53 protein-coding genes (2 of these 53 cut by a window edge) are annotated in these 57,671 nt (G+C 73.3%); 16 read left to right on the forward strand and 37 right to left on the reverse strand.

Translation table 11 applies throughout. The features are described from left to right. Positions 1-341, reverse strand: the 5' portion of a protein-coding gene (locus O2W53_RS21435; RefSeq protein WP_269165097.1) for a SpoIIE family protein phosphatase. It extends 1,720 nt beyond the left edge of the window; only the first 341 of its 2,061 coding nucleotides appear in the window; its start codon is at positions 339-341; its stop codon lies off the left edge, out of view. Between the two features lie 62 nt (positions 342-403). Continuing rightward, the gene (locus tag O2W53_RS21440; RefSeq protein ID WP_269165098.1) at positions 404-1,552 is read right to left on the reverse strand and encodes an acyl-CoA dehydrogenase family protein; all 1,149 of its coding nucleotides are present in this window, start codon (positions 1,550-1,552) and stop codon (positions 404-406) included. Between the two features lie 349 nt (positions 1,553-1,901). Here O2W53_RS21440 and O2W53_RS21445 point away from each other — a divergent pair, with 349 nt between their 5' ends. The 5 genes from O2W53_RS21445 (at position 1,902) to O2W53_RS21465 (ending at position 7,629) form a co-directional block, all read left to right on the forward strand. Continuing rightward, positions 1,902-3,638, forward strand: a complete 1,737-nt coding sequence (locus tag O2W53_RS21445; protein ID WP_269165099.1) for a DUF429 domain-containing protein — start codon at positions 1,902-1,904, stop codon at positions 3,636-3,638. 303 nt (positions 3,639-3,941) lie between these two features. Further along, on the forward strand, positions 3,942-4,097 hold the full coding sequence (locus tag O2W53_RS21450; RefSeq protein ID WP_269165100.1) for a Zn-dependent oxidoreductase: 156 nt from the start codon (positions 3,942-3,944) through the stop codon (positions 4,095-4,097). A gap of 204 nt (positions 4,098-4,301) precedes the next feature. Continuing rightward, a complete protein-coding gene (locus O2W53_RS21455) occupies positions 4,302-4,922 on the forward strand; it encodes a TetR/AcrR family transcriptional regulator (protein ID WP_269165102.1) in 621 nt (206 codons plus the stop codon). Between the two features lie 32 nt (positions 4,923-4,954). Next, positions 4,955-6,127, forward strand: a complete 1,173-nt coding sequence (locus O2W53_RS21460; RefSeq protein WP_269165103.1) for a GDSL-type esterase/lipase family protein — start codon at positions 4,955-4,957, stop codon at positions 6,125-6,127. A gap of 530 nt (positions 6,128-6,657) precedes the next feature. Next, complete coding sequence (locus tag O2W53_RS21465; RefSeq protein ID WP_269165104.1) at positions 6,658-7,629, forward strand: quinone oxidoreductase family protein; 972 nt, start codon at positions 6,658-6,660, stop codon at positions 7,627-7,629. A 34-nt stretch (positions 7,630-7,663) separates the two neighbouring features. Here the strand turns inward: O2W53_RS21465 and O2W53_RS21470 are convergent, their stop codons facing one another. The 7 genes from O2W53_RS21470 to O2W53_RS21500 form a co-directional block, all read right to left on the reverse strand. Then, complete coding sequence (locus O2W53_RS21470; RefSeq protein ID WP_269165105.1) at positions 7,664-8,620, reverse strand: VWA domain-containing protein; 957 nt, start codon at positions 8,618-8,620, stop codon at positions 7,664-7,666. Continuing rightward, complete coding sequence (locus O2W53_RS21475; protein WP_269165106.1) at positions 8,617-9,591, reverse strand: DUF58 domain-containing protein; 975 nt, start codon at positions 9,589-9,591, stop codon at positions 8,617-8,619. The genes O2W53_RS21470 and O2W53_RS21475 overlap by 4 nt, the downstream gene beginning before the upstream one ends. Continuing rightward, positions 9,588-10,775, reverse strand: a complete 1,188-nt coding sequence (locus O2W53_RS21480) for an AAA family ATPase (RefSeq protein ID WP_269165107.1) — start codon at positions 10,773-10,775, stop codon at positions 9,588-9,590. Before O2W53_RS21480 ends, O2W53_RS21475 begins: the two co-directional genes overlap by 4 nt. 182 nt (positions 10,776-10,957) lie before the next feature. Beyond that, positions 10,958-12,358 (reverse strand): C40 family peptidase, encoded by a 1,401-nt coding sequence (locus O2W53_RS21485; protein WP_269165108.1) that lies wholly within the window; start codon positions 12,356-12,358, stop codon positions 10,958-10,960. Between the two features lie 213 nt (positions 12,359-12,571). Further along, on the reverse strand, positions 12,572-14,110 hold the full coding sequence (locus tag O2W53_RS21490; protein ID WP_269165109.1) for an AMP-binding protein: 1,539 nt from the start codon (positions 14,108-14,110) through the stop codon (positions 12,572-12,574). Positions 14,111-14,207: 97 nt separating this feature from the next. Beyond that, positions 14,208-14,942 carry an SIR2 family NAD-dependent protein deacylase gene (locus O2W53_RS21495; protein ID WP_269165111.1) on the reverse strand — a complete coding sequence of 245 codons (735 nt, stop codon included), beginning with the start codon at positions 14,940-14,942 and terminating at the stop codon, positions 14,208-14,210. A 9-nt stretch (positions 14,943-14,951) separates the two neighbouring features. Then, positions 14,952-15,974: a phosphatase PAP2 family protein gene (locus tag O2W53_RS21500; protein ID WP_269165112.1), complete on the reverse strand. Its 1,023-nt coding sequence runs from the start codon at positions 15,972-15,974 to the stop codon at positions 14,952-14,954. A gap of 269 nt (positions 15,975-16,243) precedes the next feature. On the opposite strand from O2W53_RS21500, the gene O2W53_RS21505 reads away from it, so the two are divergent. The 3 genes from O2W53_RS21505 to O2W53_RS21515 all read left to right on the forward strand — a co-directional run bounded on the left by O2W53_RS21505 (position 16,244) and on the right by O2W53_RS21515 (position 20,618). Next, complete coding sequence (locus tag O2W53_RS21505; protein ID WP_269165113.1) at positions 16,244-19,105, forward strand: aconitate hydratase; 2,862 nt, start codon at positions 16,244-16,246, stop codon at positions 19,103-19,105. Next, positions 19,105-19,866 (forward strand): SDR family oxidoreductase, encoded by a 762-nt coding sequence (locus tag O2W53_RS21510; protein WP_269165114.1) that lies wholly within the window; start codon positions 19,105-19,107, stop codon positions 19,864-19,866. Before O2W53_RS21505 ends, O2W53_RS21510 begins: the two co-directional genes overlap by 1 nt. A gap of 65 nt (positions 19,867-19,931) precedes the next feature. Then, complete coding sequence (locus tag O2W53_RS21515; RefSeq protein WP_269165115.1) at positions 19,932-20,618, forward strand: sirohydrochlorin chelatase; 687 nt, start codon at positions 19,932-19,934, stop codon at positions 20,616-20,618. Between the two features lie 6 nt (positions 20,619-20,624). On the opposite strand, the gene O2W53_RS21520 is transcribed toward O2W53_RS21515, so the two are convergent. The 8 genes from O2W53_RS21520 to O2W53_RS21555 form a co-directional block, all read right to left on the reverse strand. Continuing rightward, positions 20,625-20,996 (reverse strand): hypothetical protein, encoded by a 372-nt coding sequence (locus tag O2W53_RS21520; protein ID WP_269165220.1) that lies wholly within the window; start codon positions 20,994-20,996, stop codon positions 20,625-20,627. 84 nt (positions 20,997-21,080) lie between these two features. Next, positions 21,081-21,905: a sulfurtransferase gene (locus O2W53_RS21525; protein ID WP_269165116.1), complete on the reverse strand. Its 825-nt coding sequence runs from the start codon at positions 21,903-21,905 to the stop codon at positions 21,081-21,083. Continuing rightward, positions 21,902-22,369, reverse strand: coding sequence for an SgcJ/EcaC family oxidoreductase (locus tag O2W53_RS21530; RefSeq protein WP_036338644.1), 468 nt, complete (start codon positions 22,367-22,369; stop codon positions 21,902-21,904). Before O2W53_RS21530 ends, O2W53_RS21525 begins: the two co-directional genes overlap by 4 nt. Positions 22,370-22,484: 115 nt before the next feature. Then, positions 22,485-22,760 (reverse strand): hypothetical protein, encoded by a 276-nt coding sequence (locus tag O2W53_RS21535; RefSeq protein WP_269165117.1) that lies wholly within the window; start codon positions 22,758-22,760, stop codon positions 22,485-22,487. Positions 22,761-22,891: 131 nt separating this feature from the next. Next, positions 22,892-24,775 (reverse strand): ABC transporter ATP-binding protein, encoded by a 1,884-nt coding sequence (locus tag O2W53_RS21540; protein ID WP_269165118.1) that lies wholly within the window; start codon positions 24,773-24,775, stop codon positions 22,892-22,894. 85 nt (positions 24,776-24,860) lie between these two features. Next, positions 24,861-25,634: an enoyl-CoA hydratase/isomerase family protein gene (locus O2W53_RS21545; RefSeq protein WP_269165119.1), complete on the reverse strand. Its 774-nt coding sequence runs from the start codon at positions 25,632-25,634 to the stop codon at positions 24,861-24,863. After that, entirely contained in the window at positions 25,631-25,861 is a 231-nt protein-coding gene (locus O2W53_RS21550) for a helix-turn-helix domain-containing protein (RefSeq protein WP_269165120.1), read from the reverse strand. Before O2W53_RS21550 ends, O2W53_RS21545 begins: the two co-directional genes overlap by 4 nt. Positions 25,862-26,049: 188 nt before the next feature. Continuing rightward, a complete protein-coding gene (locus tag O2W53_RS21555; protein WP_269165121.1) occupies positions 26,050-27,651 on the reverse strand; it encodes an ABC-F family ATP-binding cassette domain-containing protein in 1,602 nt (533 codons plus the stop codon). A gap of 125 nt (positions 27,652-27,776) precedes the next feature. On the opposite strand from O2W53_RS21555, the gene O2W53_RS21560 reads away from it, so the two are divergent. Then, positions 27,777-29,639, forward strand: a complete 1,863-nt coding sequence (locus O2W53_RS21560; RefSeq protein WP_269165122.1) for an SCO7613 C-terminal domain-containing membrane protein — start codon at positions 27,777-27,779, stop codon at positions 29,637-29,639. 83 nt (positions 29,640-29,722) lie between these two features. Here the strand turns inward: O2W53_RS21560 and O2W53_RS21565 are convergent, their stop codons facing one another. The 9 genes from O2W53_RS21565 to O2W53_RS21605 are packed head-to-tail and all read right to left on the reverse strand — an operon-like array spanning position 29,723 to position 37,381. Further along, positions 29,723-30,361: a GNAT family N-acetyltransferase gene (locus tag O2W53_RS21565; protein WP_269165123.1), complete on the reverse strand. Its 639-nt coding sequence runs from the start codon at positions 30,359-30,361 to the stop codon at positions 29,723-29,725. 8 nt (positions 30,362-30,369) lie between these two features. After that, entirely contained in the window at positions 30,370-30,741 is a 372-nt protein-coding gene (locus O2W53_RS21570; RefSeq protein WP_036338662.1) for a metal-sulfur cluster assembly factor, read from the reverse strand. A gap of 1 nt (position 30,742) precedes the next feature. Then, on the reverse strand, positions 30,743-31,204 hold the full coding sequence (gene sufU, locus O2W53_RS21575; protein WP_269165124.1) for a Fe-S cluster assembly sulfur transfer protein SufU: 462 nt from the start codon (positions 31,202-31,204) through the stop codon (positions 30,743-30,745). Beyond that, on the reverse strand, positions 31,204-32,529 hold the full coding sequence (locus O2W53_RS21580; RefSeq protein WP_269165125.1) for a cysteine desulfurase: 1,326 nt from the start codon (positions 32,527-32,529) through the stop codon (positions 31,204-31,206). The genes sufU and O2W53_RS21580 overlap by 1 nt, the downstream gene beginning before the upstream one ends. Further along, on the reverse strand, positions 32,526-33,359 hold the full coding sequence (gene sufC / locus O2W53_RS21585; RefSeq protein WP_269165126.1) for a Fe-S cluster assembly ATPase SufC: 834 nt from the start codon (positions 33,357-33,359) through the stop codon (positions 32,526-32,528). Before sufC ends, O2W53_RS21580 begins: the two co-directional genes overlap by 4 nt. A 14-nt stretch (positions 33,360-33,373) precedes the next feature. Beyond that, on the reverse strand, positions 33,374-33,718 hold the full coding sequence (locus tag O2W53_RS21590; protein WP_269165127.1) for a Rieske (2Fe-2S) protein: 345 nt from the start codon (positions 33,716-33,718) through the stop codon (positions 33,374-33,376). Beyond that, entirely contained in the window at positions 33,715-35,031 is a 1,317-nt protein-coding gene (gene sufD / locus O2W53_RS21595; protein ID WP_269165128.1) for a Fe-S cluster assembly protein SufD, read from the reverse strand. Before sufD ends, O2W53_RS21590 begins: the two co-directional genes overlap by 4 nt. Further along, a complete protein-coding gene (gene sufB / locus O2W53_RS21600) occupies positions 35,031-36,470 on the reverse strand; it encodes a Fe-S cluster assembly protein SufB (protein WP_036338674.1) in 1,440 nt (479 codons plus the stop codon). Before sufB ends, sufD begins: the two co-directional genes overlap by 1 nt. Then, on the reverse strand, positions 36,467-37,381 hold the full coding sequence (locus O2W53_RS21605) for a helix-turn-helix transcriptional regulator (protein WP_269165129.1): 915 nt from the start codon (positions 37,379-37,381) through the stop codon (positions 36,467-36,469). The genes sufB and O2W53_RS21605 overlap by 4 nt, the downstream gene beginning before the upstream one ends. A gap of 162 nt (positions 37,382-37,543) precedes the next feature. Here O2W53_RS21605 and O2W53_RS21610 point away from each other — a divergent pair, with 162 nt between their 5' ends. Then, complete coding sequence (locus O2W53_RS21610; protein ID WP_269165130.1) at positions 37,544-38,470, forward strand: COX15/CtaA family protein; 927 nt, start codon at positions 37,544-37,546, stop codon at positions 38,468-38,470. A 182-nt stretch (positions 38,471-38,652) separates the two neighbouring features. Here the strand turns inward: O2W53_RS21610 and O2W53_RS21615 are convergent, their stop codons facing one another. After that, positions 38,653-39,576 carry a heme o synthase gene (locus tag O2W53_RS21615; protein ID WP_269165131.1) on the reverse strand — a complete coding sequence of 308 codons (924 nt, stop codon included), beginning with the start codon at positions 39,574-39,576 and terminating at the stop codon, positions 38,653-38,655. Positions 39,577-39,896: 320 nt separating this feature from the next. Here O2W53_RS21615 and tkt point away from each other — a divergent pair, with 320 nt between their 5' ends. The 6 genes from tkt (at position 39,897) to pgl (ending at position 47,066) form a co-directional block, all read left to right on the forward strand. After that, positions 39,897-42,128: a transketolase gene (gene tkt, locus O2W53_RS21620; RefSeq protein ID WP_269165132.1), complete on the forward strand. Its 2,232-nt coding sequence runs from the start codon at positions 39,897-39,899 to the stop codon at positions 42,126-42,128. A gap of 130 nt (positions 42,129-42,258) precedes the next feature. Next, the gene (gene tal, locus O2W53_RS21625; protein WP_269165133.1) at positions 42,259-43,365 is read left to right on the forward strand and encodes a transaldolase; all 1,107 of its coding nucleotides are present in this window, start codon (positions 42,259-42,261) and stop codon (positions 43,363-43,365) included. Further along, complete coding sequence (locus O2W53_RS21630; RefSeq protein WP_269165134.1) at positions 43,362-43,496, forward strand: hypothetical protein; 135 nt, start codon at positions 43,362-43,364, stop codon at positions 43,494-43,496. Before tal ends, O2W53_RS21630 begins: the two co-directional genes overlap by 4 nt. Before the next feature lie 15 nt (positions 43,497-43,511). Further along, positions 43,512-45,035 (forward strand): glucose-6-phosphate dehydrogenase, encoded by a 1,524-nt coding sequence (gene zwf / locus O2W53_RS21635; RefSeq protein WP_269165135.1) that lies wholly within the window; start codon positions 43,512-43,514, stop codon positions 45,033-45,035. Positions 45,036-45,081: 46 nt separating this feature from the next. Then, entirely contained in the window at positions 45,082-46,296 is a 1,215-nt protein-coding gene (locus tag O2W53_RS21640) for a glucose-6-phosphate dehydrogenase assembly protein OpcA (protein WP_269165136.1), read from the forward strand. Then, entirely contained in the window at positions 46,293-47,066 is a 774-nt protein-coding gene (pgl, locus tag O2W53_RS21645; RefSeq protein WP_269165137.1) for a 6-phosphogluconolactonase, read from the forward strand. Before O2W53_RS21640 ends, pgl begins: the two co-directional genes overlap by 4 nt. A gap of 128 nt (positions 47,067-47,194) precedes the next feature. On the opposite strand, the gene O2W53_RS21650 is transcribed toward pgl, so the two are convergent. The 10 genes from O2W53_RS21650 to uvrC form a co-directional block, all read right to left on the reverse strand. Continuing rightward, positions 47,195-47,584 (reverse strand): RNA polymerase-binding protein RbpA, encoded by a 390-nt coding sequence (locus O2W53_RS21650; protein ID WP_442928882.1) that lies wholly within the window; start codon positions 47,582-47,584, stop codon positions 47,195-47,197. 161 nt (positions 47,585-47,745) lie between these two features. Then, complete coding sequence (gene secG / locus O2W53_RS21655; RefSeq protein ID WP_269165138.1) at positions 47,746-47,976, reverse strand: preprotein translocase subunit SecG; 231 nt, start codon at positions 47,974-47,976, stop codon at positions 47,746-47,748. Between the two features lie 119 nt (positions 47,977-48,095). Beyond that, entirely contained in the window at positions 48,096-49,868 is a 1,773-nt protein-coding gene (locus O2W53_RS21660) for an ABC transporter substrate-binding protein (protein WP_269165139.1), read from the reverse strand. 37 nt (positions 49,869-49,905) lie between these two features. Beyond that, positions 49,906-50,715, reverse strand: a complete 810-nt coding sequence (gene tpiA, locus O2W53_RS21665) for a triose-phosphate isomerase (RefSeq protein ID WP_269165140.1) — start codon at positions 50,713-50,715, stop codon at positions 49,906-49,908. A gap of 9 nt (positions 50,716-50,724) precedes the next feature. Then, entirely contained in the window at positions 50,725-51,918 is a 1,194-nt protein-coding gene (locus O2W53_RS21670; RefSeq protein WP_269165141.1) for a phosphoglycerate kinase, read from the reverse strand. After that, positions 51,918-52,922 carry a type I glyceraldehyde-3-phosphate dehydrogenase gene (gene gap, locus O2W53_RS21675; RefSeq protein WP_269165142.1) on the reverse strand — a complete coding sequence of 335 codons (1,005 nt, stop codon included), beginning with the start codon at positions 52,920-52,922 and terminating at the stop codon, positions 51,918-51,920. The genes O2W53_RS21670 and gap overlap by 1 nt, the downstream gene beginning before the upstream one ends. 244 nt (positions 52,923-53,166) lie before the next feature. Continuing rightward, positions 53,167-54,147: a DNA-binding protein WhiA gene (gene whiA / locus O2W53_RS21680; RefSeq protein ID WP_036338709.1), complete on the reverse strand. Its 981-nt coding sequence runs from the start codon at positions 54,145-54,147 to the stop codon at positions 53,167-53,169. 73 nt (positions 54,148-54,220) lie between these two features. Further along, entirely contained in the window at positions 54,221-55,174 is a 954-nt protein-coding gene (locus O2W53_RS21685) for a gluconeogenesis factor YvcK family protein (RefSeq protein ID WP_269165143.1), read from the reverse strand. Beyond that, positions 55,174-56,109: an RNase adapter RapZ gene (gene rapZ / locus O2W53_RS21690; protein WP_269165144.1), complete on the reverse strand. Its 936-nt coding sequence runs from the start codon at positions 56,107-56,109 to the stop codon at positions 55,174-55,176. The genes O2W53_RS21685 and rapZ overlap by 1 nt, the downstream gene beginning before the upstream one ends. Further along, positions 56,106-57,671, reverse strand: partial view of an excinuclease ABC subunit UvrC gene (gene uvrC, locus O2W53_RS21695; protein WP_269165145.1) — the 3' portion only. Its footprint extends 492 nt past the window's final position; 1,566 of the gene's 2,058 nt are visible here — the last part of the coding sequence; its start codon lies off the right edge, out of view; it ends in the stop codon at positions 56,106-56,108. The genes rapZ and uvrC overlap by 4 nt, the downstream gene beginning before the upstream one ends.

A 57,671-nucleotide genomic window follows, 5' to 3' on the forward strand; every position in this document is an offset into this window, starting at 1 on the left:
AGCATCACCGCAGCGAGGACGGCGCTGTGCCGACGCCGCGCGATGCTGGCGGAGCGCAGCTCCTGCAATCGGGACAGCAGGCCGTCGTCATCGACCCCCGCGACGAGCAGGTCCAGCGGCACACCCGGAGCGAATGATGCCTCTCGCCGGACGGCGTCGGGGGTGCCGGTGAGGACGGCGACGCTCGCGTCCGGCCACAACCGATGAGCCCGCTGCACCGTCGACAAGGCTGAGCGGGCCAGCGACCCGATGACCACGAGGTCCACCGGCCCGCCCACCGAGATCGGCCGGCCTGCGAGGTCCGACGAGGAGATGCGCTCCGTTCCGGGGAGATCCTCCACGAGGGAGACCTCGGCGACCGCGACGTCGATGAGGACGCAGCGGCCCGGACCACCTGCCCCGGTCAATCGCCGAGCAGCGGTAGCCCCAGCGCCGCTCGCCCCGTCCAGGTGCGCAGGATGTCGGTCGTCGGGCTCATCACGTCGGCGGCCCGGGCATCCCGCAGGTGCCGCTCCAGGGGTGAGCGGTCCCGGTAACCGACACCGCCGACCAGCGTCATGGCTTCGTTAGTGACGTCCACGGCGCACCTGGCCACCTCTGCCTTCGCGGCGGTGAGGCCGAGCAGCGCCTTCGGTCCGCCGGCGTCGCCCTCCTCGGCGGCCCAGTAGACGAGCCGGCGCGTCCGCTCGACCTGCGCCCACAGCTCGCCCAGGCGGTGCTGGAGGATCGGCTCGGTCGACAGCCGGCGGCCTGTGTGCGCGTGAGCCCGACGGCCCAGGTGCGCCGTCGCCTCGTCCAGGGATGCCTGCGCGACCCCGAGGTAGCTCCCCGCCATGGCCATGAGGAAGTACGGGGCGACGACCTCGAACACGTACCAGATCTGGTCGCCCTCGGCCCCCAGCAGGTGGTCGGCACCGACACGGACGCCGTCCAGGCGGGCCCGGCGCGACGAGTTGCCGCGCATGCCGACGCCGTTCCACGCGTCGATCCACGTCAGACCGTCGGAGTCGCCGGGGACGAGGACGCAGGAGAAGTCGCCCACGGGCGCATCCGGGTCGGCGGCGACGGTGCTGACGACGTAGGAGTCGGCCTGTGAGCCGTTGGTGACGAACGACTTCTCTCCGTCGATCCGCATCCCCGTTCCGGTCTGCGTCATCCGGGTCTGCGGCAGCCAGAAGGCCGCACCGGTTCCGGGCTCGGACAGCGCCAGGGTCGTGAAGTGCTCCCCCGCCACGATGGCGTCCAGGAAGTCCGTGCGCTGCCGGCCGGTCGGCTTGGCTGCAATCACCGCGGTGCCCACGGAGTGCATGCCGAAGCACAACGCGGTGGAGGCGCACACCCGGCCGAGCGCCTCGCCCACCGCCGCGACGCCGCTGAGGCCGAGCCCCGCTCCGCCGAGGGACCGCGGGGCCGCCAGCCCACCCAATCCGGCTCTCTGCAGGGCGCGCAGCGGCTCGACCGGCCAGACGCCGGAGTCGGTGCGGTCGACCAGTGGCCGCGCGACCGCCTCCGCGATCTCCGAGGCACGCAGCGAAGCCTCCGCGACACTCACCGGGGGCACAGTCACAACGGGGAACCATAGGCGACCGCCGGCAGATCAGCGGAGATCGGACAGGCCGATCACCAGGCCAGAGGCGATGGTCGCGCCGCCACGTCTCGCGGACGGCAGCCGTGATGATCAGCCGGTATCGACGGTGGCCGCTGTCCTGCCGCCTGTTGAACGGTCCCTGCGGACATCGCCGGGCAGGCCAGCGCTCGCCGGGCGGCAGTGGCCGCTGGGTCGTCACGCCGTGGATCCAGCGGTTGGGCCCACGCGATGTCAGCTGCAGACCCAGACCGCGCTGACCGCGCCGCTCGAACCAGTCAGAGGTCGAGGTGTAGGGGCAGGGCAGGCTGACCCCGTGCAGCACATCGGGATCGACCTCGCCTGGGGCCTCAAGCGACCCACCGGCCTCGCCGTGCTGGACGACGCCGGCCGGCTGGTGCACGTCAGCGCGGTGCGCACCGACGAGCAGATCGAGGCCGCGCTGGCCCCGTTCACCGCCGGCCCGTGCATCGTGGCGATCGACGCCCCGCTGGTGGTCACCAACGCCACCGGCAACCGGGCCGCCGAGCGGGCGCTCAACGCCGACTTCGCGAGGTTCCAGGCCGGGGCGCACCCGACGAACACCGGCAAACCCGAGTTCACCGATGGTGACACCCGCGGCGGGCGGATCGGCCGGCGCCTGCGGCTGGACCTCGACCCCCGCTCGGGCCGCAACCGCCGGGCGATCGAGGTCTACCCGCACGCGGCGACGGTGGCGCTGTTCCGGCTGGGCCGCACGCTGAAGTACAAGAACAAGCCGGGCCGGGTGCTCGAGCAGATGCGTGCGGAGCTGCTGCTGCTCATCGACCTGCTGGGCGCGGTGGTCGAGCTCGACCTCGGTGCACCGTTCGCCGGGCTGCGCCAGCAGGTGCAGGCCGCTACCCGCAAGAGCGAGCTCCGGGTGGCGGAGGACCAGGTCGACGCCGTGGTGTGTGCCTACGTGGGATGGATCGCCGTCCGGCGCCCGGACGAGGTGACCACCTACGGCGACGCGGCCGGCGGCGCCATTGTGACCCCGACCCTGCCGCCGGACCTGCGGCCCGGCCCCCGGGTCGCCGCACCCGCGGCCGACCCGGTGCAGCAGGCCATCCAGGCGTACGCCGACGGCCGGCCCGAGACCCTGGTCGCCGGGGCGCAGGCGCTCGCGCTCATCACCGGGGTGCTCGACGACGCCGGGATCAACTACCTGTCGGTGACCGGGCGGACGAAGACCATCGCCTCGTTCGCGGAGAAGGCGGCCCGCACGGTCGACGGCGTGCCTGCCTATCCGGACCCGGCGCGGGAGATCACCGACCAGATCGGCCTGCGGGTGATCACCTACGTGCAGAGCGACGTGGAGGCGGTGGCCGAGCTGCTGGCTGCGCAGGTACGGGTGATCGACGACCGCGACATGGGTCGGCGGACCGCGCAGCAGGGCCGGTTCGGTTACTCCAGCCGGCACCTGCTGATCGGCGTGGACCCGGGCCGGGCGCCCGAGCTGCCGGAGCTGGCCGGGCGCGTGGTGCAGGTGCAGGTGCGCACGGTGCTGCAGCACGCTTGGGCTGAGTTCGAGCACGACATCCGCTACAAGGGCACGGTGCCGGCCGAGCACGCCTCCGAGTTCGACCGCCGGTTCACCCTGGCCGCCGGGTTGCTGGAGCTGGCCGACCAGGAGTTCACCGCGATCCGCGAGCGCCTTCGGGCACCAGTTCCCGTCGACGAGGCCGACGACACCGACCCCGACGACCCTCGGATCGCGCCCCGCGAGCTGGCTGCGTTCCTGGCCGGGCAGTACGCCGACGCCGGCTGGTCGCGCCCGGACCACTACACCTGGATCTCAGGCCTGCTACTGGAACTGGGCGTGACCAGCCTGGTGGAGCTGGGCGAGGTGCTGCGCGGCGCCGACGACAGCGGCATCCCGGCCCGGATGGACTACCGCTATCCCCCGGGTGCCGTGCGTCGGCTGGACGACACGCTGCTGGCCGGCTTCGGGCAGCGGTACGTGGAACTGCACGGGAACGCCGACCGGCGGACCGCACTGACCACCCGGCTGCAGCGGCTCGCGGGCGGCTGACCGGCGGCCCGGCAGCCGCCCGCGCGAGCGATGGGAAGCCCGCCACCAGCGGTGGGGCTGCGGGCGCCCCTGTCCGCCCGCTACGACGAGCTCACCGTCGTCGACCGGGCCGCAGCAGTCCTGCGCGCGGTCACCCTCTGGCTCGAGCGGTCCGGAGACACGCCGTGGCACGACCACGTCCACCTCTGGGTCCGGCGGCTCACCACCACGCCGCGGCCGAGCACCCGGCGGCCGGCGTCGCCGGCGACCGGCGGGACTGGCCGGAAGGATGTTCGGGCGTGATCAGGTCATAGCCTCACCCGCATGCGTGCTGTGCAGATCACCCGCTTCGGCGGTCCCGAGGTCCTCGATGTCGTCGACGTCCCAGAGCCGGAGGCGGGGCCGGGGACGACCCTGCACGACGTCTCCGCAGCAGGAGTCAACTTTGCAGACACCCACCACCGCCTGTCGTCCGACTGACCTCGGAGCGATCCTCGACCACTGTCGACACCGAGCGCGGGCGGTACGCCTCAGGGCTCGGCTCGAGCCGTACCGGTGCTGTTCGTCGACGGCTTCCCGGACACCGGCGTATCCGCCATGACCTGCTCCAGGCGATCGCGCGTGGGGATCGAGTAGGAGACGTCGGAGTCACGGCCTAGCCTATAGGGTTTAGGATGTAACCTAATGACCACAGGCACCGGGCGTGAGGGGCGGATGGCACGCGTCGGACTCACCGCAGAGCGGCTGACCCTGGCCGCCGCCGATCTGGCCGACGAGGTCGGGTTCGCCGAGGTCACCCTCTCGGCACTGGCCCGCCAGTTCGACGTGAAGGTGGCGAGCCTCTACGCCCACGTGCCGAGCTCCGGTGAGCTGCGCACCCGCGTCGCTCTGCTCGCCCTCGAGGAGATGGCCGACCTCGCCGCCTCGGCGCTGGCCGGCCGGGCGGGCAGGGACGCCCTGACCGCCTTCGCCGACGTCTACCGCAGCTACGCGAGCGAACACCCCGGCCGATATGCCGCCGCGCACCTCCGGCTCGACGCGAAGACCGCGACGAACAGCGCCGGTGTCCGGCACGCCGAGATGATGCGAGCGATCCTGCGCGGATACGAGCTCACCGGCGACGACCAGACGCACGCCGTCCGGCTGCTGGGCAGCGTCTTCCACGGCTACGTGACCCTGGAGCTGGGTGGGAGCTTCGACCACAGCTCCCCTGACCCACAGGTGAGCTGGTCGCGCGTCCTCGACTCCCTCGACACGCTGCTGCGCGGCTGGACGGCGACAGCCGGCCCCCCGCCCCGCAGCTGATCCCCCGCCCCCGCTCTTTCCCGAGGTCCACCATGTCCCCGCAGTTCCTCAGCAGCACCCCCCTCACCGCATCACTCCTGCGCGGTGCGATCGATCTCGAGCACACCGACCGAGGTCTCGTCCCGCACCGGCTCCCCGCCTGGGCGCGCGCGCAGTACGCCGACGGGCAGCTCGCGATGGCCGAGTCCCAGCCCTCAGGAGTCCGGCTGGTCTTCCGGACCGCCGCCACCACGATCGAGCTCGACACGATCGGGACGAAGGTCGCCTACGCGGGCGCTCCGGTGCGTCCCGACGGGCTGTACGACCTGGTGGTCGACGGTCAGCTGACCGACCAGGCCACCGTGTCCGGGGGCGACGTCCTGTCGTTCGACCTGACCAGCGGGTCGGTCGAGCACCGCCCCGGGCCCGGAGGGACCGTCGCCTTCACCGGTCTCCCGGCGCAGGCCAAGGACGTCGAGATCTGGTTGCCGCACAATGAGACCACCGTGCTGGTCGAGCTCCGGACCGACGCACCCGTCGAGGCCGTCACCGGCGACACCCGTCCGGTGTGGCTGCACCACGGCAGCTCCATCAGCCAGGGCTCGAACGCGGCCAGCCCGTCCACCACGTGGCCCGCGATCGCCGCTTCGGCCGCCGGCGTGGACCTGGTCAACCTCGGCTTCGGCGGGAGCGCCCTGCTGGACCCGTTCACCGCGCGCACGATGCGCGACCAGCCGGCCGACCTGATCAGCGTGGCCATCGGGATCAACCTGGTGAACACCGACCTGATGCGCCTCCGGGCGCTCACCCCCGCGGTGCACGGCTTCCTGGACACCATCCGGGACGGCCATCCGACGACGCCGCTGCTGGTGGTCTCGGCGATCCACTGCCCGATGCAGGAGGACACGCCCGGCCCGATCACCATTGACCCGGCGACCTACGGCACCGCACAGGTCCAGTTCATGGCCACGGGGAATCCGGCGGAGGTGGCGGCGGGGAAGCTGACCCTGCGGGTCATCCGCGAGGAGCTGGCGCGGATCGTCGCCAGCCGGGCGGAGGCGGACCTCAACCTGCACTACCTGGACGGGTTGGAGCTCTACGGCGAGGCCGACGGCGGCGCGTTGCCGCTCCCGGACAAGTTGCACCCCGACGCGGCCACCCACCGACTCATCGCCCGGCGCTTCGCCGAGCACGTCTTCGCGCCCAACGGCCCCTTCGGCGGGTAGGCGCCACACCCTCGGCGTACCCGACCGGAGCCTCCCGGCCGGACCGACCGATCCCCGTCGTCCTGGCCCGGCTGTTTTCCCCGGACGTCGTCGACGGCGCACCTGCGGGAGGGCATCGCCGGCGCGGACCGCACACCCTCCGCCGCCGAGCTGGGCGGGATCGGCCGGCAGTTGGCGTCGTCGAGGACTCGCGCGGGCCGCCACGCGCTCGCCGTGCACGGGGTTCCGCGACGACGTCGTGGACCTCGCCCGCAACCGTGAGCCGGGCCAGCACCTGGAGCAGATCGCGGCCGACTTCGGGATCAGCGAGTCGGCCTGACGAACCGGATGGAGGTCGCCGACGTCGAAGACGGGGCCGAGCCCGGGACCACGGTGTCGGACGGCCGCCATGGAGTCGTTCTCCGCCCTGCCGCAGAAGACATGGCGCGACAGGAGGAAGGGCAGCGCCCAGACACGCGGAGGGGCGCCTGCTTGCCCCTCCCCGCGACCTCGGCCGGTGACGGGCTGGGCCAGGTCATAGCCTCTCCGTCATGCGAGCCGTGCAGATCACCGAGTTCGGTGGCCCCGAGGTCCTCAACGTCGTCGACCTGCCCGACCCCACCCCGGGAGACGGCGAGCAGCTCTTCGACGTCTCGACCGCCGGCATCAATTATGCCGACACACATCAGACCGAGGACAGCTACCTCGCCAAGCAGCAGCTGCCGCTGATCCCGGGGGCCGAGTTCGTCGGCACCCCGGCCGGTGGCGGCCAGCGCGTGGTGGGGCTGCTGCCCGGCGGCGGCTACGCGGAGAAGGTGGCCGCGCACCCGCGGCTGACCTGGCCGGTGCCGGACGGGGTGACCGACGAGCAGGCGCTCGCCGTCGTCCTGCAGGGCGCCACCGCCTGGCACCTGCTGCGCACCTCCGCCCACCTGGCCGAGGGCGAGTCCGTCGTCGTCATCGCCGGCGCCGGCGGGGTCGGCACGCTGGCGATCCAGCTGGCCAAGCGCTGGGGCGCCGGCCGGGTCATCGCGACCGCCTCCAGCCCGGAGAAGCGTGAACTCGCCGAGTCCCTCGGCGCCGACGCCACGGTCGACCCGGCGCTGGCCAACGACGACCCGAAGTCCTTCACCGCGGCACTCCGCGAGGCCAACGGCGGCAAGCGGGTCGACATCGTGCTGGAGATGACCGGCGGCAACGTGTTCAACGGGTCGCTGTCGGCGCTGGCCCCGTTCGGCCGGCTGGTCGCCTACGGCATGGCCGGGCGCGAGGCCCCCGCCACGGTCGCCGTGCCCGCGCTCATGGGCACCAGCCGGGCGGTCATCGGCTTCTGGCTGGCGCACTGCATGACCCGGCCGGAGATGATGGACGCCGCGATGACCGACCTGCTGTCGATGGTCGCCGACGGCAGCCTGAAGCCGGTCTCCGGCGGCCGCTACCCGCTGACCGCCGTCCGCGAGGCCCACCAGGACCTGCTCGCCCGCCGCACCACCGGCAAGCTCGTCCTCGACCCGACCCGCTGAGCACCTGCCCCTCCCCGGCGCACCCGGGGAGGGGCTACAGCAGCCGGTTGGTCCAGAGCAGGGACGCGACGACGCCGAGGAACGCGAACAGCAGGCCGCCGCGGACGAACCACGGGCTGATGTCCTGCGGCTCGGTGGTGTAGCCGATCTGGCTGCCCAGGTCCTCGAACACCTCCGACAGCTCCTCGGCGCTGGCCGCCTCGCTGTAGCTGCCGTCGGTCTCCTCGGCGATCTGCTCCAGCGTGGCCCGGTCGACCGGCACCGGCACCCGCTCCCCGTTGATGTCCAGCGTGCCGTAGTCGGTGCCGAACGCGATCGTGGAGACCGGGACCGAGGCGGCGTTGGCCGCGTCGATCGCCTGGGTCGCCTCCCGCCCCACGGTGCTGTACCCGTCGGACAGCAGCACGATCCGCGCCGGCGGCGCCTCCATGCCCTCCGAGGCCAGCGTCGCCTGGTAGTTGGTGATGGCGGTCAGCGAGGTGAAGATCGCGTCCCCGATCGCCGTCGCCTCGGCCAGCTCCAGGTTGTCGATCGCGGTGAGCACCTCGTCCCGGTCCGTGGTCGGCGTGACGAGGGTGGCCGCCGTCCCGGCGAAGGCGACCAGGCCCAGGTTGATCCGCTCCGGCAGCACCTCGACGAACTCCTCGGCCGCCAGCTGCATGGCCTGGAAGCGGTCGGGCTCGACGTCGGTCGCCCGCATCGACAGCGAGACGTCGACGGCCATGATCACCGTGGCGCGCTCCCGCGGCACCCGGACCTCTGTGCTCGGCTGCGCCAGCGAGGTGACCAGCACCGCGAGGCCCAGGGCGACGAGCCCGAAGGCGACGTGCCGGCGCCAGCCCGCCCGCTTCGGCACCAGCGAACCGAGCAGCGCCACGTTCGTGAACCGGGCGGCGTACTTGGCCCGGCGGCGCTGCAGCACCACGTAGAGGCCGACGAGGGCCACCACCGCCAGCAGCGCGGTCAGCCACCACGGGGACTGGAAGGTCATCGGGAGGCCCCTCCGCTGCCGGCGCGCCGGCGGTCGGCGACGTAGCGGACGACGTCGGCCAGCCAGTCGCGGTCGGTCTGCAGTCTCAGGTGCCCGGCACCGGCCCGGCGCAGGGCGGCGGCGATCTCACGGCGCTGCGCGGCGGCGCCCTCGGCGAAGCGGCGGCGGACCTCTGCGTTGCCGGTGGGCACCTCGAGCGTCTGGCCGGTCTCCGGGTCGACGACGGTCAGCAGCCCCACGTCGGCCAGCTCCAGCTCCCGCGGGTCGACCACCTCGATGGCCAGCAGGTCGTGCCGGGCCGACAGCCCCCGCAGCGGGCGCTCCCAGTCGGCGGTGCCCTGCGCATCCGATCCGAGGAAGTCCGAGATCACCACCACCAGTCCGCGGCGCCGCGGCGGGCGGCGCAACGACTCCAGCGCCTCGGCCAGGTCGCCGCGCCGGCCGGCGCCGGCCCGCGGGGTCGCGACGACGGACCGCAGCAGCCGGTCGGCGGCCAGCCGCCCGGGGCTGGCCGGGTACCGGTCGACCCGCTCGCCGGTGGTGACGACGGCGCCCAGCCGGTTGCCGCCGTGCACGGTCAGGTGGCTCACCGCCGCGAGCCCGGCGATCGCCAGGTCCCGCTTCTCGCACTCGGCCGTGCCGAAGTCCAGGCTCGCCGACAGGTCGAGGACGACCCACGTCTCCAGCTCGCGGTCGGCGATGGTCTCCCGGACGTGCGGCACCTGGGTGCGCGCGGTCACCGGCCAGTCCATCCGCCGGACGTCGTCCCCGGGGTGGTAGGTCCGCGAGTCACCGGCCTCGCTGCCCGAGCCGGGCACCAGCCCGAGGTGGTCGCCCTGCAGCAGCCCGTCCAGCCGATGGCGGACGGTCAGCTCCAGGCGGCGCAGCAGCACCGCCGAGTTGCTGCCGGGGCCGAAGTGCGGCGGCGCGCCGTTCCCCGCCGCCCGGCCGGTGTCGTCCGGACCGGTCACACCGACTGCGGCCCGAAGCCGCCGTCGGGACGACCGCCACCCTGCGGGGCACCGTTCGGGCTGCCCTGCGGGGCACCGTTCGGGCCGCCCTGCGGCGGGCCGAACGACGGGCCGCCGAAGCCGGGCACCGACGGGCCACCGGGGGAACCGGGCCCGTAGCCGGCGGCGCGCTGCCGCGGGGTGACCTGCGGCAGCGGCACGCTCTGCACCACCCGCTTGACGATGTGGTCGGCCGGTACGCCGTCGGCCAGCGCGTCGTAGGAGAGCACCAGGCGGTGCCGCAGCACGTCACCGGTCACGTCGAGCACGTCCTGGGGCAGCACGTAGTCGCGGCCGCGGATCAGCGCCAGCGCCCGGCTGGAGGCGATCAGGCCCAGCGAGGCGCGCGGGCTGGCGCCGTAGGAGACCCAGCTGGCGACGTCGGGCATCCCGTGCTCGTGCGGCGCCCGGGTCGCCACCACGAGTCGGACGACGTAGTCGACCAGCGCGTGGTGCACGAACACCTCCGAGGCGGTGCGCTGCAGCCGGCGCACGTCCTCGGGCCCCAGCACCGGCTGCGCCTCCGGCGGGGTCGACCCCATCCGGTAGATGATCTCGCGCTCCTCCTCCGGGCTCGGGTAGTCGACGAGCACCTTGAGCAGGAAGCGGTCGCGCTGGGCCTCAGGGAGCGGGTAGACGCCCTCGTTCTCGATCGGGTTCTGGGTGGCGAGCACCAGGAAGGGGTCGGGCAGCGGGTGGGTGACCCCGCCGATGGACACCTGCCGCTCGGCCATGACCTCCAGCAGCGCCGACTGCACCTTGGCCGGCGCACGGTTGATCTCGTCGGCGAGCAGGAAGTTGGCGAACACCGGGCCGAGCTCGGTGGCGAAGGTGTCCTGGCCGGACTTGTAGATCCGGGTGCCGATGATGTCGGCCGGCACCAGGTCCGGGGTGAACTGCAGCCGGGAGAACTTGCCGCCGACGACGGTCGCGAGGGTCTCCACGGCAAGGGTCTTCGCGACGCCGGGCACGCCCTCGAGGAGCACGTGCCCCCGAGCCAGCAGCCCCACGAGCATCCGCTCGACCAGCCGGTCCTGGCCGACGATGACCCGCTTGATCTCGAACAGCGCACGCTCCAGGCGGGCGGCGTCGACCGAGGGCGGGGTGGGCTGTTCGGGGGCGGGCGAGCTGCCTGCGGCGGTCACGCGTCGAGTGTCCTACACCTGCCTGTGCGGGCGACCGCGGCTGCGTCGTGCGGGGGACGACGACACCCGTTCGGGGCGTCGTCGTCCCCTGCCCGGAGACCGGCTGGACTGCTAGCCTGACGCTCGCGTCGGGCAGCTCCCCCCGTGGCTGCCCGACGCCTCACACGCGTGCCGGGCCGGCCTCAGGCGGTGGGGCGCACCGCACCGAAGTAGTCGCTGCCGAACCACATGGTGCTGATCCGCACCACGTCCCCGCTCTGCGGAGCCTGGATGACCTTGTTGCCGCCGATGTACAGGGCCACGTGGTAGATCGAGCTGTAGTTGCTGCCGCTCCCCCAGAACACCAGGTCGCCGGCCTGCAGGTCGTTGCGGCCCACCGTCCGGTCGCTGAAGCGGGCCCACTGCGCCCGGCTGGTGCCACCGATGGCGATGCCGGCCTGGGCGTAGGCGTACTCGGTCAGCCCCGAGCAGTCGAAGCCCCAGATGTGGGTGTCCGGCGGGATGCCGTAGCTGGGACCGCGGCTGCCGCCACCACCCCACGAATAGGGCAGGCCCTGCTGGGTCTTCGCCGCCGCGATGGCGGTCTGCACGGCCGACCCGGACGGGGCACCGGCGTTGTTCGGCACCGGGGCCGGCGCCGGGGCGGGCCTGGGTGCCACCGGGACCGGCACGGGAGCGGGCGCGGGAGCCGGAGCCGGAGCCGGCGCGGGCGCCGGTGCCGGAGCCGGCGCCGAGCGGCCGCTCCCCGAGGACGGCGACGGAGCGGCCGGGGACGGCGAGGGAGCCGGGGCCGCGGCCCGCTGGGCGGCCGCGCGCTCCTCGGCCGCCTGCCGCGCACCCTCCAGGCCGAACAGCGTCTGCTGCGCCTGCACGAGCTCCTGCTCCACCTCGACCTGCTGGGTGGCCAGGGCAGCAGCCTGGCCGCGGGCGGCGACCTCCTGCACCTGCGCGGCGGCCAGCAGCTCGGCGGCCTCGGTCTTCAGCGTCTCGGCCTCGCCGACCGCCTGCTGGGCGGCCTGCTCGGCGACGGTCGCCTGCTCCTGCAGCACGGTGAGCTCGGCGACGACGTCGACCCGGTGCTCCCCCACGGCGCCGAGCAGCGCAGCGCGCTCGATCAGCTCCCCCGGTCCACCGGCGGTCATCAGCGCCCGGGCACCGGGGTTGGTGCTGCCCTGCTTGTAGCTGTCCCGGGCGAAGGCGGCGACCTCGCCCTTGCCCACCGCGACGTCGGCGGCAGCCTGGCCGGCAGCGGCCTGCGCCGCGTCGGCGGCGGCGCGCGCCTCGTCGTAGGCGCCCTGACGCTCTTCGTAGTCCTGCAGCGCGATCTGCGACCCGATGCGGGCCTCGTCGACCGCGGCCTGCGCCCCGGCGAGCTGACCGGTGATCGCCCCGACCCGGGCGGCGGCCTCCTCGCGGGCCTGCTGGGCGGCGGAGATCTCGCTGTCGCTCGGTGCCGCCGCGGCCGTCCCGGGGGCGACCACCAGACACGCGGCGACGACGGTGCCGGCGGCGAGCGCACGCTGCACCCAGCGGGCACCTGCTCGTCGTCCTGTGCTGACCTGCGTACCGACCTGTGCGTGCACGAACCCGACTCCTCCGTTGCCCGGCGCCAGGGTGTTCGACGACGCCGGTCTCGACCAGTCCCGGCACACCCCTCGGGGTGTGCTCTCGCGGGGTCATCGACCGGATCGGGTGAACGGCTGAGCGCCGTCGGAGGGACCTCCCCCGTCGGGGTGAGGTGGATCAGCACGCACGGTGAGCACCGGCCCAGCCCAAGGGACCGGGCCGGCAGGCCCTCAGTTGACCTGGCGCTCGGAGTCCGCCCAGAAGGACTCCCGCAGCTTGAACTTCTGGATCTTGCCGGTGGCGGTGCGCGGGATGCCGTCGCGGAACTCCACCCGCTTGGGGGCCTTATAGCCGGCCAGCGTCGTCCGGCAGTGCGCGATGATGTCCGCCTCGGAGGCGGTGGCGCCCTCGGCCAGCACGACCAGCGCGGTCACCATCTCCCCCCACCGGTCGTCGGGCACGCCGATCACCGCGACCTCGGCGACGGCGGGGTGGCTGAAGACGGCGTCCTCCACCTCGATGGAGGAGACGTTCTCCCCGCCGGAGATGATCACGTCCTTCTTCCGGTCGGAGATGGTGAGGAAGCCGGCGTCGTCGACGGAGCCGCCGTCGCCGGTGTGGAACCAGCCGCCGTCGAGGGCGTCGGCGGAGGCCTCCGGGTTCTCCCAGTAGCCGGCCAGCACGGTGTTGCCCTGCGCCAGCACCTCACCGGACTCGCTGGTGCTGATCCGGGTGCCCAGCGCCGGCGACCCGGCCCGGGACAGCGCCTTCGCCCGGGTCTGCACGTCCATCTCGTCGTACTCGGCCCGGGGCCGGTTGATCGTCAGCAGCGGCGCGGTCTCGGTGAGCCCGTAGATCTGGTTGAACTCCCAGCCCAGCTCCTCCTCCACCCGGGCGATCGTGCGCGAGGGCGGCGGCGCCCCGGCGACGATGATCCGCACCCGGTCCCGCCCGGGCACCTCGCCGTCCCAGTCGGCGGCCGCGTCGAGCACGGCGTTCCAGACGGCGGGTGCACCGGCCATCAGCGTGACGCCGTGCTGCTCCACCCGGCGGAGGATCTCGGCGCCGTCGACCTTGCGCAACGCGATCTGCGTGGCCCCCACGCCGGCCGCCGTGTAGGGCAGCCCCCAGCCGTTGCAGTGGAACATCGGCAGCGTGTGCAGGTAGACGTCACGGTCGCTGACCTGCATGTGCAGGCCGAACGTGGTGGCGTTGACCCAGAGGTTGCGGTGGGTCATCTGCACGCCCTTGGGCCGCGCCGTCGTCCCGCTGGTGTAGTTGATCGTCGCGGTGGCGTCCTCGTCCGGCGCGGACCACGGCCGCGGCTCCGCGTCGTGCCGGAGCAGCCCGGACTCGTACTCCTCGCCCAGCAGGAAGCGGTGCGGGACGTCGATGCCGGACAGCTGCGACTCCACCTCCGGGTCGGCCAGCAGCACGCGCGCGCCGCAGTGCTCGACGATGTAGGCGAAGTCCGCCGGCGCCAGCCGGAAGTTGACCGGCACGAGCACCCGGCCGAACGAGGGGACGGCGTAGAGCAGCTCGAGCAGCCGGGCCGAGTTGTGGCTGACCACCGCCACCCGCTCCCCCTCGCCGATGCCCAGCGCGTCCAGCCCGGCGGCGATCGCCCGGGCCCGTCGGGCCACGTCGCGGTAGCTCAGCTCCCCCAGCGAGGCCGCCGGCTGGGTCGGCTCGTCGACGACGCCGAGCCGGTCGCCGTAGACCAGCTCCGCCCGGTCGAGGAAGTCACGGGTGGTCAAGGGCACGCGCATGCCGGGCTCCCCGGGGCCGAGGCCGGCTGCGGTGCCGGCCGCTGTCCGAACGTGGTCGCCGTCACGCTAACGGCCACGGCGCGCGACCACGAGCCGCTCAGTCCGCGGCGGCCAGCAACCGGGGCAGCGCCTCGCTGATCGGCTCCCGCACGACCAGGTCGGCGAGCCCGTCGTAGGGGGTCGGCTCGGCGTTGACGATGACCACCCGGGCGCCGGAGGCGGAGGCCACCTCGACCAGCCCGGCCGCCGGGTGCACGCCCAGGGAGGTGCCGACGGCCAGGAGGACGTCGCAGTCGGCGGCGGCCTGCGCGGCGGCGTCGAGCACGTCGGCGTCCAGTGCCTGGCCGAAGCTGATCGTCGCCGACTTGAGGACGCCGCCGCAGTCGACGCAGGCGGGGTCGGCCTCGCCCGCGTCCACCCGGGCCAGTGCCTCCGCCATGGGCGTGCGCGCACCGCAGGCCAGGCACTCGACCTCGCGGACCGTGCCGTGCAGCTCCAGCACCGCGCTGCTGCCGGCGGCGGTGTGCAGCCCGTCGACGTTCTGGGTGAGCAGCGCCCGCAGCCGGCCCTGCCGCTCCAGCTCGACCAGCGCGGCGTGGCCGGCGTTGGGGCGCGCATCGGGGGCGGTGTCCCGGCGCATCAACCAGGCCCGGCGGCGGATCTCCGGGTCGGCGACGTAGTACGAGAGGGTCACCAGCTTCTCCGCGTCCGGGTCGCGGGTCCAGACGCCGTTGGGGCCGCGGTAGTCGGGGATGCCGCTGTCGGTGGAGATGCCGGCCCCGGTGAGCACGCAGATCCGGCGTGCCTCGGCGAGCCAGGCGGGAGGGGTCACCTCCCCAGGCTAGGCAGCCACCGCCTCCGGCAGCGGCTCCCCGACCTCCGACCGCAGCGGCCCGGCGACCACGGGCGGCAGCGCCGGGCGCCGGACCGCGCGGGACGCCGCCGCGACCAGCCGCGGCACCAGCAGCCACACCGCCCCGGCGTAGACCGCCCCGAGCAGCGTGTCCACCACGTAGTGCTCCCCGGACCACACCAGCACGACCGGCATCGCCACCGCGTAGCCGACCAGCGCCACCCGCTGCCAGACCCGGTGCGCGACCGGCAGCAGCACCAGCGCGGTCAGGACGGCGAAGGCGGTGTGCAGCGAGGGCACCGCCGCCACCTGGTTCACCTGCCCCTGCCCGGCCGACAGCAGTGCACCTGCCTTCTGCAGCCCCAGCACGGCCCAGCCGGAGTTGCTCAGCCGGTCCACGTGCTCGATGACGCCGTCCTTCGCGGCCAGCCACGGCGGGGCGGCCGGGTACAGCACGTAGGTGACCAGCCCGGCCGCCGACAGCCCCACGACCAACCGGGCGAACGCCGTCCAGCGGCTCCGGTCGCGCAGCCAGAGGACCCCGAGCACCACCGGCGTCACCACGAAGTGGCTGCTGTAGACCAGCGACGCGAACACCGCCCACGCCTCGCTGCCCCAGTGCTCCTGCAGCCAGACTGTGGGCAGCACGCCACCGGCGAGCCAGCGGTCGGCGGCCGCGAGCTCACCGACGGCAACCGGCACGCCCAGCCCGTCGGCGAACCCGCGGCTGAGGTCGTAGAGAAGCAGGACCCCGGCCAGCGGCAGCCAGTCGGCGAACAGCCGCAGCAGCACCGGCCATCCCCGGCCCAGGGACTGCACCGCCAGCACCGCCAGCACCCAGCCCAGCAGCACCAGGCGATCGGTCGGCAGGCCGGTGACGAGACAGGTGGCGACGAAGGCGGCCAGCAGCCCGCCGGTCCCCAGCGCGCGCGCACCGCGGTGGCGGGCCGCCGGGAGGTCCGGCTGCCCGACCGGGGACGTCGTCGTTCCCGTGGTCTCCGCGAGGGTCATGGCGCGGCACGCTAGGTGACCCAGCGCACGTGTGGCGGCCGCCGGCGCACGGCACGCCGTGGGCGCGCGTCCCCCGTGACTGCGGTGACTGGCCGGGCACGTGGGGTCGGGAACGGCACCCGGGCCCGAGCGCCGTCCGTCGTGAGGATGCTCACCGAGGGTGAGGAAGGGTGGCCTTGCTCCACACAACCGGCCGAGGGCTGGGATGATCGGGGGTGGCACATCGAGGCGCAGGACGCGCGCAGGACCAGCGAGGGTGAGGCGCAAGAGTGGCAGCCAGCAAGAACAGCTTCGGAGCCCGGGCGACGCTCGACGTCGACGGGACCGAGTACGACATCTTCCGGCTCGACGCGGTGGAGGGCGCCGACAAGCTGCCCTTCAGCTTGAAGGTCCTGCTGGAGAACCTCCTCCGCACCGAGGACGGCGCGGACATCACCGCCGACCACATCCGCGCCCTGGCGAACTGGGACCCGTCCGCGGAGCCGGACCAGGAGATCCAGTTCACCCCGGCCCGTGTGGTGATGCAGGACTTCACCGGCGTCCCGTGCATCGTCGACCTGGCCACCATGCGCGAGGCGATGGCCGACCTCGGCGGCGACCCGCAGAAGATCAACCCGCTGGCCCCGGCCGAGCTGGTCATCGACCACTCGGTCATCGCCGACGTCTTCGGCACGCCGGAGTCCTTCGAGCGCAACGTCGAGATCGAGTACCAGCGCAACGGCGAGCGCTACCAGTTCCTGCGCTGGGGCCAGGGCGCCTTCGACGACTTCAAGGTCGTCCCCCCGGGCACCGGCATCGTGCACCAGGTCAACATCGAGCACCTGGCCCGCGTGGTCTTCCCGCGGCAGGAGGGTGACCGCACCCTCGCCTACCCCGACACCTGCGTGGGCACCGACAGCCACACCACCATGGTCAACGGCCTGGGCGTGCTGGGCTGGGGCGTCGGCGGCATCGAGGCCGAGGCCGCGATGCTCGGCCAGCCCGTGTCGATGCTCATCCCCCGGGTCGTCGGCTTCAAGCTGTCCGGCCAGCTGCCCGACGGCGCGACCGCGACCGACCTGGTCCTCACGATCACCGAGATGCTGCGCCAGCACGGCGTGGTCGGGAAGTTCGTCGAGTTCTATGGCGCCGGCGTCTCGGCGGTCCCGCTGGCCAACCGCGCCACCATCGGCAACATGAGCCCGGAGTTCGGCTCCACCGCGGCGATGTTCCCGATCGACGAGGAGACCATCACCTACCTGGAGCTGACCGGCCGCAGCGCCGAGCAGGTCAAGCTGGTCGAGACCTACGCCAAGGAGCAGGGCCTCTGGCACGACGCGTCCCGCGAGCCGGTCTTCTCCGAGTACCTGGAGCTGGACCTGGCCACCGTCGTCCCCTCGATCGCCGGCCCGAAGCGCCCGCAGGACCGGGTCGCGATCACCGACGCCAAGGAGGCCTGGCGCGAGGCGCTGCCGGCCTACGTCGCCGACGGCGAGACCGGCGGGGAGGACCGGAAGCCCGGCGTCCCGTCCAACGAGCAGCCCTACGGCGTCGAGTCCGCCGCCGACGAGGCGTCCGCGGAGTCCTTCCCGGCGTCGGACCCGGTGAGCCCGTTCGGGCACGGCAACGGCGAGGCCGGCAAGCCGCACCCGTTCGTGTCCGACCACGTGCTCCCCGACCGGCCGAACAAGCCGACCAAGGTCGTGATGGAGGACGGCACCGAGACCTACGTCGACCACGGTCACGTGGTGATCGCCGCCATCACCTCCTGCACCAACACCTCCAACCCGCAGGTCATGATCGGCGCCGCGCTGCTGGCGAAGAACGCCGTCGAGCGGGGCCTCACCAGCAAGCCGTGGGTGAAGACGACGCTGGCGCCGGGGTCCAAGGTCGTCATGGACTACTACGAGAAGGCCGAGCTCACCCCCTACCTGGAGAAGCTCGGCTTCTACCTGGTCGGCTACGGCTGCACCACGTGCATCGGCAACTCCGGCCCGCTCCCCGAGCCGGTCTCGGCCGCCGTCAACGAGGCCGACCTCGCCGTCGTCTCGGTCCTGTCGGGCAACCGGAACTTCGAGGGCCGGATCAACCCCGACGTCAAGATGAACTACCTGGCCAGCCCCCCGCTGGTCATCGCCTACGCGCTGGCCGGGTCGATGGACGTCGACCTGAACAACGACTCGCTGGGCAAGGACACCGACGGCAACGACGTGTACCTGCGCGACATCTGGCCCTCGCCGCAGGAGGTCCAGCGGGTCATCGACCACGCCGTCTCCGCGGAGCAGTTCGGCCGCAGCTACCAGGACGTGTTCGCCGGCACCGAGCAGTGGCAGGCGCTGCCCACCCCGGAGGGCGACACCTTCGAGTGGGACGCGCAGAGCACCTACGTCCGCAAGCCCCCGTACTTCGACGGGATGCCGGCCGAGCCGTCCCCCGTCGAGGACATCTCCGGGGCGCGCACCCTGGCGGTGCTGGGTGACTCGGTGACCACCGACCACATCTCGCCGGCCGGCTCCATCAAGGCCGACAGCCCCGCCGGGAAGTACCTGCAGGAGCACGGCATCGAGCGCCGCGACTTCAACTCCTACGGCTCCCGGCGCGGGAACCACGAGGTGATGATCCGCGGCACCTTCGCCAACATCCGGCTGCGCAACCTGCTGGTGCCCGGCACCGAGGGCGGTGTCACCAAGAACCACCTGACCGGCGAGACCACGTCGATCTACGACGCCTCGCGGGCCTACGCCGAGGCCGGCGTGCCGCTGGTGGTGCTGGCCGGCAAGGAGTACGGCTCCGGGTCCTCCCGTGACTGGGCGGCCAAGGGGACGGCGCTGCTCGGCGTCAAGGCGGTCGTCGCGCAGAGCTACGAGCGCATCCACCGGTCGAACCTGATCGGCATGGGCGTCCTGCCGCTGCAGTTCCCCGAGGGCGAGTCGGCCGAGTCGCTCGGCCTGACCGGGGACGAGGAGTTCACCATCACCGGGGTCACCGCGCTGAACGACGGCACGATCCCCCGCACGGTGAAGGTCAAGGCGGGCGACGTGGAGTTCGACGCCCGCGTCCGGATCGACACCCCCGGCGAGGCGAACTACTACCGCAACGGCGGGATCATGCAGTACGTGCTGCGCTCGCTCCGCGGCACCGTCTCCGCCTGATGGACCTGGGCCTGGGCGGCCGCGGGCTCCTGCTCACCGGCGCCAGCCGGGGGCTGGGGTTCGCGACCGCCCGGGCCCTCGTCGACGACGGGGCCCGGGTGCTGATCAGCTCCCGGTCCCCCGAGTCGGTCGACGCCGCCGTCGCCTCGCTCGGCGGGGCGCCGGCGGCGTCCGGGCTGGCCTCCGACCTGGCCGACCCCGCGGCCGCCGAGGATCTGGTCGGCGCGGCGGTCGACCGGCTGGGCCGGGTCGACGGCGCACTGATCTCCGTCGGCGGGCCCGCACCGGGCAGCGTGCTGGATGTCCCGGAGGACGCCTGGCGGGCCGGGGTCGAGAGCGTGCTGCTCGGGCCGCTCCGGCTGATCCGGGCGCTCGTGCCGCACCTGTCCCCCGACGCCGCGATCGGGCTGGTGCTCTCCACCTCGGTGCGCCAGCCGATCGGGCACCTGGCCATCTCCAACGGCCTGCGGCCCGGGCTGGCGATGACCACCAAGGCGCTCGCCGACGAGCTCGGGCCCCGCGGCATCCGGGTCTTCGGGCTGCTGCCCGGCACGATCGCCACCGACCGGGTCACCGAGATCGAGGCGGCCTCCGGCGACCCGGCTGCCGCCCGCACCCGCACCGAGGCGTCCATCCCGCTGCGCCGGGTGGGCCGCCCGGAGGAGTTCGGCGCGGTCGCCGCCTTCGCCCTCTCCCCCGCCGCCTCCTACGTCACCGGCACCATGCTCGCCGTCGACGGCGGCATCACCCGCGCACTGTGAGAAAGGACCCCCTCATCCCCCACGACTCGCAAGCTCGCGGCGGGCCCCTACGAGGGGGCCAGCCCGTGTTGGTCGCCTGCGCGCACGGCACCCGCAACCCCACCGGCCGGCGGCTGATCGGTCAGCTGGCGCTCGCCGCCCGCGCCCTGCGGCCGGGGCTCACCACCACCGCGGCCTTCGTCGACGTGCAGCCGCCCACCGTCGTCGACGTCGTCCGCGGGCTGGGCGAGTCGGCGACCCCGGCTGTCGTCGTCCCGCTGCTGCTGTCTGGCGGGTACCACGTGCACGTCGACATCGCCGGTGCCGTCGCCGACCACCCGTCGGCGGTGGCAGCCCGGCCGCTGGGACCCGACGCCCGGCTGGTGGGCGTGCTCACCGACCGGCTGGTCGCCGCCAGCGCGGACCGCGCCGACCCGGCCACCGCGATCGTCCTGGCCGCCGCCGGCTCCAGCGACAAGCGCTCGGTGCAGGACGTCGAGGACACCGCCGCGCTGCTCCAGCGCGACTGGGCCGGCCCGGTCACCACCGGCTACGGTTCGGCCGCCCAGCCCCCCGTGCCCGACGCGGTCGCCGCCGCGCGCGCGGCCGGCGCCCAGCGGGTCGTCGTCGCCGCCTACCTGCTCGCGCCCGGACACTTCCACGACAAGCTCCAGGGCGCCGGCGCGGATTGCGTCACGGCGCCATTGCTGCCCGACGAGCGGATCGCCGCCGTCCTGCTCGACCGCTACGACGCAGCCCTCACCCCGGCCTGATCCCGCTCACTGCAGCGCCAGCACCAGGCAGACGACGGCCAGCACCAGCGCGACGGGCGTCATCACCAGGCGCTCCCGACGGCTGCGTGAGGCGGCGTTCATCAGCACCCCGACCGCGAAGTACGCCGTGAGCACCCAGATGGCCACGTCGGCCACACCGCGCGGGAGGACGTCCAGCGCACCGGCCACCTGCAGGATGAGCGCGGCGAACAGCCCGTAGAGCACGAGGGACACCGCGCTGCCGATCCGCAGCGCCGCCGGCAGGACGACGTGCTGCCCGCCCCACGCGAACCGGCCCAGCGGCGCACCGGCGATCAGCGACACCTGGAAGACGGCCAGGCAGCCCAGCACCACGACACCCACGACCGCGACGATCATGATCACGCGGCGCAGGCTACCGACCCGGGAGGATCTCCCGCGGTTCTGTTCGCCCCCGCAGGGCCAAGATCGCGACTTCGGCCCTCAGGGGCCGGTGGCGACCGGGCGGTCGGGGTCGGCGGACCACTGCGACCACGAACCGGGCCACAGGGCCGCCTCGATGCCGGCCTCGGCGAGCGCAGCCACCTCGTGTGCGGCGGTGACGCCGGAGCCGCAGTAGACGCCCACCGTCGTCCCCGGCCGGACGCCCAGCGCGGCGAACCGCTCGGTCAGTACAGCGGCTGTAGCGAAGCGACCGTCGGTGGCCAGGTTCTCCGTGGTAGGGGCGCTGACCGCACCGGGCACATGGCCGGCCCGCGGGTCGACCGGTTCGACCTGGCCGCGATAGCGCTCACCGGCCCGGGCGTCCAGCAGCACCCCGCCCGTTGCGGGCAGCGCAGCCGCCTCGTCCGCGGTGAGCACGGGCATCCCCCCGCCGGTCAGCACCACGTCGCCGGGCTCGGGGACGACGTCGCCGGCCTCCAGCTCGCCACCGGCCGCGGTCCAGGCCGCCAGCCCGCCGTCGAGGATCGATACGTCGGTGTGGCCGCCCCAGCGGAGCAGCCACCAGGCCCGGGCCGCCGCCAGGCCGCCCGTCGCGTCGTGGACGACGACCCGCGAGCCGGTGGAGATCCCCCACCGACGGGCCGCTGATTGCAGTGCCTGTACCGAGGGCAGCGGGTGCCGCCCCGCCTCCGGTGACGCGTCGGCGGCGAGCTCGGTGGGCAGGTCGACGTAGACGGCGCCCGGCAGGTGACCGGCCCGGTGCTGCTCCCGGCCGTCCGACCTCCCGAGCGCCCAGCGGACGTCGAGCAGGACGACGTCGCCGGTGCGGCCGAGCAGCTCCTCGGCCGCGATCAACACGGTCACCGTGCTGCCTCGTGCCGCGCTGCCTCCAGTTCCTCGGTCAGCGCGTTCAGGGCGCCGGCCCGGCCGCCGTAGCGGGCCGGGGTGCTCTGCAGCAGGGCGACCTTCCAGCGCCCCCCGTCCTCGACGGCGGTGAGCGCGTGGACGGTGTGCCGGGACGGGTCGACGGCGTCGCCCCCGGGCGGCACCATCCCGGCCACCGCGTGCAGCACGACCACGCCGTCGGTCAGCCTGCGCACCGAGCGCACGACGCCGACGAAGGTGGGTGTGGCGTGCTCGGTGAACATCCGGCGCATGTCGGCGGCGATGCTGAGCCGGCCGCTGCGCAGGGTGCCGTCGAGGTCGATGAGCTCGCCGTCGTCAGCGAAGACCGAGGACACCGTCACGCCGCTGCGCTGGTTCCATCCCGCCAGGTACCGCGCGTACAGCGCCCGGATCTGGGTGTCCTGCGGATGACCTGCGCTCAAGGGAGTGCTCCTGCGGGTGGTACGAGTGGGTCAGGAGTGACCGTAGTGTGCCCGCCCCGCCGGGGCCGACCCCGTGCCCTCGAGCCGTGGTCCGACCTGGGTCCGGAGGTGCCGCTCAGAAGGCGGCGAGGGGTTCGGCGACGAACCCACCGTCCCGCTGTGACACGTGCCAGACGCGGACGTCCTTGCCGCCGATCTCGTCCTTCTCGTGGAAGCGGACCCGCTCGTCGAGCGGCACGCCGTGGCCGCGGACCAGCAGCGGCCCGCCGCTGTCGACGGTGAACTCGGCGTCCCCGAGGAACAGCTCCAGGGACGGGACGTCGCCGGCCGGCGGCACGGTCACCGGGCACGGCCGGCCGGAGGCGACGGATGGCGGCGGCTGGATGGTCAAGGTGGGCCTCCCATGGCTCGGGTGACGGGCGCCGTCGGGGGGAACGTGCCACGGGCGCGGCCGGTGCGCAGTGCTCGCCACTGCCCTCCGGCACGGCCACCACGGTGGGTATACCGCTCCGGACGCTCCGCTCATCCGACCTGGACGGCCCGGTCCTCTCCGGCCGGGGCGAACTGGGTCCGGTAGAGGTCTGCGTAGTGGCCGCCGGCGGCGAGCAGCTCGTCGTGGGTGCCGCGCTCGACGATCCGGCCGGCGTCGACCACCAGGATCTGGTGGGCTCCGCGGATGGTGGACAGCCGGTGCGCGATCACCAGCGAGGTCCGTCCGGCCAGCGCCGCGTCCAGCGCGTGCTGCACCGCCACCTCGGACTCGCTGTCCAGGTGGGCGGTCGCCTCGTCCAGGATCACGATGCCCGGTGCCTTCAGCAGCACCCGGGCGATCGCCAGCCGCTGCTTCTCCCCGCCGGACATCCGGTGCCCGCGGTCGCCGACCACGGTGTCCAGCCCGTCGGGCAGGGAGTGCACCAGCGCGGCGATCCGGGCCCCGGTGAGCGCCGACCACAGCTCGTCCTCGGTGGCGTCGGGCTTGGCGTAGCGGAGGTTGGCCCGGATCGTGTCGTGGAACAGGTGGGCGTCCTGGCTGACCACGCCGATCGCGTCGCGCAGCGAGGCGGTGGTGGCCTGCCGGACGTCGACCCCACCGACCCGCACCGTGCCCTCGGTGACGTCGTAGAGCCGGGACACCAGCGCGGCGATCGTCGACTTCCCGGCGCCCGAGGTGCCGACCAGGGCGACCAGCTGGCCCGGTTCGGCCCGGAAGGAGACGTCGTGCAGCACCTCGGCCGGCTGCCCGTGCTCGGGGACGGCGACGTCCTCCAGCGACGCCAGCGACACCTCCGCCGCCGACGGGTAGCGGAAGGAGACCGACTCGAACTCCAGGGACCGGTCCTCGGCCGGTACCGGCACCGCGTCGGGGGCCTCGGCGATCATCGGCGCCAGGTCGAGCACCTCGAACACCCGGTCGAAGCTGACCAACGCGCTCATCACGTCGACCCGCACGTTGGCCAGCGCGGTCAGCGGCCCGTAGAGCCGCGCCAGCAGCAGCGCCAGGGCGACGACGTCACCGGCGGACAGCTGCCCGGTGAACGCCAGCCAGCCACCGAGCCCGTAGACCAGGGCGGTGGCCAGCGCGGCGACCAGGGTGAGGGCGGTGAAGAAGGTGCGGCCGTACATCGCCGAGAGCACACCGATGTCGCGCACCCGCGACGCCCTGCCGCGGAAGGAGTCCGCCTCGACCTCGGGCCGGCCGAACAGCTTGACCAGCAGCGCCCCGGCGACGTTGAACCGCTCGGTCATCGTGGCGTTCATCGAGGCGTTGAGCCCGTAGGACTCCCGGGTGATCGTCTGCAGCTTCTTGCCGATCCGCTGGGCCGGCACCACGAACAGCGGCACCATCACGATCGACAGCAGGGTGATCCGCCAGGAGAGGCTCAACATGACCCCGGCGGTCAGCACCAGGGCGATCACGTTGGAGACGACCCCGGACAGCGTGGAGGTGAAGGCCCGCTGGGCGCCGATGACGTCGTTGTTCAGCCGGCTGACCAGCGCACCGGTCTGGGTCCGGGTGAAGAACGCGACCGGCATCCGCTGGACGTGCTCGAAGACCCGGGTGCGCAGGTCGTAGATGACGCCCTCGCCGATCCGGGCGGAGTACCAGCGCTGCACGAGCGAGCTGGCAGCGTCGAGCACGGCCAGCCCGGCGATGAACAGCGCGATCCGGACGATGTCGCCGGCCGTGCCGGTCAGGTTGGCGATCCGGTTGACGATGTCGCCGGCCAGCAGCGGGGTGACGACCCCGATCACCGCGGAGAAGACGACCAGCGCCAGGAAGCCGATGAGCTCGCGCCGGTAGGGACCCGCGATGCCCAGGATCCGGCGCACCGTCCCCTTGGGGACGCCGTGGGACGTGACCGAGCGGTCGGTGCTGAACGACCGCATCGCCGCCATGGACGTCATCGGTGAGTCCACGACACGCCCCCTGTTGCTGGATCCGGTTGATCACCGAGCCGAACAGCCGGGGCGGCCGCCGTGTTCCGTCCGGTCAGTCCCGCCCGGCCAGTCTCCGCAGCCGGCGCACCTGGGCCGCCCGCTCGGCGGCGTCCTGCTCGTCGGGCCCGTTGCGGACGGCCGAGCGCACCAGCGCCAGCGTCTCCCGGGCGGCGTCGGCGTCCGGCCCCAGCAGCGCGGCGACCAGGTCGGCCACCGCCCCGTCGAGCTCGGCGGTCGGGACGGCGAGGTTCGCCAGCCCGGTGGTCACGGCCTCGGCCGCGCCCACCGCCCGGCCGGTCAGGCAGATCTCCACGGCGCGGCTGTAGCCGACCAGCTCGACCAGCGTGCTGGTACCGGTGAGGTCGGGGACCAGCCCGAGGCCGGCCTCGGGCAGCCGCAGCTGGGCGTCCTCGGTGAACACCCGGAGGTCGCAGGCGAGCGCCAGCTGGGCGCCCGCGCCGATGGCGTGCCCCTGCACCGCCGCCACCGAGACGACGCCGGGCGAGCGCAGCCAGCGGAACGCCGCCTGGTACCCCCGGATGCGCTCCTGGGCCGCCTCGGTGGGCAGCGAGCCCAGCTCGGCCAGCCCACCGGGCACCCCGGGGTCGGCGCTGAAGAGCGTGCGGTCCAGGCCGGCGGAGAACGCCCGGCCCGCGCCGCGGACGACGACCACGCGCACGCCGTCGTCCAGTGACTCCCCGACCGCGCGCAGCGCCGCCCAGGTGGCCGGGGTCTGCGCGTTGAGCTGGTCGGCCCGATCGAGGGTCACGGTGAGGACGGCGCCCTCGCGCGCCGTCCTCACCCAGCCGTCGGGCTGCTCACTCACGCAGACTTCTTGGCGTTCCGGTTCGCCCCACCCCGACCGCGGAGGGTGGCGCCCGACTCCGACAGCAGACGGTGCACGAAACCGTAGGAGCGGTTGGTGGAGGTGGCCAGCGAGCGGATGCTCTCCCCGCCGTCGTAACGCTCCCGGAGCTCGCCGGCCAGCGACGTCCGGTCGTCCCCGGTGATCCTCTTGCCCTTGCTCAGGTCCGCAGTGCTCGAGTCGGCCATGACTCCCCTCCGTGTCAGGGGTGCTGCCGACTCCTGCCGACGACATCCCGCTGATCCCCCGGCGCCGATGTCCCGGTGACCTCGGCGTCCCACTGGCCATGATCACCCAGGCCGGGAGGGTCGGCCACCGCAACAAGAACGCGCACCGCCGAATCAGCAGGTCACCGCGGGGCGACCGGATCCTGTCGTTACGCGAGCGAGACCAGATCGGCGAAGTCGGCGCTCCAGGTGTCCTCGGTGCCGTCGGGCAGGATGATCACCTTGTCGGGGTTCAGTGCGTGCACCGCGCCCTCGTCGTGGGTCACCAGCACGATCGCGCCCTGGTAGGTGCGCAGCGCCTCGAGCACCTGCTCGCGGCTGGCCGGGTCCAGGTTGTTGGTCGGCTCGTCCAGCAGCAGCACGTTGGCGCCGGAGACCACCAGCGTGGCCATCGCCAGCCGGGTGCGCTCACCACCGGACAGCGTGCCGGTCCGCTGGTCGACGGCGTCGCCGGAGAAGAGGAAGGCGCCGAGGATCTTCCGCAGCTCGGTGTCGGTGCTCCCCGGAGCCGAGGACCGCATGTTCTCCAGCAGCGTGCGGTCCATGTCGATCGTCTCGTGCTCCTGCGCGTAGTACCCGACCCGCAGCCCGTGCCCGGCCTTCACCTCACCGGTGTCCGGCTGCTCGGTGCCGGCCAGCATGCGCAGCAGGGTGGTCTTGCCCGCGCCGTTGAAGCCCAGGACGACGACCCGGGTGCCCTTGTCGATGGCCAGGTCGACGCCGGTGAAGATCTCCAGCGAGCCATAGCTCTTGCTGAGGTGCTCGGCGGTGAGCGGCGTCCTGCCGCACGGGGCCGGCGTCGGGAAGCGCAGCTTCGCGACCTTGTCCTGCACCCGGACCTGCTCCAGGCCCGCGGCCAGTCGCTGGGCGCGCTTGTCCATGCTCTGCGCGGCCTTGGCCTTGGTGGCCTTGGCCCGCATCTTGTCCGCCTGGGCGGAGAGTGCGTCGATCTTCTTCTCGGCGTTGGCGCGCTCGGACCGGCGGCGTCGCTCGTCGGTCTCCCGGGCGTCCAGGTACCGCTTCCAGCCGAGGTTGTAGACGTCGACCGTGGCGCGGTTGGCGTCGAGGTGCCACACCTTGTTGACGACGGCGGCCAGCAGCTCGACGTCGTGGCTGATGACGATCAGCCCGGCGCGGTGGCTGGCCAGGTAGCCCTTGAGCCAGACGATGGAGTCGGCGTCCAGGTGGTTGGTGGGCTCGTCGAGCAGCAGCGTGTCGGCGTCGGAGAAGAGGATCCGGGCCAGCTCGACGCGGCGGCGCTGGCCGCCGGAGAGCGTGCGCAGCGGCTGCTGGAGCACCCGGTCGGGCAGGCCGAGGTTGGTGCAGATCCGGGCCGCGTCGCTCTCCGCGGCGTATCCACCGAGCGCGGCGAACTGGTCCTCCAGCCGCCCGTACTGCCGGACGGCGCGGTCCATCTCGGCGTCGTCGGCGGGCTCGGCCATCGCCACCTGCGCCTTGGTCAGCTGCGCCTTCAGCACGTCCAGGCCGCGGCCGGACAGCACGCGGTCGCTGGCGGTGATGTCGAGGTCGCCGCTGCGCGGGTCCTGCGGGAGGTAGCCGAGCTCACCGGTCACGTCGACCTTGCCGGCGTGCGGCACGCGCTCCCCGGCGAGGGTGGTCAGGGTCGTCGTCTTGCCAGCACCGTTGCGCCCGACCAGCCCGATTCGGTCACCGGGCTGGACCCGCAGATCGGCTTCGCTGATGAGGATCCGGGCGCCGGCACGCAGCTCGAGGCCGGTCGTCGTGATCACTGACCCCATGATAGGCGCTCGACCGCCATCGGCCGACCGGATTGCCAGGTGACCTCCACGTCACCTGGGGTACGCAGGGCACCAGCCGTGGTCGCAGGCGACGGTCCAGACAGCGGAGGTGAGCGGTGCCCGGCAGCCCTGAGGTGGTCTACCCACCGCCGCTGGGCCGTCCCCCGTCGACCACGGCGCCGACGGACGCGGCGCCGACCGACACCGGCACCGGCGACGTCGCACCCCAGCAGGTGCTCCTCGGCGCCGGCGCGGTCGCCGTGGTCGCCGCAGGCGCGGCCACGCTCACGGACGCCGGTTCCGTCCCGGGCCTCCTCGTGGTCGCCCTGCTCACCGTCGCCGCGACCCTGGGGTCGCTGCGCGCGGGGCGCCGGGGCCTCCGCAGCAGCGAGGAGGCCCTCGCCTCCGCCGCCGTGGTGCTCGCCGCGGTGGCCGCGTGGTCGGCCGGGGACGGCCCCGGCGGCCCGAGCGCGGTGCTGCTGTCCCTGCTCGCCGCGGTCTTCGTCGTCCTCGGCCTGATCGCGCGGACGACGCTCACCTGGCCGATCGCCGCCTGGGGAGCCGGGCAGGGGGCGGTGCTGAGCGCGCTGACCGGCTCCGGGCTGTCGCTGGCCCCGCACGCCTCCGCCGTGCTGGCCACCGCCGTCGCCGGGCTGGTGATCACGCTGACCGTCCGCCGGGCCGTCGCGGTGGTCACCCTGGTCACCGCGGCCGCCTGGTGGGTGACGGGGGTCGTGGAGGCCACCGCCCACGTGTGGACGACGGAGTCGGTCGCCGCCGCGCTGGTGCCCTCCGCTCTGATGCTGCTGGCGGCCGGTGCGCTGCTCGCGCTGCCTCGACGAGCAGACCTGCGGCCCGTGCTGGGTCCCCCGGCCGCCGTCCCGGTGGCGGCCGGGCTGGTGGCCGGGCTGGTGGCCGGGGCCGCCGTCGCCGGGCTACTGCAGGCCGCGGGGCCGGTCGGGGTGCTGACCAGCGGCTACCTCGGCCTGGCGCTCGCGACGGTGGTCGGTGCGGTGGCCTCCCCGGGACCGTCCCGCCTGCTCCGCCCGTCGGGTCTCGCCGCCGCCGCGGTGCTCACCGGGCTGGCCGTCGTGCAGCTGCTCGGGTCGGGACGCTGGACGGCGCTGGCTGCCCTGGTCGCGGTCGCCGCCGTCCCCGCGCTGGTGGTCGCCGCCCGGCGGCCCAGCGACCGCCGGTGGGCGCTGCCGGTCGTGGTGGGCTGCCTGGCCGCCGCCGTGCTGCTGGCCGAGGCCGACGGCAGTCTCGGGTCGGCGCCGGCCGGTCAGCTGCTGGTGCTGTGGTGCCTGCTGGCCCTCGGCGCCGCGACCGCCCTGCGCGGGCAGCCCGCGGAGCTGCCGTTGACCTGGACGGCCGCGGCGGTCGCCGCTGCCGGGCTGGCGCACCTGGCCGGCACCGGGCACCTGCCCGGCCTGGCCCTCGCCCTGGCCGTCGTCGGCGTGGGCTTCATCGCCTCCGGCACGGTCACCGACCGGGCACCCGTCCGGGCCGGTGGGTGCACCGCGCTGGTCCTGGCCGCCTGGCTGGCCGCCGGCAGCGCCGGGATCGGCGTGCCGGAGGCCTACACGCTCCCGGCCGCCATGGTGCTGTGGCTGTACTCAGGACGACGACTGACCCGCGGCGCGTCCTGGCCGGCCTGGGGCCCGGGACTGGTGGTCGCCTTCGTCCCGTCGGTCTGGCTGGCGGCCACCGAGCCGGACCTGCTGCGGCTGGTGCTGGTCGTCCTCGCCGCCACGCTCTCCGCGACCGCGGGCAGCCGCTGGCAGGTGCAGGCCCCGCTGGTGGTCGGTGCCGCGTCGTTGACCGCGGTGGCCCTGGGGCGACTGGTCGTCCACCTGCCCCTGACCGGCCTGCTCGCGGTCGGGGCGGCCGGAGCTGTCCTGCTCGCCGCGGGGGCGGTCTACGAGCAGCGTCGGACGCGCGCCCGCGCAGCCCTCGCCCGCGTCACGGACCTGCGCTGACGCCACCGTTACAGCAGCTGTAATCGGTGACCACAGGCCTGGACGCGGCACAGTCCCGGACCTGAACTCGATGAGGCCACGGGTCAGGAGCTGAAGAGGACCTCGGCGCCGACCGGGCGCCAGCCCGCCGCCAGGAACGACCGCAGCGAGGCGGTGTTGGCCGGGGCGACCTGCGCCCACAGCGGCTCGCCGCCGGGCACCAGCGCCGGGGCCGCAGCGGCCAGCGCGGTGCCCAGACCACGACCCCGGGCCGACGGGTGGACCTCCACACTGGCCTCCCACCGGCCGCCGACACCACGGCCCAGGACCAGCAGGGCGGCGCTGTCCGGCGTCGTCCACACCCGGACGCCGGAGCGGTGCCGCAGCGCCCGCCGCACCCTCGGGTGCTCGCCGGGCGCGACCTCCGCGAGCTCCAGGCTCGGGCGCACCGGAGCCGGCGGGGCGATCAGCAGCCCGTCCAGCACGCCGGGCTCCGCGCCGACCTGGTCGGCCAGCGCCGACAGGAAGCGGGCCCCCAGCGGCGCCTCGATCGGCTCGCGCGCGACCTGCGCGGCGACCCAGTCCGGGTCGACGTCTGCGGCCACGACGTGCCAGCCGGTCCCCCCGACGACGAGTGCCGGCGCCCGCCGTCCGTCGAGGAGGGCAGGCGCCGGCACGGTCGTGACACTCGCAGCAGCCGGCGGGGTCTCCCCCACGGCCAGCTGGTCGAGCAACGTGCGCAACTGCAGGACTAGACCCGGAAGCCGAGGGCCCGCAGCTGCTCGCGGCCGTCATCGGTGATCTTGTCCGGGCCCCACGGCGGCATCCAGACCCAGTTGATCCGGATGTCGCCGACCAGGCCGGGGCCGGGGCCGCCGGTGAGGGCCTGGCGGGCCTGGTCCTCGATCACGTCGGTCAGCGGGCAGGCCGCCGACGTCAGCGTCATGTCGATGATCGCCACGTTGGCGTCGGTGTCGACGTCCAGCCCGTAGACGAGACCGAGGTCGACGACGTTGACGCCCAGCTCGGGGTCGACGACGTCGCGCATGGCCTCCTCGAGGTCCTCGATCAGGGCGGACTTGCCGCCGTACAGGCCGGCGTCGGGGGTGGTGGGCTCGGTCATCTCAGTTCGCCTCATTCGTCGTGGAGAGGGCGCGGGCGCTCGCGTCCTTCAGCGCCATCCAGCTCATCAGTGCGCACTTGACCCGCGCCGGGTACTTCGAGACGCCGGCGAACGCCACGGCGTCCTCCAGGTCGTCCTCGAGCTCCTCGGCCACGGTCGCGTTGCCCTTGCTCTGCATCAGCGTCATGAACTGCTCGCCGGTGTGCATCGCCTCGGTCACGCTCTTGCCGATCACCAGGTCGTACATCGCCGAGACCGAGGCCTGGCTGATCGAGCAGCCCATGCCCTCGTAGGAGACGTCGGCGATGGTCTCGCCCTCCAGGTGCACCCGCAGGGTGACCTCGTCACCACACGTCGGGTTGACGTGGTGCACCTCGGCCTCGAACGGGTCGCGGAGTCCGCGCCCGTGGGGGTTCCGGTAGTGATCCAGGATGATGTCCTGGTACATCGACTGCAGCTGCATCACTTCACCTCGCTGGGTGCAACACCGAAGAAGCGCTGGGCTTCCCGCACGCCCTCGACGAGTGCGTCGACGTCGTCGTAACCGGTGTGCACGTAGAACGTCGCCCGGGTGGTGGCCGGCACGCCGTAGCGACGCACGACCGGCCAGGCGCAGTGGTGCCCGACCCGGACGGCGATGCCGAGGTCGTCGAGGACCTGGCCGACGTCGTGCGGGTGGACGCCCTCGACGGTGAAGCTGATCGCTCCCCCGCGGGCCACGGTGTCCGGCGGGCCGATCACGGTGACGCCGGGGATGGCCTGCAGCTGCGCCAGCGCGTACTCCGTGAGCGCCTCCTCGTGGGCCTGCACCGCGTCCATGCCGAGTCGCTGCAGGTACTCCACGGCGGCGGCGAGCCCGATGACCTGCGCGGTCATCGGCACGCCGGCCTCGAAGCGCTGCGGCGGGGGCATGAACGTGCTGCCCTCCATCCGGACGACCTCGATCATCGAGCCGCCGGTGAGGAAGGGCGGCAGCGCGTCGAGCACGTCGTAGCGGCCCCACAGCACGCCGACCCCGGTCGGGCCGAGCATCTTGTGCCCGGAGAACACCAGGAAGTCCGCACCGAGCTCGGTGACGTCGACCCGCTGGTGCGGCACCGACTGGGCGCCGTCCACCAGCACCAGGGCGCCGACCTCCCGGGCCCGGGCGACGATGTCGCCCAGCGGGTTGATCGTGCCCAGGATGTTCGACTGCTGCGTCACCGCGACGAGCTTGGTGCGCTCGTTCACCACGGTGGCCAGGTCCGACAGGTCGAGCCGGCCGTCGTCGGTGAGCCCGAGCCAGCGCAGGGTCGCCCCCGTCCGCTCGCACAACTGCTGCCAGGGCAGCAGGTTCGCGTGGTGCTCCATCTCGGTCACGACGATCTCGTCGCCCTGACCGACGGCGTACCGGCGGAACTCCGGCTCCTTGGCGGTCGCTGCGTTGGACAGCGCGTACGCGACCAGGTTGATCGCCTCGGTGCTGTTCCGGGTGAAGACGACCTCGTTCTCCGGTGCCCCGATGAAGGCCCCGATGGTGGTGCGCGCCGCCTCGTAGGCCGCGGTGGCCTCCTCGGCGAGCTGGTGCGCACCCCGGTGCGGAGCGGCGTTGACGTTCTCGTAGAACCACCGCTCGGCGTCCAGGACGCTGGTCGGCTTCTGCGAGGTCGCGCCCGAGTCGAGGTAGACCAGCCGCTTCCCGTCCCGGACGGTGCGGGACAGGATCGGGAAGTCCGCCCGGATCGCCTCGACGTCCAGCGGGAGCGGCACCTGGCGCGCCCCCACGGGACGCGAGACGGTCTCGGTCATGCGGATGCAGCCTCGCTGGCAGCCTGCTCGTTGGAGTCCTTGACGTAGGCGGCGTAGCCGTCGTCCTCGAGCTTCTGCGCGAGCTCCGGGCCGCCCTCGTCGACGACCCGGCCGGCGACGAAGACGTGCACGAAGTCGGGCTTGATGTACTTGAGGATCCGCGTGTAGTGCGTGATCAGCAGGACGCCGACCGGGCTGTCTGCCTTGGCCCGGTTCACGCCCTCGGAGACGACGCGGAGCGCGTCGACGTCCAGGCCGGAGTCGGTCTCGTCGAGGATCGCCATCTTCGGCTTGAGGAGGCGCATCTGCAGGATCTCGTGGCGCTTCTTCTCACCACCGGAGAAGCCCTCGTTGACGTTGCGCTCGGCGAACGCGCTGTCCATCTCGAGCGCGGTCATCTCGGTGCGCACGTCCTTGACCCAGGTGCGCAGCTTCGGCGCCTCGCCGGTGATCGCGGTGGCCGCGGTGCGCAGGAAGTTCGACACCGAGACGCCGGGGACCTCGACCGGGTACTGCATGGCCAGGAACAGGCCGGCCCGGGCGCGCTCGTCGACGGTCATCGCGAGGACGTCCTCGCCGTCGAGGGTCACGGTGCCGCCGGTGATCGTGTACTTGGGGTGCCCGGCGATCGAGTAGGCCAGGGTCGACTTGCCCGACCCGTTGGGGCCCATGATCGCGTGGGTCTCGCCTGCGCGGACGGTCAGGTCGACACCGCGGAGGATCTCCTTGGTCTCGTCCCCGTCACCGACGGTGACGTGCAGGTTGCGGATCTCCAGCACGCTCCCGGCCGAGAGGCCGGTGGCGGTGGGAGTGGCGGTGGGGCTGGTCACGGGGTTCTCGCTCCTCAGTGGCTGGCCGCGGCGAGGGGGGCGTCGACGTCCACCAGGACGTCGTCACCCTCCACCCGGACCGGGTAGACGGGGACCGGCTCGGTGGCCGGGAGGTTCGTGGGCTGACCGGTGCGCAGGTCGAAGCACGAGCCGTGCAGGGCGCACTCGATGGTGGGCGCCCCGTCGACGTCGTCGACGTCGCCGTCGGTCAGCGGGACGTCGGCGTGCGAGCAGACGTCCTGGATCGCGTAGACCTCACCGTCGAGCTGGACGACGGCGACGTCGATGTCGGCGAGCTCGATCCGCAGGGAGCCCTCCTCGGGCACCTCGGACAGCGCGCAGACCCGCTCGTACGTCACGCGCCGACCTCGACCGGCTGCTCCTCGAGGTCCGGAAGGGCACCGAGGCGAGCCTCGATGGTGCCCATCAGCCGGTCCTGCAGGGCGGGGACGCCGATGTGCTGCACGACGTCGGCGAAGAAGCCGCGCACCACGAGGCGGCGGGCCGTCTCGGCGTCGATCCCACGAGAGCAGAGGTAGAACAGCTGCTCGTCGTCGAACCGGCCGGTGGCGCTGGCGTGACCGGCGCCGACGATCTCGCCGGTCTCGATCTCCAGGTTCGGCACCGAGTCGGCGCGGGCGCCGTCGGTGAGCACCAGGTTGCGGTTCAGCTCGTAGGTGTCCGTGCCGGTCGCCGCCGGGCGGATCCGCACGTCGCCGACCCAGACGGTGTGCGCCTTCTCCCCCTGCAGCGCGCCCTTGTAGACGACGTTGCTGCGGCAGTTCGGCGTGCCGTGGTCCACCCAGAGCCGGTGCTCCTGGTGCTGGGTCTCGTCGGCGAAGTACACGCCGTAGAGGTCCGCGGAGCCGCCGGGACCGGCGTACTGCACGTTGCTGACCAGCCGCACCAGGTCGCCGCCGAGGGTGACCACGACCTGCTTGAACGAGGCGTCCCGGCCGACGACGGCGTCGAACTGCCCGCCGTGCACCGTGCCCGGTGCCCAGTCCTGCACCGAGACGACGGTCAGCTGCGCACCGTCGCCGAGAAGGAAGGCGACCCCGCCGGAGTAGCGGGCCAGCCCCGAGTGGTCGAGGACGACAGTCGCCTGCGCGAACGCCCCGACCTCGACGACCAGCTGGCCCCAGACGACGTCATCACTGCCGGTGCCGGCGAGACCCAGGGTGACCGGGCGGTCGAGCACGGCCTCCTTGGCGATCCGGAGCACGGCTGCGCCACCGCTGCGCTGACGGGTCAGCGCGGCCAGCCGGTCGACCGGCTCGGGCAGGCCCTTGAGCAGCGGGTCGCCGGCTTCGACCGAGGTCAGCTCAGCCCCCTCGGGCAGGTCGGACTCCCACGTCAGGTGGGCGTCCGACGGTGCGCCGTCCAGCAGTGCGCGGACGCGGCGCATCGGGGTGAAGCGCCACTCCTCCTCGCGACCGGTCGGTGCGCCGAACGCCTCCGGGTCGGTGGAGGTGAACCGCTCGGCCGGCGAGCCGGTGGGCGCCGGCCCGCCGTGCGAGTGCGACCCGGGGGGCGTGTCGCCGGCGGTGCCGGTGCCGGCCGCCGGGGTGGTCGGGGGGCCGGCCTGGGCACCCACGCCGGGAGCGAAGAGCTCCCCAGCGAGGGTGGCCGAGTCGGTGGTCAGGGTGGTCTGGTCGTCAGTTGCCGACATCAGCCGACGGCACCTTCCATCTGGAGCTCGATCAGGCGGTTGAGCTCGAGGGCGTACTCCATCGGCAGCTCCCGGGCGATGGGCTCGACGAAGCCGCGCACGACCATCGCCATCGCCTCGTCCTCGGAGAGCCCTCGGCTCATCAGGTAGAACAGCTGGTCGTCGCTGACCCGCGAGACGGTCGCCTCGTGGCCCATCGACACGTCGTCCTCGCGGACGTCGACGTAGGGGTAGGTGTCCGAGCGGCTGATGGTGTCGACCAGCAGCGCGTCGCACTTCACCGTCGACTTCGAGCCGTAGGCACCCTCGTCGACCTGGACCAGCCCGCGGTAGGAGGTGCGGCCACCACCGCGCGCCACCGACTTCGACACGATCGTCGAGGAGGTGTGCGGGGCGGCGTGCACCATCTTGGCGCCGGCGTCCTGGTGCTGACCCTCACCGGCGAAGGCGATGGACATGACCTCGCCCTTGGCGTGCTCACCGGTCATCCACACGGCCGGGTACTTCATCGTCACCTTGGAGCCGATGTTGCCGTCGACCCACTCCATGGTCGCGCCCTCGTGGGCCACGGCCCGCTTGGTGACCAGGTTGTAGACGTTGTTCGACCAGTTCTGGATGGTCGTGTACCGGCAGCGCGCGTTCTTCTTGACGATGATCTCGACGACCGCGGAGTGCAGCGAGTCGGTCTTGTAGATCGGCGCGGTGCAGCCCTCGACGTAGTGCACGTAGGCGCCCTCGTCGATGATCATCAGGGTGCGCTCGAACTGGCCCATGTTCTCGGTGTTAATCCGGAAGTAGGCCTGCAGCGGGATCTCCACGTGGACGCCCTTGGGCACGTAGATGAACGAGCCACCGGACCACACCGCGGTGTTCAGCGCGGAGAACTTGTTGTCCCCGGCCGGGATGACCGAGCCGAAGTACTCGCGGAACAGCTCGGGCTGCTCGCGCAGCGCGGTGTCGGTGTCCAGGAACAGGACGCCCTGCTCCTCCAGGTCCTCACGGATCTTGTGGTAGACGACCTCGGACTCGTACTGGGCCGCCACACCGGAGACCAGCCGCTGCTTCTCCGCCTCCGGGATGCCCAGCTTGTCGTAGGTGTTCTTGATGTCGTCGGGCAGGTCCTCCCACGAGGTGGCCTGCGCCTCGGTCGACCGCACGAAGTACTTGATGTTCTGGAAGTCGATGCCGGAGAGGTCGGAACCCCAGTCGGGCATGGGCTTCTTCCCGAAGATCTTCAGCGCCTTCAGCCGGCGCTCGAGCATCCACTCGGGCTCGTTCTTGCGGCGCGAGATGTCGCGGACGACGTCCTCGTTGATGCCGCGGGTGGCCGAGGCGCCGGCGGCGTCGGTGTCCGACCAGCCGTACTTGTAGCGGCCGAGCGCGTCGATCGTCTCGTCCTGCGTCATCGGCGCGCTGGGCACCGGCTGCGTGGTGGTCATGCGGGGGTCCTCTCCCGATCGATCGAGGGGGTGGTGCGAGTGCTGGCGCCGGCGCCGGAGGGCGCAGCGCGACCAGCAGGTACAGGGCGTGCAGGGGTGGCTTTGTTCCCGGCGCGGAGTCCGGCCCGGAGGGCGAGCTGCGCGGGGATGTGGGTGGTGCAGATCCCGTCGCCGTGGGCGATCGTGGCCAGCCGCTGGACGTGCGTGCCGACCAGCCGGCTGATCACCGCCGTCTCAGCCTCGCACAGCTGCGGGAACTCGGCAGCGACGTGGGCGACCGGGCAGTGGTGCTGGCACAGCTGCCCGCCGCTGGAGATCGCCGAGGCGGTCGCGGCGTAGCCCTCGGCGGTCAGCGCGACGGCGAGCACCTGCGCCCGGTCGACCTCACCGGCGCCCGATTCGGCCTCCTCCAGCGCGGACTCGACGGCGGTGGAGCACCGCTGTGCCAGCCCGGAGAGCTGCTGCTCGGCGACGGCGCGGACGGCGTCCGGCCCACCGTGCTCGGCGACGAACCGCAGGGCCGTGAGCGCCAGGTCGTCGTAGGCGTGCGGGAAGGACTCCCGGCCGGCGTCGGTGAGGGCGAACCGGCGGGCAGGCCGACCCCTCCCCCGCTGACCGCCGGGTGCCTCGCGCTCGGTGTCACGGCGTCCTCGCTGGCGCTCGGCCGCGGCGACACCGAAGGTGCTCTGTCCGCTGCGTGGCTTCGCAAGCTCAGCCACGTGTCCGGCGGCGACCAGACCGTCGAGGTGTCGGCGCACCGCGGCCGGGGAGATGCCCAGCCGACCGGCGAGCTCTGCGGCCGTCTGCGGGCCGTGCTCGAGGAGGAGGCTGCTCACCCGGTCACGGGTGCGCCCGTCCTCGGCCGGCGCACCGGCGGAGGGGACGGCGGCTCGGGCCGCAGCGGATTCCACAACACGATTGTGTGCTTAATCGGCGAGCTTGCAAGGAAGGTCGGCCTTACCTGCGGCCTCCTGGAGAGGCGCGTCACACGGCGCGCGGAACCGCCCAGGTGGGCCGCTGCCGGATCGATCGGACCGACGGCGGGGAGCCCCGCGGTCAGTAGCATCGGTGCCGTGTCGGTCCTTCCCTCGCGGGTGCGCAACTCGACGGTCTCCCGGCTGGCGCTGGCCAGCGTCGTCGCCAACGGCCTGATCGTCCTCACCGGCGGGTTCGTCCGGCTCACCGACTCAGGGCTGGGCTGCCCGACCTGGCCCCGCTGCACCGAGGACAGCTTCACCACGACGCCGGAGCTCGCCGCCCACGGCGTCATCGAGTTCGGCAACCGGCTGCTGACCTTCGTCCTGGTGGCGATCGCCGCGGCCACGCTGATCGCGGTCCTCCGGTCCGCCCGCCGCGACCTCCGCCGGCTGGCCGTGCTGGCGTTCCTGGGCATCCCCGCACAGGGCGTGGTGGGCGGGATCACCGTGCTCACCGGCCTCAACCCGTACACGGTCGCCGCGCACTTCCTGGTCTCCACCGCCCTCGTGGCCCTGACGACCGTCATGTGGCTGCGGTCCCGGGAGCCGGGGGTGGGCCAGCTGGTGGTGCGCCGCCCCTTCGCCCTGCTGGTGTACGGCATCGCGGCCACCACTGCGGTGGTCCTGGTGCTCGGCACCGTGGTCACCGGCAGCGGCCCGCACAGCGGCGACCCCGAGGCCGGCCGCACCGGCTTCGACCCGGCGCTGATGAGCCAGCTGCACGCCGACGCCGTCTTCCTGCTGCTCGGACTGACGATCGCGCTGCTGGTGGCGCTGTACGCCACCGACTCCCCCGGCCGGGTCCGCCGGGCCGCCCGCGACCTGCTGGTCGTCCTGCTGGCCCAGGGCGTGGTCGGCTACGTGCAGTACTTCACCGGGTTGCCCATCCTGCTGGTGCTGCTGCACATGGCCGGCGCGGTGCTGACCACCGCCTACGCCGCCCGGCTGGTGTGGTCGGTGCGTGGTCCGGCCACCGAGCTGCCGGTCGAGGCCTCGCCGGAGCGCGCCGCCGCCACCCACTGACGGGGCCGCTCGGCGCCGGCCAGGCGACGAGCCCGCTCGACGGAGAGCTGCCGCACCCCGTGCGTGGCTCGGCCCCCGGCTCCGGTGATGTGCAGCTGCGGCTGGTCCAGAGGTCAGGACCGGCCGCGGGTGCACATCACCTCACCCGCTCACCGCCGCGCGGTGGGTGAGTGCGTCCCCCGTCAGACGAGGACGTCGGCCACCAAGGCGATCGACAGCAGCGTCATGTAGGTGATCGACACCGAGAACAGCCGCATCGGACGGTCGGGGACGCCCGCCTTGATCCGCCGCAGCCAGGCGTGCGACTCGGCGACGTACCAGGCGCCCAGGCCCAGGGTGGCGATCCCGGTGACCCAGCCCAGCTGCGGCGTCGCCGGCACCATGAGCAGCGAGGTGCCCAGCGTGCCCCAGGCCCAGGCGACGGACTGGCGCCCGACGGTGACCGGCCCGGCGACCACCGAGAGCATCGGCACCCCGGCCCGGAAGTAGTCGAAGCGGAACCGGCTGGCCAGCGCCCAGAAGTGCGGCATCTGCCAGCAGAAGACGATGCCGAAGAAGACGAAGGCGGGCCAGTCCAGCGAACCGGTGACCGCGGCCCAGCCGATCAGCACCGGGGCGGCACCCGGCAAGCCACCGAACACGGTGTTGTGCCTGGTCCGACGCTTCAGCACCATCGTGTAGAGCACCGAGTAGGCCAGCACCGCGGCAGCAGCGAGGGCGGTGGCCAGCGGCGTGGTGAACAGGCCGAGCAGGACCAGCGAGACCCACGCCAGCAGCACACCGAAGACCAGCGCGTTGCGGGGCGCGATCACCCCGCTGGGGATCGGCCGGTCGCGGGTGCGCGACATCAGCCGGTCGATGTCCCGGTCGTACCAGCAGTTGATCGTGTTGGCGGCCCCGGCGGCGAGCATGCCGCCGACCAGGGTGGCCACGACCAGGCCGGTGCCCGGCCAACCCCCGGCCGCGAGCATCATCGCCGGCAGCGTGGTGACCAGCAGCAGCTCGACCAGCTTCGGCTTGGTCAGCGACACGTAGGCGGCCACCGTCGCGCGGGCGGAACGCACCGGCCGGGCCCGACCGACGGAACGGTCGGCGATCGCCGTCACCGGGGGCCCAGGAGCGCAGCGTCGCGCGGGCAGCAGGGCACCACGAGGTCCTTCTCCGCCGGGGATGGGGTAGCCCGCCCACTGTAGCCCGGCCCACCTACGGGGAATGGCCGGACACCACTAGGGTTTGATCACGTTGACTCTGCGCGTGATGCGGGTAGGGCGGACGTCGAGGACGACGGCGCGCCCACGCTCACGACCTCCGACCGCGCCGACCGGGGCGGCCGTGGTGCGCATCGTCGTCCGCCCGGGGTGAACTGCCCCCGCGCCCCCGGGCGGGTCCGACACCGACCGATCCCCGAGGGAGCTCCGAGCGCCACATGACCAGCGACAACGGAACCAAGAGCACCGCAGCCGAGGCCCCCGCCGAGGCCGCCACCGACTCCTCGACCGGCTCGCCCCGCCAGCCCAGCCCGACCCTCCCCGAGGGCCTCGGCGACCTGGACCGCGCGGCCATCGACACCGCGCGCGTCCTGGCCATGGACGCGGTGCAGAAGGTCGGCAACGGCCACCCCGGCACCGCGATGAGCATGGCCCCGGTCGCCTACCTGCTGTTCCAGAAGTGGCTCAAGCACGACCCGAGCGACCCGAACTGGGCTGCCCGCGACCGCTTCGTGCTCTCCATGGGGCACTCCAGCCTGACCCTGTACGTCCAGCTCTACCTCGCCGGTTACGGCCTGGAGCTGGAGGACCTGCAGGCGCTGCGCACCTGGGGCTCCAAGACCCCGGGCCACCCCGAGGTCGGGCACACCGCCGGCGTCGAGACCACCACCGGCCCGCTGGGCCAGGGCGTCGGCAACGCGGTCGGCATGGCCATGGCCGCCCGCCGCGAGCGCGGCATGCTGGACCCCGACGCCCCCGAGGGCGAGAGCCTGTTCGACCACACCATCTGGGCCTTCGCCTCCGACGGTGACCTGGAGGAGGGCGTCAGCGGCGAGGCGTCCTCGCTGGCCGGCACCCAGGAGCTCGGCAACCTCGTCCTGGTCTACGACGACAACCAGATCTCGATCGAGGACGACACCACCGTCGCCTTCACCGAGGACGTCGGCGCCCGCTACGCCGCCTACGGCTGGCACGTCCAGCACGTCGACGACGGCGAGGACCTGGCCGCCGTGGACGCTGCCTTCGCCGCCGCCAAGGCCGAGACCACCCGCCCGTCGATCATCGTGCTGCGCACGGTCATCGGCTGGCCGTCGCCGAACAAGCAGAACACCGGCGCCGTGCACGGCTCGGCGCTCGGCGACGACGAGGTCAAGGCGACCAAGGAGATCCTCGGGTTCGACCCGGAGAAGACCTTCGAGGTCGCCCCCGAGGTCATCGAGCACACCCGCAAGGCCGTCACCCGCGGCCAGCAGGCGCACGCCGAGTGGCAGCACCGGTTCGACGCCTGGACCGCCGCCAACCCCGAGGGCGCCGCCCTGATGGAGCGGATGAGCAGCCGCACGCTCCCCGAGGGCTGGGCGGAGAAGCTCCCGTCCTGGGACGCCGACCCCAAGGGCGTCGCCACCCGCAAGGCCTCCGGCGAGGTCCTCGCCGCCCTCTACCCCGAGCTCCCCGAGCTGTGGGGCGGGTCGGCCGACCTCGCCGAGAGCAACAACACCGCGGTCAAGGGCGAGCCCTCGTTCCTGCCGGCCAGCCGCCAGACCAAGATGTGGTCCGGTGGCCCCTACGGCCGCACGCTGCACTTCGGTGTCCGTGAGCACGCCATGGGCGCGGTCATGAACGGCATCGCGCTGCACGGCGGCACCCGCGTCTACGGCGGCACCTTCCTCACGTTCTCCGACTACATGCGTGGCGCGGTGCGGCTCGCCGCTCTCATGCAGCTGCCGGTCACCTACGTGTGGACCCACGACTCGATCGGCCTGGGCGAGGACGGCCCGACCCACCAGCCGATCGAGCACTACGCCGCGCTGCGCGCCATCCCGGGGCTGGACTTCGTCCGCCCGGCCGACGCCAACGAGACCGCAGTGGCCTGGCGCACGATCCTCGAGCACAACGACCGGCCCGCCGGTCTGGCGCTGTCCCGGCAGAACCTGCCGGTGTTCGACCGCACCCAGTTCGCCTCGGCGGAGGGCACCGCCAAGGGCGGCTACGTGCTGGCCGAGGCGTCCAACGGCCAGCCCGAGGTGGTGCTCATGGGCACCGGCTCCGAGGTGCAGATCGCGGTGGCCGCCCGGGAGCAGCTCGAGGCCCAGGGCGTGCCCACCCGGGTCGTCTCCCTGCCCTGCTGGGAGTGGTTCGCCGAGCAGGACCAGGCCTACCGCGAGCAGGTGCTGCCCCCGTCGGTCAAGGCGCGGGTCAGCGTCGAGGCCGGGGTGCCGATGGGCTGGCGGGAGTTCGTCGGCGACGCCGGGCGGATCGTCGGGCTCAACCACTACGGCGCCAGCGCGTCCTACTCCAAGCTGTACGAGGAGTTCGGGCTGACCGAGGACGCCGTCGTCGCGGCTGCACGGGAGAGCATCCAGGCCGCTGCCTCCGGCGCCAACCCGCCGAGCGGTGCCGGCGTCTCCCGCGGCGGGGTCTTCAGCTCCGACGCCACCGGCGACCACTGATGGAGGACCCCGCTGCCCCCCACCACTCGCGCGCACGCGGCGGGGCCCTGCAGCGGGGCCACAGAGAACACTCGAGAACTCGTAGCGGCCCCCCACAGCGGGGCTGACCACACCGACAGGAGGGCATGAGATGGCCCAGAACGAGAACCTGGCACAGCTGTCGAAGGCGGGGGTCGCCGTCTGGCTCGACGACCTCTCCCGGGACCGCATCCGCAGCGGCAACCTGCAGTCGCTGGTCGACGAGCAGAGCGTCGTCGGCGTCACCACCAACCCGAGCATCTTCGCCGCGGCGATCAGCGGCTCGGACTCCTACGACGACCAGCTGCACGCCATGGCCGTCCGGAAGGTGAGCGTCGAGGAGGCGCTGCGCACCATCACCGCCGCCGACGTCCGGGACGCCTGCGACCTGCTCGCGCCGGTCGCCGCCCGCACCGGCCGCGACGGCCGGGTGTCGCTCGAGGTGGCCCCCGGGCTGGCTCGGGACACCGACGCGACCGCCGCCGAGGCCGCCCACCTGTGGTGGCTCGTCGACCGGCCCAACCTGTTCATCAAGATCCCGGCGACGGTCGAGGGCCTGCCCGCGATCACCAGCACGATCGCGGCTGGGATCAGCGTGAACGTGACGCTGATCTTCAGCCTCGAGCGCTACCGCGCCGTGATGGACGCCTACCTGGCCGGCCTCGAGCAGCGACTGGCCGAGGACCCGGACGCCTCCTTCGAGGGCATCGAGTCGGTGGCGTCCTTCTTCGTGTCCCGGGTGGACACCGAGATCGACAAGCGCCTGGACGACAGCGGCGCGGACGCCTCGCTCAAGGGCAAGGCCGGCGTCGCCAACGCCCAGCTGGCCTACCAGGCCTACGAGGAGGTCTTCTCCTCCGACCGCTGGAAGGCGCTGGAGGCCAAGGGTGCGAGCAAGCAGCGGCCGCTGTGGGCCTCCACCGGGGTCAAGAACCCCGACTACTCCGACACCCTGTACCTGTCCGAGCTCATCGCCCCGGACACGGTGAACACCATGCCGGAGAAGACGATGCAGGCCTACGCCGACCACGGTCAGGCCGGCACCCCGGTGCAGTCGGCCTACGCGGACGCCGAGAAGGTCATGCAGGCGGTGGCCGACGCCGGCGTCGACCTCGACGACGTGTTCCGCGTCCTCGAGGACGAGGCCGTGCAGAAGTTCGTCGACTCCTGGGACGAGCTGACCGGCTCGGTGCAGGAGCAGCTGCAGGACAAGGCGTGACCGCCGGGGCCCGGGCGGCGGTGCACCTGCCGCCCCCGGGCCCCGCGCTGTCCCGACTGCGCACCACCCTCTGGACACCGTCCGTCGTCCGTTCCGGCGCCGCACCGGACGACGGGCACCCTGCGAGCTGATCGAGGACGGACACGATGCCCACCAACCCGTTGCGCGACCCACGGGACCGGCGGCTGCCCCGGGTCCCCGAGCCCTGCGCCCTGGTCGTCTTCGGGATCACCGGGGACCTCTCGCGCAAGAAGCTCCTCCCCGCCGTCTACGACCTCGCGAACCGGGGCCTGCTGCCCACCAACTTCGCGCTGCTGGGCTTCGCCCGCCGCGACTGGGGCGACGTGGAGTTCTCCGAGCTGGCGCGTTCGGCCGCGCGTGAGCACGCCCGCACCCCGTGGCGCGAGGAGGTGTGGGAGCGGCTGGCGAACAGCGTCCGGTTCGTCCAGGGCTCCTTCGACGACGACGACGCCTTCGACGAGCTGGCCAGCAACCTGGCCGAGCTGGAGGGCAGCCACGGCATCGGCGGCAACGCCGCGTTCTACCTGTCCATCCCGCCGGCGATGTTCCCCACCGTGCTGAAGCAGATGCAGCGCACCGGGATGGCCGAGAGCAGCATGGACCGCTGGCGGCGCGTCGTGGTGGAGAAGCCCTTCGGCACCGACCTGGCCTCCAGCCGCGAGCTGAACGAGCTGGTCGACTCGGTGTTCACCGCCGACGACGTCTTCCGGATCGACCACTACCTGGGCAAGGAGACGGTCCAGAACCTCCTGGCCCTGCGCTTCGCCAACTCGATGTTCGAGCCGATCTGGAACGGCCACCACGTCGACTCGGTGCAGATCACCATGGCCGAGGACGTCGGCATCGGCGGGCGGGCCGGGTTCTACGAGAAGACCGGTGCGGCCCGCGACGTCCTGCAGAACCACCTGCTCCAGCTCCTGGCGCTGACCGCCATGGAGGAGCCGGTGGAGTTCTCCGCGGAGGAGATCCGCACCGAGAAGCTGAAGGTGCTCCGGGCGGTCTCCGTCCCGGCGGACGACGACATGGTCCAGTTCGCCATCCGCGGCCAGTACGAGCAGGGCTGGCTGGCCGGCCAGCGTGCGAACGGCTACCGCCAGGAGGAGGGCGTGGCGACCGACTCCACCACCGAGACCTACGCCGCCGTCCGGCTCGGCGTGGAGACCCGGCGCTGGGCCGGCGTCCCGTTCTACCTGCGCACCGGCAAGCGGCTGCCCCGCCGGGTCACCGAGATCGCCCTGGTGTTCAAGCGGGCGCCGCACCTGCCCTTCGCGCCCACCGACACCGAGGAGCTCGGCCACAACCAGCTCGTCATCCGGGTCCAGCCCGACGAGGGCATGACGCTGAAGTTCGGCTCGAAGGTGCCCGGCAGCGTGATGGAGGTCCGCGACGTCGCGATGGACTTCCTCTACGGCGAGCAGTTCACCGAGGCGAGCCCCGAGGCCTACGAGCGCCTGCTGCTCGACGTGCTGCTCGGCGACGCCACGCTGTTCCCCCGGAACGCCGAGGTGGAGGCCTCCTGGGCGGTCATCGACCCGCTCGAGGCGTACTGGGCGTCCACCGAGCCGCACCCGTACCGGGCAGGCGAGTGGGGTCCGCGGGCCGCCGACGCCATGCTCGAGGCCGACGGCCGCCAGTGGCGCCGACCGTGAGCGGCCGCCCACCCACCGCCCGCGCGACTCCCCAGGAGGGGATCTCATGACCACGCTGTGGGACACCACCGGATCCGCGGTGGTCAAGGAACTGGCCGCCCAGCGCCGCACCGGCGGCGCCGTGATGAGCGGGGTGGCACTCACCCTGGTGGTCGTCGCCGACGAGGGCCGGGTCGCGGAGGCCGAGCAGGCCGCGTCCGCCGCGGCCGAGGTGCACCCCTGCCGACTGCTGGTCGTGGTCCGCCGCCAGGTCGAGGCGCCGGTCCCGCGGCTGGACGCCGAGGTGCTCATCGGTGGCCGGCTGGGCCCGGGCGAGGCCGTCGTCATGCGGATGTACGGCCGGCTGGGTCTGCACGCGGAGTCCGTGGTGCTGCCGCTGCTGGCCGCCGACGCCCCCGTCGTCACCTGGTGGCACGAGGCACCGCCGGAGCAGATCGCCCGGGACGCGCTCGGCGTGATCGCCGACCGCCGGATCACCGACTCCGCCATGGCCGCCGACCCGGTGGCCGCGCTGCGGATCCGGGCGCACGACTACGCGCCCGGTGACACCGACCTGGCGTGGACCCGCAGCACCCCGTGGCGGGCGACCCTGGCCTCGACCCTGGACTCGGTCTCCGGTCGCCGTGGCGACTCGGTGCGCGTCCGGGGTGGGCAGGTCGAGGGAGACCCGGAGAGCGCGACCGCCCAACTGGTCGCCGGCTGGCTGTCTGCCCGGTGCGGCTGCGACATCCCGGTGGTCCCCACCGCACGGGTGCCCGGGTCCGCCGGGATCGACAGCGTCGAGCTGCGACTGGACCAGGACGAGGTGGTCCGGGTGCAGGACGACCGCAAGGGCGGCGCGGTCATCAACCAGCCGTTCCGCCCGGAGGCGATCGTCGCGCTGCCCGACCGCAGTCTCGGTGAGCTGATCGGTGAGGAGCTCCGCCGGCTGGACTCCGACGAGCCCTACAGCGAGGCCCTGGAGGCGGTGACCGGGGCGGCTGGTCTCTCCGACCGGCCGGCCTGCCGTGACCACGTCTGGTACGACCCCATGCGGCCGCAGCAGACCTCCGAGCCGGTCAACGGCAACGGCAACGGGGCATCGGCTGCGACGCCGGCGCCGACGGTGCCCGCGGACTCGGCTGACGCCGACGAGGTGGCCGAGGCCGGCGAGCACGACTCCCCCGCCGACGACTCCGCCGAGCAGCGGGCCGTCCAGGCCCCCGACGCACCCTCGGCGGCAGGCGGCAAGGCACCGACCAGGAAGGCGCGCGCACGATGAGCCAGCAGGAGAGTCAGACGCCCGACGTGGTCGTGCTGCCCGACGCCGACCAGCTGGCCCGCTCCGTGGCCTCCGCGCTGGTCGCCCGGCTGGCCGCCGCCCAGGCCGTGCACGGGACGGCGTCGGTGGTGCTCACCGGCGGGGGCATCGGGACGGCGGTGCTCGAGCGGGTCGCCGCACTGGCCGCCGAGCCCGAGCACGCCGTCGTCGACTGGGGCCTGGTGGACGTGTGGTGGGGTGACGAGCGCTTCGTGCCGGTCGACCACCCGGACCGCAACGAGCTCGGCGCCCGCGAGTCGCTGCTGACCAAGGTGGCGCTGGACCCGGAGCGGGTGCACCCGATCCCCTCCTCCGACGCGGGCTTCGACGAGCCGGAGGAGGCAGCGGCCTGGTACGCCGAGCAGCTCGCCGCAGCCGCCGGTGACGGCGGGACGATGCCCCGGATCGACGTGCTGCTGCTGGGCATGGGGCCGGAGGGCCACGTCGCCTCGATCTTCCCGGAGTCCCCGGCGGCCACCGATGACCGTCCGGTGGTCGCGGTCCGCGACTGCCCGAAGCCGCCGCCGACCCGGGTGAGCCTCGGGTTCGCGGCGATCACCGCGGCGGAGGAGGTCTGGCTGCTGGTCAGCGGCGAGGGCAAGGCCGAGGCCGTCGCCCGGGCACTGTCCGGCGCCGACCCGGTCCAGCTGCCGGCGGCCGGGGCGCGGGGCAAGCAGGCCACCCGCTGGCTGCTGGACACCGCAGCGGCCAGCCAGCTCCCCCGCGCCTGAGCCCAGGACAGCCGACGGCCCGGTCACCCCAGCTGCTCATGGGGTGACCGGGCCGGTGACGTGCTGCAACAGCCCCGCTGCAGGGCCCCGTCGCGAGCTCGCGAGTGGCGGGGGCAGCGCGGGGTACTTCAGGCGCCGCGGCGGGCGCGCAGCCGGCTTAGGGCCTCTTCCAGGAGGGCGTCACCGTCCGCGTCCGACCGGCGCTCCCGGACGTAGGCGAGGTGCGTCTTGTACGGCTCCGTCCGCGGCGCCGGCGGCGGGTTCTGCTGGTCGGTCCCGGCCGGGAGCCCGCACCGCGGGCAGTCCCAGGTCTCCGGGACGTCGGCGTCCGTCGCGAAGGCGACCCGCGACTCGTGGTTGTTCGCGCACCAGAAGCCGATCCGGTTCCGAGGCGCTGCCTCGCCCCGTTCGGCCTCACCCATCGGTCCCGCACCGACCCGGCTCCCCCGGATCGCGTTCCCACCAGCCACGAGCGGCCCCCCTGATCGCTGCCACGTCGCGGTGACTGAGTTGATCACCGCGGAGGCAGTCTAGGGCCTGACCAGCCGGTTCAGGGTCACGATGTGAACACCCTGTGTGCCGCCACGCGCCCTCGCACCGATGGGAACGATCGCACGCGCGGCCCCCCTTAGGGGCCCGCAGCGAGCTCGCGAGGCGTGGGGGGAGAGAGGGTCCTTCTTCAGACCTTGAGCAGGAGCCCGAGCGCCACGATGCAGACGGCCCACAGCACCCCGGCGAAGACGGTCAGCCGGTTGAGGTTCTTCTCCACCACCGAGCTGCCGGACAGCTGTGAGGACACCGCACCACCGAACATCGAGGACAGACCGCCGCCCTTGCCGCGGTGCAGCAGGATGAGCACGATCAGCAGCAGGCTGGTGAGGACCAGCAGGACGTTGAGGAACAACTCCATCGTTCTTGGTCTCCTGTCCCGTACACAACGGGGTGGGTGGGCTCGCACCCGTCGGGTCGGGGGCTCTCGACGGTCCAGCCTAACCGACGGGGCCGGGGCGCCGGTTCAGCCTGGGCCGGTCAGCGGACTCCGGCCGTCGCGACGTCGTATCCCCCGTAGGGCTGCATGACCACGCCGTTGCGCAGCCGCTGGCCGGCCAGCAACTGCACCCGGTTCTCCACCAGCGGGACGTAGGCCGACGTCTCCTGCACCGCGTACCCGACCTGGCGCCAGGCGTCGGCGGCCGCAGCCGGCTCGGTCGCCGCCCGGGCGGCGTCCACCAGCCCGTTGACGGTCGGGTCGTTCAGGTACGCGTAGTTGGTGTTGCCGACCTTGCGGATCGAGCGCCCGTCGACCAGTGGGAGCAGGAAGGACGCCGAGGTCGGGAAGTCCGCGGTCCAGGTGGCGAGCACCATCCCGTACCCCGCCGCGGTCACGGCATCGGGGTTGCCGACGTCGGTGGCGTAGTAGGTGGCCGGGTCCAGCGGGCGCACCTCGACGGCGATCTGCACCTCCGCGAGGTCTGCTGCGATGGCCTCGGCCACCTCGACGCTGGACGGCACGTCGGGGACGGCCAGCACCGTGCTGAAGCCGTCGGGCTGACCGCAGGCGGCCAGCGCCGCCCGGGCAGCGGCGAGATCCGGTTGGGGGTCGGACTCCTCCGGGGCGCCGGCGACCGCGCGCGGCCAGAGCACCGACGTCCGCACGGCGTTGCCAGCCCCCAGCAGGGCCTGCTGCACGGCCGACCGGTCGACGGCGGCAGCCACGGCAGCCCGGCAGGACGGGTCGTCCATCGGGGCCACCGTCGTGGGCAGGGCCAGCAGCCGGACCGTGCCGGTGGTGACGTCGTCGATCCGCGCGGCCAGGTCCTCGTCGTCCAGCCGGCTGGTGGTGGCCTGCTGCACACCTGTCCCGGAGAGGTCCGCGTCGGCCGACCCGGCCAGCAGGGCTTGGTCGCGGGCCACGCCGGAGAGCCCGGTGCGCACCACCACCTCGTCCGGCAGGGCCGTGCGGACGTCGTCGGTGGCCGGGTCCCACTCCGGGTTGCGGGACAGCACGATCCCGGCCACGGGGTCCACGGAGGTGATCAGGTAGGGGCCGGAGCTGACCGGACGGGCCCCATAGTCGCCGCCGGTGTCGCTCTCCACCGGCACCGGGCTGCTCGAGGGCAGGGCCATGACGAAGGGGAAGTCCGGCGCCGGGTTGGTGAGCCGGAAGACGATCGTCCGGTCGTCGGGGGTCTCGATCGAGGCCAGCCCGAGCCGGTCGGCGGTCTCGTCCTGGTAGGGCCCGGCGTAGGGGTCCGCCGCGTCGTCGAGCAGGTCGACGACGTAGGTGGGGCCGCCGACGACCACGTCGGAGGCGAAGGAGCGCTGGATCCCGTACTTCACGTCACGCGAGGTGATCGGCCGGCCGTTCTCGAACCGCACGCCCTCCCGCAGGGTGAACGTCCAGGTGCGGCCGCCGTCGGTGCCTGTACCGAGGTCGGTGGCGAGGTCGGGGACCAGCTCGTCGGTGCTGCCCGGCTCGGCGGAGTAGGTGACCAGGGTGCGGGTGTACAGCCGCATCAGGTTCCACACCGACGGCATGTAGGAGCGCTGTGGGTCCAGGCTGTCGATCTCCCCGGTGACCAGCCGCAACGTCCCGCCGGGCTCCTCGGAGGGTGCGCGCACGCCCTCGACCCCGCTGCCGGGCTCCGCCGCCACGGTCGGTACCCCGGCCAGCCCGCTGTTCTCGCTGCCGCAGCCGGTCAGCACCGCCAGGGTGGCGGCCAGGACCACGACGACGACCGACCGCCCTGCTCCCCGAGGGGTGCGCTGGGCGGCCGGTCGCCGTTCGGTGCTGTGCGTCAACGTGGGTGCTGCTCCGCCCGGTCAGTGCCGGCGGCGGTCAGCTCCCACCGGCAGCGGTACGACAGATCTGTGCGAACTCGTCGGCGTCCAGGCTGGCCCCACCGACGAGTGCACCGTCGACGTCCGGCCCGGCGAGGATGCCGGCGGTGTTGGCGGCCTTGACCGATCCGCCGTAGACGATACGGACCGCAGCGGCCGTGTCCGCGCCGTGACGCTCGGCGAGCCGCGCCCGCAGCGCCGCACAGACCTCTTGCGCATCATCCGGCGTGGCCACCTCGCCGGTGCCGATCGCCCACACCGGCTCGTAGGCGACCACCAGGTCCTGGAGCTGCTCGGTGGGGACGCCGTCCAGTGCCCGGTCCAGCTGGTCGGTGCAGTGCGCGACGTGGGTGCCCGCCCGGCGGACGTCGAGCCCCTCCCCCACGCACAGCAGCGGGACCAGCCCGTGCCGCAGCGCCGCCTGGACCTTGGCCGCGACGACCGCGTCGTCCTCACCGTGCAGCGTGCGCCGCTCGGAGTGGCCGACCAGGACGTAGCGGCAGGCCAGTGCGGCGAGCATCGCCCCGCTGACCTCCCCGGTGTAGGCGCCGGAGTCCTGCGCCGAGACGTCCTGCGCGCCGTACCCGATCTCCAGCTTGTCGCCGGCCACCAGCGTCTGCACGCTGCGCAGCGCGGTGAACGGCGGGACGACGACGACCTCAGCGTCCTCCAGCTGCGGCTCGGTCAGCGAGAAGGCCAGCTTCTGCACCAGCCCGATCGCCTCGAGGTGGGTCAGGTGCATCTTCCAGTTGCCCGCGATGAGCGGACGCCGGCCCTCCCGGGGCGGCCTGGGCTTCGTGCGTGCCATCGTCGCCCCTCAGTCCGCGAGCACCGCGAGCCCGGGGAGCTCCCGGCCCTCGAGGTACTCCAGCGACGCGCCGCCGCCGGTGCTGATGTGACCGTAGGCCGCCTCGTCCAGCCCGAGCTGGCGCACGGAGGCCGCAGAGTCGCCGCCACCGACCACGGAGAGCCCGTCGATCGCGCCGACGGCCTGCGCCACGCCCCGGGTGCCGCCCTGGAAGGGAGCGAGCTCGAACACGCCCATCGGCCCGTTCCAGAACACGGTGCGTGCGCCGGCCAGGGCCTCGGCGAAGAGCTCGACGCTCTTCGGCCCGATGTCCAGGCTCATCTGGTCGGCCGGGATCTCGGTGGCCGGCAGCACGGTGGTCGGCGCATCGGCGCTGAACTCCGGGGTGCAGACCACGTCGACCGGCAGCACGATCCGGTCGCCGGCCTCGGCCAGCAGCCGCCGGCAGCTGTCGACCTGGTCGGCCTCCAGCAGCGACGTCCCGACCTCGTGGCCCTGGGCGGCCAGGAAGGTGTAGGTCATCCCCCCGCCGACCAGCAGCCGGTCGACCTTGGGCAGCAGCGCCTCGATCACGCCGAGCTTGTCGCTGACCTTGGAGCCGCCGAGCACGACGACGTAGGGCCGCTCCGGGCTCTCGGTGAGCCGGGTGAGCACCTCCAGCTCGCGGGCGACCAGCCGGCCGGCCGCGTGAGGGAGCCGCTCGGCCACGTCGTAGACCGACGCGTGCTTGCGGTGCACGGCACCGAACGCGTCGTCGACGTAGAGGTCGGCCAGCCCGGCCAGCCGGTCGGCCAGCTCGCCGCGCGCGGCGTCGTCCTTGCTGGTCTCGGCGGCCTCGAAGCGGACGTTCTCCAGCATGAGCACCTGGCCGTCGGCGAGCGCCGCGACCTTCGCCGTGGCGTCGGGGCCGGCGACGTCGGCGGCCAGCGGCACCTCGGTGCCGAGCAGCTCACCGAGTCGTGCGGCGACCGGCGCCAGGGAGTACCGCGGGTCGGGCTCGCCCTTGGGCCGGCCCAGGTGCGCGGCGACGACGACCCGGGCGCCGGCCTCGCGGAGCGCCGAGATCGTGGGCAGGCTGGCCCGGATCCGGCCGTCGTCGGTGATCGCGCCGGTGTCTGAGTCCAACGGGACGTTCAGGTCGGCGCGCAGCAGCACGCGCCGACCCGACACCCCGTCGGCGATGAGCTCGTCGACGGACCGCATCAGAGCTTGCTGCCCACCAGCACGACGGAGTCGACGAGGCGGTTGGAGTAGCCCCACTCGTTGTCGTACCAGCCGACGACCTTGACCTGGTTGCCGAACACCTTGGTCAGACCGGAGTCGTAGATGCACGAGGCCGGGTCGGTGACGATGTCGGAGGAGACGATCGGCGCGTCGGTGTAGACCAGGTACGGCGCCAGCGGGCCGGCGGCGGCCGCCTTGTAGGCCTCGTCGACCTCCTCGACGGTGACCTCGCGGGACAGCGTGACGGTCAGGTCGGTGGCCGAGCCGGTCGGCACCGGGACGCGGAGCGCGTAGCCGTCGAGCTTGCCCTTCAGCTCCGGCAGCACCAGGCCGATCGCCTTGGCCGCACCGGTGGAGGTGGGGACGATGTTCAGCGCGGCGGCGCGGGCGCGCCGCATGTCCTTGTGCGGGCCGTCCTGCAGGTTCTGGTCGGCGGTGTAGGCGTGGATCGTGGTCATCAGGCCACGCTCGATGCCGAAGGCGTCGTTGAGCACCTTGGCCAGTGGGGCCAGGCAGTTGGTGGTGCAGGACGCGTTGCTGATGATCGTCTGCGAGCCGTCGTACTGCTCGTGGTTGACGCCCATGACGATCGTCAGGTCGTCGCCGGTGGCCGGCGCGGAGATGATGACCTTCTTGGCCCCACCGGCGTCGACGTGCTTGCGCGCGTCGTCGGCCTTGGTGAAGAAACCGGTGGACTCGACGACGACGTCGACGCCCAGCTCGCCCCAGGGCAGGTTGGCCGGGTCGCGCTCGGCCAGCACCTTGATGGTGGCGCCGCCGACCTTGATGCCGTCACCGACGACCGAGACGTCCTCGGCCAGCTTGCCCAGGATGCTGTCGTACTTGAGCAGGTGCGCGAGCGTCTCGGGCGTGGTCAGGTCGTTGACCGCCACGACCTCGACGTCGGCCCCGCTGGCGGCGACCGCCCGATAGAAGTTGCGGCCGATCCGACCGAACCCGTTGATGCCGACCCGTACCGTCACTGAGGACCTCCCAGACCGTGTTGCCCAGCCGGACCGGTCGGCCCAGCGGCGCCCGTGGGCCGTGCGTGCGCACGACCACATTCCGGCGACAGCCTATCGGCCCGCCGAGCAGCCTCCGACCGCGCACCCGCCCCGCCGGACGGGGCGTGCACAGACGTCCGCGACGTCTCCCCCGGTGGCCGGGAGAGACGTCGCGGACGTCTGGCGCGGTGCTGCCGCGCCACTCAGCAGGGTGGTCCTCCGGCTACTGGGCCAGCATGTCGTCGGTCACGACGGACTCGGTGTCCGGGATGCCGAGGTCCTTGGCCCGCTTGTCCGCCATCGCCAGCAGACGCCGTATGCGCCCGGCAACAGCGTCCTTGGTCATCGGCGGGTCGGCGCGCTGGCCGAGCTCCTCCAGCGACGCCTGACCGAACTCCAGCCGCAGCCGCCCGGCGACCAGCAGGTGCTCGGGGGCCTCGTCGGCCAGGATCTCCAGGGCCCGCTCGACCCGGGCACTCGCCGCGACCGCGGCCCGCGCCGAGCGGCGCAGGTTGGCGTCGTCGAAGTTGGCCAGCCGGTTGGCCGTGGCCCGGACCTCGCGGCGCATCCGCCGCTCCTCCCAGGCCAGGACGGCGTCGTGGGCGCCCATCCGGGTCAGCAGCGCGCCGATCGCGTCGCCGTCCCGCACGACCACCCGGTCGGTGCCGCGCACCTCACGGGCCTTGGCCGCGATGCCCAACCGGCGGGCCGCACCGACCAGCGCCATGGCTGCCTCGGGCCCGGGGCAGGTGACCTCCAGGGACGACGAACGCCCCGGCTCGGTCAGCGACCCGTGCGCCAGGAAGGCGCCCCGCCAGGCTGCCTCGGCGTCACCGATCCCGCCGGAGACGACCGACGGCGGGAGGCCCCGCACCGGCCGGCCCCGCTGGTCGACCAGCCCGGTCTGCCGGGCCAGGCCCTCACCGTGCTTGGCGATCCGGACCAGGTAGCGCACGCCCCGGCGGATGTTGCCGCCGGCCAGCACGCTCACGCCACTGGTGTAGCCGTACACCTCGCTGATGTCCCGGCGCAGTCGCCGGGCCACGGAGCCGGTGTCCAGCTCGGCCTCGATGACCACCCGGCCGCCCACGATGTGCAGGCCACCGGAGAAGCGCAGCAGCGCGGTCACCTCGGCCTTGCGCTCCGAGGTCTTCGTGCACTCCACGCGGGAGAGCTCGTCCTTCACCATCGCCGTCATCGCCATCAGCGGTGTTCCCTTCCCCCTGTGTGCCGGCCGGTGTCACGGTCGTCCCCGTGTCCGGCCACTGCCCTGCCGGTCACCGCGCACCGACCACGGAGGCCAGTGCGGCAGCGAGCCGGGAGGGATCGTGCTGTGGTGTCCCGTCGGGTGCAGCCACCGGTGCCAGCACCAGTTCTGCACCACATGCATGCACAGCAGACAGCAGACCACGCCGGTCAACAACCGCAGCGGTGTCCGCGATCACCGTGTGCAGCGACACGCCCCCCAGATGGGCCAGCAGGACGCGCAGGTGCTCCTCCGGCGAGAAGCCGTCGGTCTCCCCCGCCTGGGGCTCGAGGTTCAGCACCACGACCACCCGTGCCGCGGTCTCCGCCAGCGCCGTCCGCAGCCGCGGGACCAGGAGGTGGGGCAGCACGGAGGTGTACCAGGAGCCCGGCCCGAGGCTGACCACGTCGGCCGCCGCTATCGCCGCCAGCACCTCCGGTGGCACCGGGGGGTCGGCCGGGGAGACCCGGATGTCCTCGACGTGCCCGGGGGTGGAGGCGATCGCAACCTGGCCCCGGATCCGGCGGGTCTCCTGCGGGTCGTCGGGGTCGACGCTGGCCACCGTGGCCACCAGGTCCAGCGGGACGTCGGCCATCGGGAGCACCCGGCCGCGCGTCCCGAGCAGCTCCTCCAGCACGCCGAGGGCCCGGACCGTGTCGCCGCCGTGCATCTCGGTCAGGCCGGTCAGCATCAGGTTGCCGACGGGGTGCCCGGCGAGCACCCCGGTGCCACCGAAGCGGTGCTGGAGCAGGTCGGCCATCTGCTGGGTGCGCGGGGACTCGCCGGCCAGTGCGACCAGCGCCATCCGCAGGTCACCGGGTGGCAGCACCGGCATCTCGCGCCGGATCCGCCCCGAGGAACCGCCGTCGTCGGCGACGGTGACCACCGCGGTCAGCTCCGCGGTGAGCCGTCGCCAGGCAGCCAGGGCAGCGGCCAGCCCGTGCCCGCCGCCGAGGGCGACGACCCGCAGGCCGGGGGTCTCCACTACTCGCGCCCCAGGTCACGGTGGCGGGCGGTCGCCGGGACGCCCTCGGCGTTGAGCCGACGGGCGAACTCCTCGGCGATGGCGACGCTGCGGTGCTTGCCGCCGGTGCACCCCACCGCCAGGGTCAGGTACCGCTTGCCCTCGCGCCGGTAACCGGGCAGCAGCAGCCGCAGCACCTCGCCGTAGCGGTCCAGGAACGCCCCGGCGTCGTCCTGGGCGAGCACGTAGTCGCGCACCTCGGCGTCCCGGCCGGTCATCGGGCGCAGCTCGGGGACCCAGTGCGGGTTGGGCAGGAACCGGGCGTCGACGACGAGGTCGGCGTCCAGCGGCAGGCCGTACTTGAAGCCGAAGCTGAGCACGGTCGCCACCACCTCCGGCAGTTCGCCGTCCGGCACGAACGACGCCTCCAGGGTGGCGCGCAGCTGGTGCACGTTGAGGTCGCTGGTGTCGATCCACAGGTCGGCGTCGCCGGCGATGCCGGTGAGCAGCTCCCGCTCGGTGTCGATGCCGTCGATCAACCGGCCGTTGCCCTGCAGCGGGTGCTCGCGCCGGACCGACTCGTAGCGCCGGATCAGCACCTCGTTGCGGGCGTGCACGTAGACGACGCGCGGGCGGTGCCCGGCCTCGGCGAGCTGCCGGATGGACTCCTGCAGGTCGCTGGAGAAGGCCCGGCTGCGCACGTCGACGACGGCGGCGAACCGGCGCAGGTCGCCGCGGGCGCCCAGCTCGACCATCGGTTGGAGCAGGGCCGGCGGCAGGTTGTCGACCACGAAGAAGCCGAGGTCCTCCAGCACCCGGCCGGCGCTGTTCTTGCCCGCTCCGGACAGACCCGTGACGACCACGACGTCGAGCGGGGCGAGCTCGGTGCTCGACCCGTCGTCCGCCGGCGGGACGTCGCTCTGCGGCCCGGCCGGCGCTGCGCGACCGGCGGTCATGCCGGCTGCCCGGCGGCGGGGTGGACCCGGCCGGTGTCGGCGGTCTGGTCGGCGTCCGGCCCCTGGGCCGGCGCCCCGGTGTCCACCGGCGGCTCCAGCTCGACCGCGTCCTCGGCGACCACGTCGGGCGAGGCGCCCGCGGCCACCGGCTCGGCGACCGCGGCGAGCACCGCCTCGGCCGTGCGCCGGCCGATGCCGGGCACCGCCGTGAGCTCCTCCACCGAGGCCGCACGCAGCCGCTTGAGGGATCCGAACTGCTTCATCAGTGCCTTCCGCCGGGTGTCGCCGAGCCCCGGGACGTCGTCCAGGAGGGAGACCAACATGGTGCTGGATCGCTTCTGCCGGTGGTAGGTGATCGCGAACCGGTGTGCCTCGTCGCGCACCCGCTGCAGCAGGTAGAGGGCCTCGGAGGTGCGCGGCAGGATGACCGGGTCGGGGTCGTCGGGCAGCCAGACCTCCTCCATCCGCTTGGCCAGGCCGCAGACGGCGACGTCGACGATGCCCAGCTCGGCGAGCGAACGGCTGGCCGCGGCCACCTGCGGGGCTCCGCCGTCGACCACCAGCAGGTTGGGCGGGTAGGCGAACCGGCGCGGCCGGCCCTCCTCCGCGGCGACGCCCTGCTCGTCCCGGCGGTCCTGCTCCTCCTTGAGGTGCCGGGCGAACCGACGCCGCACGACCTCGGCCATCGCCGCGGTGTCGTCGGTGCCCTGGGCCACGGAGAAGCGCCGGTAGTCGGACTTCTTGGCCATGCCGTCCTCGAAGACCACCATGCTGGCGACGACGTTGGTGCCCTGCACGTGCGAGATGTCGATGCACTCGATCCGCAGCGGCGCCGCGGGCAGGTCCAGGGCCTCCTGGATCTCCGACAGCGCCAGCGACCGGGCGGTCAGGTCGCTGGCCCGCTTCACCCGGTGCCGGGCGAAGGACTCCTTGGCGTTGCGCTCGACGGTCTCCATCAGGCTGCGCTTGTCCCCCCGCTGCGGGACGCGCAGGGACACCCGGGAACCGCGCAGCTCGCTGAGCAGCTCGGCGTAGACCTCCGCGTCGTCGGGCAGCTCGGGCACGAGCACCTCGCGGGGCACGGACTCCCCCACGTCGCCGGTGCCGGTCTCCTCGTCCACCCCGCCGTAGACCTGCAGCAGGAACTGCTCGACCAGCTGGCCGGTGGTGACGTCCTCGACCTTGTCGATGATCCAGCCGCGCTGCCCGCGCACCCGGCCACCGCGGACGTGGAACACCTGGACGGCGGCCTCCAGCTCGTCCTGCGCGAAGGCGACGACGTCGGCGTCCGTGCCGTCGCCGAGGACGACGGCCTGCTTCTCCAGGGCCCGGCGCAGCGCGCCGAGGTCGTCGCGCAGCCGGGCGGCCCGCTCGTAGTTCATCTCCTCGGCGGCCTCGGTCATCTGCCGCTCGAGCCGGCGGATCATCTGCTCGGTGCGGCCGCCCATGAAGTCGCAGAAGTCGTCGACGATCTCGCGGTGCTCCTCGGCGCTGACCCGGCCGACGCAGGGCGCTGCGCACTTGCCGATGTAGCCGAGCAGGCAGGGCCGGCCGATCTGGGC

This window comes from Modestobacter sp. VKM Ac-2978 (genome assembly GCF_026968025.1).
GTDB lineage: Bacteria > Actinomycetota > Actinomycetes > Mycobacteriales > Geodermatophilaceae > Modestobacter.

Bases quoted from the DNA above. Each gene is read 5' to 3' on its own strand.
- O2W53_RS21450 (WP_269165100.1), top strand. From the start codon at position 3,942: ATGCGTGCTGTGCAGATCACCCGCTTCGGCGGTCCCGAGGTCCTCGAT.
- O2W53_RS21455 (WP_269165102.1), top strand. From the start codon at position 4,302: ATGACCACAGGCACCGGGCGTGAGGGGCGGATGGCACGCGTCGGACTC.
- O2W53_RS21460 (WP_269165103.1), top strand. From the start codon at position 4,955: ATGTCCCCGCAGTTCCTCAGCAGCACCCCCCTCACCGCATCACTCCTG.
- O2W53_RS21465 (WP_269165104.1), top strand. From the start codon at position 6,658: ATGCGAGCCGTGCAGATCACCGAGTTCGGTGGCCCCGAGGTCCTCAAC.
- O2W53_RS21470 (WP_269165105.1), bottom strand. From the start codon at position 8,620: ATGACCTTCCAGTCCCCGTGGTGGCTGACCGCGCTGCTGGCGGTGGTG.
- O2W53_RS21490 (WP_269165109.1), bottom strand. From the start codon at position 14,110: ATGCGCGTGCCCTTGACCACCCGTGACTTCCTCGACCGGGCGGAGCTG.
- O2W53_RS21500 (WP_269165112.1), bottom strand. From the start codon at position 15,974: ATGACCCTCGCGGAGACCACGGGAACGACGACGTCCCCGGTCGGGCAG.
- O2W53_RS21510 (WP_269165114.1), top strand. From the start codon at position 19,105: ATGGACCTGGGCCTGGGCGGCCGCGGGCTCCTGCTCACCGGCGCCAGC.
- O2W53_RS21520 (WP_269165220.1), bottom strand. From the start codon at position 20,996: ATGATCGTCGCGGTCGTGGGTGTCGTGGTGCTGGGCTGCCTGGCCGTC.
- O2W53_RS21540 (WP_269165118.1), bottom strand. From the start codon at position 24,775: ATGACGTCCATGGCGGCGATGCGGTCGTTCAGCACCGACCGCTCGGTC.
- O2W53_RS21550 (WP_269165120.1), bottom strand. From the start codon at position 25,861: ATGGCCGACTCGAGCACTGCGGACCTGAGCAAGGGCAAGAGGATCACC.
- O2W53_RS21570 (WP_036338662.1), bottom strand. From the start codon at position 30,741: ATGACCGAGCCCACCACCCCCGACGCCGGCCTGTACGGCGGCAAGTCC.
- sufU (WP_269165124.1), bottom strand. From the start codon at position 31,204: ATGCAGCTGCAGTCGATGTACCAGGACATCATCCTGGATCACTACCGG.
- O2W53_RS21580 (WP_269165125.1), bottom strand. From the start codon at position 32,529: ATGACCGAGACCGTCTCGCGTCCCGTGGGGGCGCGCCAGGTGCCGCTC.
- sufD (WP_269165128.1), bottom strand. From the start codon at position 35,031: ATGTCGGCAACTGACGACCAGACCACCCTGACCACCGACTCGGCCACC.
- sufB (WP_036338674.1), bottom strand. From the start codon at position 36,470: ATGACCACCACGCAGCCGGTGCCCAGCGCGCCGATGACGCAGGACGAG.
- tkt (WP_269165132.1), top strand. From the start codon at position 39,897: ATGACCAGCGACAACGGAACCAAGAGCACCGCAGCCGAGGCCCCCGCC.
- tal (WP_269165133.1), top strand. From the start codon at position 42,259: ATGGCCCAGAACGAGAACCTGGCACAGCTGTCGAAGGCGGGGGTCGCC.
- zwf (WP_269165135.1), top strand. From the start codon at position 43,512: ATGCCCACCAACCCGTTGCGCGACCCACGGGACCGGCGGCTGCCCCGG.
- O2W53_RS21640 (WP_269165136.1), top strand. From the start codon at position 45,082: ATGACCACGCTGTGGGACACCACCGGATCCGCGGTGGTCAAGGAACTG.
- pgl (WP_269165137.1), top strand. From the start codon at position 46,293: ATGAGCCAGCAGGAGAGTCAGACGCCCGACGTGGTCGTGCTGCCCGAC.
- secG (WP_269165138.1), bottom strand. From the start codon at position 47,976: ATGGAGTTGTTCCTCAACGTCCTGCTGGTCCTCACCAGCCTGCTGCTG.
- tpiA (WP_269165140.1), bottom strand. From the start codon at position 50,715: ATGGCACGCACGAAGCCCAGGCCGCCCCGGGAGGGCCGGCGTCCGCTC.
- O2W53_RS21670 (WP_269165141.1), bottom strand. From the start codon at position 51,918: ATGCGGTCCGTCGACGAGCTCATCGCCGACGGGGTGTCGGGTCGGCGC.
- whiA (WP_036338709.1), bottom strand. From the start codon at position 54,147: ATGGCGATGACGGCGATGGTGAAGGACGAGCTCTCCCGCGTGGAGTGC.
- rapZ (WP_269165144.1), bottom strand. From the start codon at position 56,109: ATGACCGCCGGTCGCGCAGCGCCGGCCGGGCCGCAGAGCGACGTCCCG.